The 54,830-nt window shown below is 71.6% G+C and carries 59 protein-coding genes (1 of these 59 running past the window's edge); 25 read left to right on the forward strand and 34 right to left on the reverse strand.

Features of this window, described 5'->3' with window-relative positions:
* Nucleotides 1-52: 52 nt before the first annotated feature.
* On the forward strand, nt 53-580 hold the full coding sequence (locus KVF89_RS10130) for a YbhB/YbcL family Raf kinase inhibitor-like protein (protein WP_257425350.1): 528 nt from the start codon (nt 53-55) through the stop codon (nt 578-580).
* Nucleotides 581-688: 108 nt separating this feature from the next.
* Here KVF89_RS10130 and KVF89_RS10135 read toward each other — a convergent pair whose 3' ends face one another.
* The 4 genes from KVF89_RS10135 to KVF89_RS10150 form a co-directional block, all read right to left on the reverse strand.
* Entirely contained in the window at nt 689-1,840 is a 1,152-nt protein-coding gene (locus KVF89_RS10135; protein ID WP_257425351.1) for an acyl-CoA dehydrogenase family protein, read from the reverse strand.
* A 48-nt stretch (nt 1,841-1,888) separates the two neighbouring features.
* Complete coding sequence (locus KVF89_RS10140) at nt 1,889-2,545, reverse strand: FMN reductase (RefSeq protein ID WP_257425352.1); 657 nt, start codon at nt 2,543-2,545, stop codon at nt 1,889-1,891.
* On the reverse strand, nt 2,542-3,696 hold the full coding sequence (locus tag KVF89_RS10145; protein ID WP_257425354.1) for an LLM class flavin-dependent oxidoreductase: 1,155 nt from the start codon (nt 3,694-3,696) through the stop codon (nt 2,542-2,544). The genes KVF89_RS10140 and KVF89_RS10145 overlap by 4 nt, the downstream gene beginning before the upstream one ends.
* A 79-nt stretch (nt 3,697-3,775) precedes the next feature.
* The gene (locus KVF89_RS10150) at nt 3,776-4,489 is read right to left on the reverse strand and encodes a PP2C family protein-serine/threonine phosphatase (RefSeq protein WP_257425356.1); all 714 of its coding nucleotides are present in this window, start codon (nt 4,487-4,489) and stop codon (nt 3,776-3,778) included.
* 46 nt (nt 4,490-4,535) lie between these two features.
* Between KVF89_RS10150 and KVF89_RS10155 the strand changes: the two genes are divergently transcribed.
* Nucleotides 4,536-5,498, forward strand: coding sequence for an alpha/beta hydrolase (locus KVF89_RS10155; protein WP_257425358.1), 963 nt, complete (start codon nt 4,536-4,538; stop codon nt 5,496-5,498).
* Nucleotides 5,499-5,513: 15 nt separating this feature from the next.
* On the opposite strand, the gene KVF89_RS10160 is transcribed toward KVF89_RS10155, so the two are convergent.
* Nucleotides 5,514-6,059 carry a DUF4190 domain-containing protein gene (locus KVF89_RS10160; RefSeq protein ID WP_257425360.1) on the reverse strand — a complete coding sequence of 182 codons (546 nt, stop codon included), beginning with the start codon at nt 6,057-6,059 and terminating at the stop codon, nt 5,514-5,516.
* Between the two features lie 49 nt (nt 6,060-6,108).
* Here KVF89_RS10160 and KVF89_RS10165 point away from each other — a divergent pair, with 49 nt between their 5' ends.
* Nucleotides 6,109-6,504, forward strand: a complete 396-nt coding sequence (locus tag KVF89_RS10165) for a DUF4267 domain-containing protein (RefSeq protein ID WP_257425362.1) — start codon at nt 6,109-6,111, stop codon at nt 6,502-6,504.
* A gap of 6 nt (nt 6,505-6,510) precedes the next feature.
* Here the strand turns inward: KVF89_RS10165 and KVF89_RS10170 are convergent, their stop codons facing one another.
* From KVF89_RS10170 to KVF89_RS10185, 4 genes are read right to left on the reverse strand one after another with little or no spacing between them, the layout of a single operon-like run.
* Nucleotides 6,511-7,341: a sulfite exporter TauE/SafE family protein gene (locus tag KVF89_RS10170; protein ID WP_257425364.1), complete on the reverse strand. Its 831-nt coding sequence runs from the start codon at nt 7,339-7,341 to the stop codon at nt 6,511-6,513.
* On the reverse strand, nt 7,338-8,435 hold the full coding sequence (locus KVF89_RS10175) for an SPFH domain-containing protein (protein ID WP_257425365.1): 1,098 nt from the start codon (nt 8,433-8,435) through the stop codon (nt 7,338-7,340). Before KVF89_RS10175 ends, KVF89_RS10170 begins: the two co-directional genes overlap by 4 nt.
* Nucleotides 8,436-8,438: 3 nt before the next feature.
* Nucleotides 8,439-8,909, reverse strand: coding sequence for an NfeD family protein (locus KVF89_RS10180; protein ID WP_257425367.1), 471 nt, complete (start codon nt 8,907-8,909; stop codon nt 8,439-8,441).
* A 29-nt stretch (nt 8,910-8,938) separates the two neighbouring features.
* Nucleotides 8,939-9,736 (reverse strand): ABC transporter ATP-binding protein, encoded by a 798-nt coding sequence (locus tag KVF89_RS10185; protein ID WP_257425368.1) that lies wholly within the window; start codon nt 9,734-9,736, stop codon nt 8,939-8,941.
* A 39-nt stretch (nt 9,737-9,775) separates the two neighbouring features.
* Here KVF89_RS10185 and KVF89_RS10190 point away from each other — a divergent pair, with 39 nt between their 5' ends.
* Nucleotides 9,776-10,513, forward strand: coding sequence for an Rv1486c family protein (locus tag KVF89_RS10190; RefSeq protein WP_257425370.1), 738 nt, complete (start codon nt 9,776-9,778; stop codon nt 10,511-10,513).
* A 13-nt stretch (nt 10,514-10,526) separates the two neighbouring features.
* Complete coding sequence (gene serB / locus KVF89_RS10195; RefSeq protein ID WP_257425371.1) at nt 10,527-11,750, forward strand: phosphoserine phosphatase SerB; 1,224 nt, start codon at nt 10,527-10,529, stop codon at nt 11,748-11,750.
* A 51-nt stretch (nt 11,751-11,801) separates the two neighbouring features.
* Here the strand turns inward: serB and KVF89_RS10200 are convergent, their stop codons facing one another.
* Nucleotides 11,802-12,311, reverse strand: a complete 510-nt coding sequence (locus KVF89_RS10200; protein WP_257425374.1) for a SixA phosphatase family protein — start codon at nt 12,309-12,311, stop codon at nt 11,802-11,804.
* A 28-nt stretch (nt 12,312-12,339) separates the two neighbouring features.
* Between KVF89_RS10200 and KVF89_RS10205 the strand changes: the two genes are divergently transcribed.
* A complete protein-coding gene (locus tag KVF89_RS10205; RefSeq protein ID WP_257425377.1) occupies nt 12,340-13,014 on the forward strand; it encodes a YwaF family protein in 675 nt (224 codons plus the stop codon).
* Between the two features lie 15 nt (nt 13,015-13,029).
* On the opposite strand, the gene fabI is transcribed toward KVF89_RS10205, so the two are convergent.
* The 3 genes from fabI to KVF89_RS10220 all read right to left on the reverse strand — a co-directional run bounded on the left by fabI (nt 13,030) and on the right by KVF89_RS10220 (nt 14,829).
* A complete protein-coding gene (gene fabI, locus KVF89_RS10210) occupies nt 13,030-13,812 on the reverse strand; it encodes an enoyl-ACP reductase FabI (RefSeq protein ID WP_257425378.1) in 783 nt (260 codons plus the stop codon).
* Between the two features lie 2 nt (nt 13,813-13,814).
* On the reverse strand, nt 13,815-14,525 hold the full coding sequence (locus KVF89_RS10215) for a beta-ketoacyl-ACP reductase (protein ID WP_257425379.1): 711 nt from the start codon (nt 14,523-14,525) through the stop codon (nt 13,815-13,817).
* Between the two features lie 88 nt (nt 14,526-14,613).
* The gene (locus KVF89_RS10220; protein WP_257425380.1) at nt 14,614-14,829 is read right to left on the reverse strand and encodes a dodecin; all 216 of its coding nucleotides are present in this window, start codon (nt 14,827-14,829) and stop codon (nt 14,614-14,616) included.
* Nucleotides 14,830-14,871: 42 nt separating this feature from the next.
* Between KVF89_RS10220 and KVF89_RS10225 the strand changes: the two genes are divergently transcribed.
* From KVF89_RS10225 to KVF89_RS10235, 3 genes are all read left to right on the forward strand, one after another.
* Nucleotides 14,872-15,228: a DUF3099 domain-containing protein gene (locus KVF89_RS10225; RefSeq protein WP_257425381.1), complete on the forward strand. Its 357-nt coding sequence runs from the start codon at nt 14,872-14,874 to the stop codon at nt 15,226-15,228.
* The gene (locus tag KVF89_RS10230; protein WP_257425940.1) at nt 15,218-15,406 is read left to right on the forward strand and encodes an acetone carboxylase; all 189 of its coding nucleotides are present in this window, start codon (nt 15,218-15,220) and stop codon (nt 15,404-15,406) included. The genes KVF89_RS10225 and KVF89_RS10230 overlap by 11 nt, the downstream gene beginning before the upstream one ends.
* A 187-nt stretch (nt 15,407-15,593) precedes the next feature.
* Nucleotides 15,594-16,523 carry a type IV toxin-antitoxin system AbiEi family antitoxin gene (locus KVF89_RS10235; protein WP_257425382.1) on the forward strand — a complete coding sequence of 310 codons (930 nt, stop codon included), beginning with the start codon at nt 15,594-15,596 and terminating at the stop codon, nt 16,521-16,523.
* Nucleotides 16,524-16,590: 67 nt separating this feature from the next.
* Here KVF89_RS10235 and moaA read toward each other — a convergent pair whose 3' ends face one another.
* Nucleotides 16,591-17,583 (reverse strand): GTP 3',8-cyclase MoaA, encoded by a 993-nt coding sequence (gene moaA / locus KVF89_RS10240; protein WP_257425383.1) that lies wholly within the window; start codon nt 17,581-17,583, stop codon nt 16,591-16,593.
* Nucleotides 17,584-17,626: 43 nt separating this feature from the next.
* Between moaA and KVF89_RS10245 the strand changes: the two genes are divergently transcribed.
* Nucleotides 17,627-18,529, forward strand: a complete 903-nt coding sequence (locus KVF89_RS10245) for an SURF1 family cytochrome oxidase biogenesis protein (protein WP_257425384.1) — start codon at nt 17,627-17,629, stop codon at nt 18,527-18,529.
* On the opposite strand, the gene KVF89_RS10250 is transcribed toward KVF89_RS10245, so the two are convergent.
* Genes KVF89_RS10250 through glpK form a run of 3 tightly spaced genes read right to left on the reverse strand, consistent with a single transcriptional unit; the run spans nt 18,415 to nt 22,459 of the window.
* Nucleotides 18,415-19,176, reverse strand: a complete 762-nt coding sequence (locus tag KVF89_RS10250; RefSeq protein WP_257425385.1) for an SDR family oxidoreductase — start codon at nt 19,174-19,176, stop codon at nt 18,415-18,417. The two genes, KVF89_RS10245 and KVF89_RS10250, sit on opposite strands and share 115 nt — an antisense overlap.
* Nucleotides 19,176-20,933: a glycerol-3-phosphate dehydrogenase/oxidase gene (locus tag KVF89_RS10255; protein ID WP_257425386.1), complete on the reverse strand. Its 1,758-nt coding sequence runs from the start codon at nt 20,931-20,933 to the stop codon at nt 19,176-19,178. The genes KVF89_RS10250 and KVF89_RS10255 overlap by 1 nt, the downstream gene beginning before the upstream one ends.
* Nucleotides 20,930-22,459 (reverse strand): glycerol kinase GlpK, encoded by a 1,530-nt coding sequence (gene glpK / locus KVF89_RS10260; protein ID WP_257425387.1) that lies wholly within the window; start codon nt 22,457-22,459, stop codon nt 20,930-20,932. Before glpK ends, KVF89_RS10255 begins: the two co-directional genes overlap by 4 nt.
* Before the next feature lie 187 nt (nt 22,460-22,646).
* Between glpK and KVF89_RS10265 the strand changes: the two genes are divergently transcribed.
* Together KVF89_RS10265 and KVF89_RS10270 are read left to right on the forward strand one after the other, a co-directional pair.
* Nucleotides 22,647-23,411 (forward strand): ABC transporter ATP-binding protein, encoded by a 765-nt coding sequence (locus KVF89_RS10265; protein WP_257425388.1) that lies wholly within the window; start codon nt 22,647-22,649, stop codon nt 23,409-23,411.
* A gap of 1 nt (nt 23,412) precedes the next feature.
* On the forward strand, nt 23,413-25,947 hold the full coding sequence (locus tag KVF89_RS10270) for an ABC transporter permease (protein WP_257425392.1): 2,535 nt from the start codon (nt 23,413-23,415) through the stop codon (nt 25,945-25,947).
* 4 nt (nt 25,948-25,951) lie between these two features.
* On the opposite strand, the gene KVF89_RS10275 is transcribed toward KVF89_RS10270, so the two are convergent.
* Complete coding sequence (locus KVF89_RS10275) at nt 25,952-27,550, reverse strand: ABC-F family ATP-binding cassette domain-containing protein (protein ID WP_257425394.1); 1,599 nt, start codon at nt 27,548-27,550, stop codon at nt 25,952-25,954.
* 67 nt (nt 27,551-27,617) lie between these two features.
* On the opposite strand from KVF89_RS10275, the gene ypfJ reads away from it, so the two are divergent.
* Nucleotides 27,618-28,583: a KPN_02809 family neutral zinc metallopeptidase gene (gene ypfJ / locus KVF89_RS10280; RefSeq protein ID WP_257425395.1), complete on the forward strand. Its 966-nt coding sequence runs from the start codon at nt 27,618-27,620 to the stop codon at nt 28,581-28,583.
* A 1-nt stretch (nt 28,584) separates the two neighbouring features.
* Here ypfJ and KVF89_RS10285 read toward each other — a convergent pair whose 3' ends face one another.
* Genes KVF89_RS10285 through KVF89_RS10295 form a run of 3 tightly spaced genes read right to left on the reverse strand, consistent with a single transcriptional unit; the run spans nt 28,585 to nt 31,965 of the window.
* Entirely contained in the window at nt 28,585-29,490 is a 906-nt protein-coding gene (locus KVF89_RS10285) for a phosphotransferase family protein (protein WP_257425397.1), read from the reverse strand.
* 10 nt (nt 29,491-29,500) lie between these two features.
* Nucleotides 29,501-31,063: an ABC transporter permease gene (locus KVF89_RS10290; protein ID WP_257425399.1), complete on the reverse strand. Its 1,563-nt coding sequence runs from the start codon at nt 31,061-31,063 to the stop codon at nt 29,501-29,503.
* Complete coding sequence (locus tag KVF89_RS10295) at nt 31,060-31,965, reverse strand: ABC transporter ATP-binding protein (protein ID WP_257425401.1); 906 nt, start codon at nt 31,963-31,965, stop codon at nt 31,060-31,062. Before KVF89_RS10295 ends, KVF89_RS10290 begins: the two co-directional genes overlap by 4 nt.
* A gap of 54 nt (nt 31,966-32,019) precedes the next feature.
* On the opposite strand from KVF89_RS10295, the gene KVF89_RS10300 reads away from it, so the two are divergent.
* Nucleotides 32,020-32,496 (forward strand): GbsR/MarR family transcriptional regulator, encoded by a 477-nt coding sequence (locus KVF89_RS10300; protein WP_257425406.1) that lies wholly within the window; start codon nt 32,020-32,022, stop codon nt 32,494-32,496.
* A gap of 123 nt (nt 32,497-32,619) precedes the next feature.
* On the opposite strand, the gene KVF89_RS10305 is transcribed toward KVF89_RS10300, so the two are convergent.
* Nucleotides 32,620-33,249: an acVLRF1 family peptidyl-tRNA hydrolase gene (locus KVF89_RS10305; protein ID WP_257425408.1), complete on the reverse strand. Its 630-nt coding sequence runs from the start codon at nt 33,247-33,249 to the stop codon at nt 32,620-32,622.
* Between the two features lie 40 nt (nt 33,250-33,289).
* On the opposite strand from KVF89_RS10305, the gene KVF89_RS10310 reads away from it, so the two are divergent.
* Both KVF89_RS10310 and KVF89_RS10315 read left to right on the forward strand, forming a co-directional pair.
* Complete coding sequence (locus KVF89_RS10310; RefSeq protein ID WP_257425409.1) at nt 33,290-33,796, forward strand: SRPBCC family protein; 507 nt, start codon at nt 33,290-33,292, stop codon at nt 33,794-33,796.
* Nucleotides 33,797-33,849: 53 nt separating this feature from the next.
* Nucleotides 33,850-34,350, forward strand: a complete 501-nt coding sequence (locus tag KVF89_RS10315) for a hypothetical protein (RefSeq protein ID WP_257425410.1) — start codon at nt 33,850-33,852, stop codon at nt 34,348-34,350.
* Between the two features lie 27 nt (nt 34,351-34,377).
* Here the strand turns inward: KVF89_RS10315 and KVF89_RS10320 are convergent, their stop codons facing one another.
* From KVF89_RS10320 to KVF89_RS10370, 11 genes are all read right to left on the reverse strand, one after another.
* On the reverse strand, nt 34,378-34,761 hold the full coding sequence (locus KVF89_RS10320) for a metal-sulfur cluster assembly factor (protein ID WP_257425412.1): 384 nt from the start codon (nt 34,759-34,761) through the stop codon (nt 34,378-34,380).
* A complete protein-coding gene (gene sufU, locus KVF89_RS10325) occupies nt 34,761-35,240 on the reverse strand; it encodes a Fe-S cluster assembly sulfur transfer protein SufU (RefSeq protein WP_257425414.1) in 480 nt (159 codons plus the stop codon). The genes KVF89_RS10320 and sufU overlap by 1 nt, the downstream gene beginning before the upstream one ends.
* Before the next feature lie 3 nt (nt 35,241-35,243).
* On the reverse strand, nt 35,244-36,536 hold the full coding sequence (locus tag KVF89_RS10330; protein ID WP_372497891.1) for a cysteine desulfurase: 1,293 nt from the start codon (nt 36,534-36,536) through the stop codon (nt 35,244-35,246).
* On the reverse strand, nt 36,536-37,294 hold the full coding sequence (gene sufC / locus KVF89_RS10335; RefSeq protein ID WP_257425415.1) for a Fe-S cluster assembly ATPase SufC: 759 nt from the start codon (nt 37,292-37,294) through the stop codon (nt 36,536-36,538). Before sufC ends, KVF89_RS10330 begins: the two co-directional genes overlap by 1 nt.
* Nucleotides 37,291-37,641, reverse strand: a complete 351-nt coding sequence (locus tag KVF89_RS10340; protein ID WP_257425416.1) for a non-heme iron oxygenase ferredoxin subunit — start codon at nt 37,639-37,641, stop codon at nt 37,291-37,293. Before KVF89_RS10340 ends, sufC begins: the two co-directional genes overlap by 4 nt.
* Nucleotides 37,638-38,822: a Fe-S cluster assembly protein SufD gene (sufD, locus tag KVF89_RS10345; RefSeq protein ID WP_257425418.1), complete on the reverse strand. Its 1,185-nt coding sequence runs from the start codon at nt 38,820-38,822 to the stop codon at nt 37,638-37,640. Before sufD ends, KVF89_RS10340 begins: the two co-directional genes overlap by 4 nt.
* An 83-nt stretch (nt 38,823-38,905) precedes the next feature.
* On the reverse strand, nt 38,906-40,324 hold the full coding sequence (gene sufB, locus KVF89_RS10350) for a Fe-S cluster assembly protein SufB (RefSeq protein WP_257425419.1): 1,419 nt from the start codon (nt 40,322-40,324) through the stop codon (nt 38,906-38,908).
* Nucleotides 40,324-40,989, reverse strand: a complete 666-nt coding sequence (locus tag KVF89_RS10355; RefSeq protein ID WP_257425421.1) for a helix-turn-helix transcriptional regulator — start codon at nt 40,987-40,989, stop codon at nt 40,324-40,326. Before KVF89_RS10355 ends, sufB begins: the two co-directional genes overlap by 1 nt.
* Nucleotides 40,990-41,105: 116 nt before the next feature.
* Nucleotides 41,106-42,413 (reverse strand): hypothetical protein, encoded by a 1,308-nt coding sequence (locus tag KVF89_RS10360; protein ID WP_257425423.1) that lies wholly within the window; start codon nt 42,411-42,413, stop codon nt 41,106-41,108.
* A gap of 49 nt (nt 42,414-42,462) precedes the next feature.
* Complete coding sequence (locus KVF89_RS10365) at nt 42,463-42,873, reverse strand: hypothetical protein (RefSeq protein WP_257425425.1); 411 nt, start codon at nt 42,871-42,873, stop codon at nt 42,463-42,465.
* Nucleotides 42,866-43,231 carry a hypothetical protein gene (locus KVF89_RS10370; RefSeq protein ID WP_257425426.1) on the reverse strand — a complete coding sequence of 122 codons (366 nt, stop codon included), beginning with the start codon at nt 43,229-43,231 and terminating at the stop codon, nt 42,866-42,868. Before KVF89_RS10370 ends, KVF89_RS10365 begins: the two co-directional genes overlap by 8 nt.
* 34 nt (nt 43,232-43,265) lie before the next feature.
* On the opposite strand from KVF89_RS10370, the gene KVF89_RS10375 reads away from it, so the two are divergent.
* The 5 genes from KVF89_RS10375 to KVF89_RS10395 are packed head-to-tail and all read left to right on the forward strand — an operon-like array spanning nt 43,266 to nt 48,394.
* A complete protein-coding gene (locus tag KVF89_RS10375) occupies nt 43,266-44,099 on the forward strand; it encodes a carbon-nitrogen hydrolase family protein (RefSeq protein ID WP_257425427.1) in 834 nt (277 codons plus the stop codon).
* Nucleotides 44,096-45,799, forward strand: a complete 1,704-nt coding sequence (locus tag KVF89_RS10380) for a flavin monoamine oxidase family protein (RefSeq protein WP_257425429.1) — start codon at nt 44,096-44,098, stop codon at nt 45,797-45,799. The genes KVF89_RS10375 and KVF89_RS10380 overlap by 4 nt, the downstream gene beginning before the upstream one ends.
* Nucleotides 45,800-45,822: 23 nt before the next feature.
* Entirely contained in the window at nt 45,823-46,764 is a 942-nt protein-coding gene (locus KVF89_RS10385; RefSeq protein WP_257425430.1) for an ABC transporter ATP-binding protein, read from the forward strand.
* A complete protein-coding gene (locus KVF89_RS10390) occupies nt 46,761-47,534 on the forward strand; it encodes an ABC transporter permease (protein ID WP_257425432.1) in 774 nt (257 codons plus the stop codon). The genes KVF89_RS10385 and KVF89_RS10390 overlap by 4 nt, the downstream gene beginning before the upstream one ends.
* Before the next feature lie 2 nt (nt 47,535-47,536).
* Nucleotides 47,537-48,394, forward strand: a complete 858-nt coding sequence (locus tag KVF89_RS10395; RefSeq protein ID WP_257425434.1) for a COX15/CtaA family protein — start codon at nt 47,537-47,539, stop codon at nt 48,392-48,394.
* Nucleotides 48,395-48,574: 180 nt separating this feature from the next.
* Here KVF89_RS10395 and KVF89_RS10400 read toward each other — a convergent pair whose 3' ends face one another.
* A complete protein-coding gene (locus tag KVF89_RS10400; protein WP_306809379.1) occupies nt 48,575-49,492 on the reverse strand; it encodes a heme o synthase in 918 nt (305 codons plus the stop codon).
* A 142-nt stretch (nt 49,493-49,634) separates the two neighbouring features.
* Here KVF89_RS10400 and tkt point away from each other — a divergent pair, with 142 nt between their 5' ends.
* The 4 genes in view from tkt to pgl are tightly spaced (at most 32 nt apart) and all read left to right on the forward strand, a layout consistent with a single transcriptional unit that may run on beyond the window.
* Entirely contained in the window at nt 49,635-51,746 is a 2,112-nt protein-coding gene (gene tkt, locus KVF89_RS10405) for a transketolase (RefSeq protein WP_257425436.1), read from the forward strand.
* Between the two features lie 32 nt (nt 51,747-51,778).
* Nucleotides 51,779-52,885 (forward strand): transaldolase, encoded by a 1,107-nt coding sequence (tal, locus tag KVF89_RS10410; protein WP_257425437.1) that lies wholly within the window; start codon nt 51,779-51,781, stop codon nt 52,883-52,885.
* A 5-nt stretch (nt 52,886-52,890) separates the two neighbouring features.
* The gene (gene pgi, locus KVF89_RS10415; protein ID WP_257425438.1) at nt 52,891-54,537 is read left to right on the forward strand and encodes a glucose-6-phosphate isomerase; all 1,647 of its coding nucleotides are present in this window, start codon (nt 52,891-52,893) and stop codon (nt 54,535-54,537) included.
* Nucleotides 54,534-54,830, forward strand: the 5' end (the start) of a protein-coding gene (gene pgl / locus KVF89_RS10420; protein WP_257425439.1) for a 6-phosphogluconolactonase. The gene runs 465 nt beyond the window's last position; 297 of the gene's 762 nt are visible here — the first part of the coding sequence; its start codon is at nt 54,534-54,536; its stop codon lies beyond the right edge, outside the window. Before pgi ends, pgl begins: the two co-directional genes overlap by 4 nt.

Consider the following 54,830-nt stretch of genomic DNA (forward strand, 5'->3'; position numbering starts at 1 on the left):
TACGGCGCGGCGCCTCGCACACCGGACCAGCACCCGGACTAACTTCGGTGACATGAGTCTCGATCGACCGGTCTCCCCGGACCCCTACACCCTGCTCCCCGTCGTGGCGTCGTTCCCCGTGACGAGCGAGGACGTCACCGACGGCCGGCCGCTGAAGGACGATCAGGTCGCGGCCCTCGGCAACACCTCGCCGCAGCTGTCCTGGTCGGGTGCCCCCGAGGGCACCAAGTCGTACGTCGTGACCTGCTTCGACCCGGATGCCCCGACCCCCAGCGGGTTCTGGCACTGGGTGCTGGTCGACCTGCCCGCGGACACGACCTCGCTCGACTCCGGCGCCGGGGCCGAGGGCGCCGTGCTGCCCGGCAACGCCTTCATGTGCCGCAACGACGGAGGCCCGAAGGCGTTCATGGGAGCCGCCCCGCCCCAGGGCGACCAGGTGCACCGCTACTACTTCGTGGTGCACGCCGTGGGCGAGGAGACCCTCGGCGTCGACTCCGACGCCTCGGCGGCGGTCGTGTCGTTCAACCTGGCCTTCAAGACCCTCGGGCGCGCGATCCTCACGGGCACCTACCAGCACTGATTCTGATGGGCCGAGCGTGTCGCCTGTCGAAGGCTGCGCGCAGACCCTTCGGGCCCACGCTTGCCTCCGACGCGCTGCGCGCAGGCGCCCGCAGGCTCCCTGCCCCCGTCAGAGCCCCATGCTCTTGGCGATGATCAGCTTCATCACCTCGGACGTGCCGCCGTAGATCCGGTTGACCCGGTTGTCGGCGTACAGGCGGGCGATGGGGTACTCGTTCATGTAGCCGTAGCCGCCGTGGAGCTGGAGGCAGCGGTCGATCACGCGCGAGGCGACCTCGGTGCAGAACAGCTTGGCCGAGGCGGCCTCCACCGCGGTGAGCTCGCCGCGGTCGTGGGCCTCGAGAGCGCGGTCGGCGACGGCCTGGGCCGCGTCGACCTCGGCCTGGCAGGCGGCGAGCTCGAACTTCGTGTTCTGGAAGTGAGCGACCGGCTGGCCGAAGACCTTGCGCTCCTCGACGTACTGCGTCGTGAAGCGGACGGCGGCGGCCGCCTGCGCATAGGCGCCGAAGGCGATGCCGAGCCGCTCCTGGGGCAGGTTCTGGCCGAGGTAGCTGAAGCCCTCGTTCTCCTCGCCGAGCAGGTCCTCGGCCGGGACCCGGACGTCGGAGAAGGACAGCTCCGCGGTGTCGGAGGTGCGCAGGCCGATCTTGTCGAGCTTGCGGCCCACGGCGTAGCCCTCGCTCGTGGTGTCGACCGCGAAGAGCGAGATGCCGAAGCGCCGGTTGCTGTCCAGCGGCGGGGAGGTGCGGGCACAGACGATGACCCGGTCGGCGTGGACGCCGCCGGTGATGAAGGTCTTCGACCCGTTCAGGACGTAGGCGTCCCCGTCGCGCTTCGCGGTGGTCGTCATGCCGGCCAGATCGGAGCCGGTGCCCGGCTCGGTCATCGCGATCGCGAACATCTTCTCGCCGGTCACGAACCCCGGAAGCCAGCGCTTCTTCTGCTCCTCGGTGGCCAGCTTGAGGATGTAGGGCAGGCACAGCGCGACGTGCGTGCTCGAGCCGCCGAAGCTCACGCCGGCCCGGGACATCTCCTCGTACTGGACCGCGGCGAACTTGAACGACTCGATCCCGGCGCCGCCGTACTCCTCGGGGACCTCGATCCCGAAGGTCCCGAGCTCGCCGAGCTTGAGATAGAAGTCGCGCGGCACGATCCCCGCCTCGAACCACTCCTGGTAGTGCGGTACCACCTCGGCCTCGATGAACGAGCGGATGGTCTGACGGAAGGACTCATGGTCCTCGTCGAAGACGGTGCGGCGCATGGTGTTCCTCTCACGACGGCAGGGATCCCCATCGTGCCACCATCACTGTCACGGTCGGTGGACGGAGTCCCCGCTCGCCTCGCGGAGCAGCTGCTCGAACGGCGTCGGGGCGGCGAACCCGTCCTCGACGGACCGCCGGCTCGGTGCGATCGCCGCCGGTCCGGCTCCGTCGCCGAGCAGGGCGGCGAGCTCGCCGGCCGCTCGCTCGACCCGCTTGTCGAGCGAGCCGTCGTCGGTGGCACCGAAGTCCTCGCTCGCCGCGAACACACCGGTGGGTACGACGACCGCGCGCAGGTAGGCGAACAACGGCCGCAGGGCATGGTCGAGGACGAGGCTGTGCCGGGCGGTGCCCGCCGTGGCCGCGACGACGACCGGCCTCCCGTCCAGCAGGCCGGGCTCGAGGACGTCGAAGAAGGTCTTGAACAGGCCGGAGTAGGACGCGGAGAACACCGGCGTCACCACGACCAGGCCGTCGGCGTGGCGCACGGCCTCGATCGCCCGCGCCAGGTCCCCGGTCGGGAACCCGGTCAGCAGGTGGTCGGCCAGGGCGTGCGCGAGGGGGCGCAGCTCGACGTGCTCGACGGCGACCTCCTGGCCGCGGGCGCGCACCGCCCCCGCGACGGCGTCGCCGAGCTTGTCGGCGAGCAGGCGCGTCGAGGACGGGACGGACAGCCCCGCGGAGATGACGACGATCCGGGTCGTCATGCGCTGACCTCCTCGGCCTCCGGGGCACGGTCGGTCGTGCCGGTCATGGTGTCCTCCGCGTGCACGGTGACGTCCTTCGCGCCGCCCGCCGCAGCGATCAGCGAGGCGTGGGTGGGCGCGTCGGGGACGTGCGCGGGGCGCCCCTCGGCGAACCCCTTGCGCAGGTCGGGCAGGATCTCGCCGAGCAGGTCGAGCTGCTCGAGGACCGTCTTCAGGGGCAGGCCGGCGTGGTCGACGAGGAACAGCTGGCGCTGGTAGTGACCGGCGTACTCGCGGAACGACAGCGTCCGCTCCAGCACCTGCTGGGGCGAGCCGACGGTCAGCGGCGTGTGCTCGGAGAAGTCCTCGAGCGACGGCCCGTGCCCGTAGACCGGCGCGTTGTCGAAGTACGGCCGGAACCGGCGGACCGCCTCCTGGCTGTTCCTGTGCATGAAGATCTGCCCGCCCAGCCCGACGATCGCCTGGTCGGCGCGCCCGTGGCCGTAGTGCTCGAAGCGCTCGCGGTAGAGGTTGACCATCTGGGCGGCGTGCGCGGCCGGCCAGAAGATGTGGTTGTGGAAGAAGCCGTCGCCGTAGTAGGCCGCCTGCTCCGCGATCTCGGGACTGCGGATCGAGCCGTGCCACACGAACGGCGCGATGCCGTCCAACGGTCGCGGGGTCGAGGTGTAGCCCTGCAGCGGGGTGCGGAACCTGCCCTCCCAGTCGACGACGTCCTCGCTCCACAGCCGGCGGAGCAGCGCGTAGTTCTCGACGGCGAGGTTGATGCCCTGGCGGATGTCCTTGCCGAACCAGGGATAGACCGGGCCGGTGTTGCCGCGGCCCAGCATCAGGTCGTTGCGGCCGTCGGTCAGGTGCTGCAGCTTCGCGTAGTCCTCCGCGATGAGCACCGGGTCCGTGGTCGTGATCAGCGTCGTCGCGGTCGAGAGGATGATGTTCTCGGTCTGGGCGCCGATGTAGGCGAGGGTCGCGGTGGGATTGGACGCGACGAACGGCGGGTTGTGGTGCTCGCCGGTGGCGAACACGTCCAGGCCGATCTCGTCGGCCTTCTTCGCGATCGCGACGGTCGCCTTGATCCGCTCGTACTCCGACGGCGTCTGCCCGGTGGTCGGGTCGGTGGTGACGTCGCCGACGGTGAAGATGCCGATCTGCATGGTCCACTCCTCGGTGGTCGGTGTGCTGTCACCCGCCTAACAGATGACATGTCAACCATATTCCCCCGGAGGTGCCGGGTCAGCAGCGACCCAGGATCAGCACCGCCCGGTCGTCGTCGCCACGCTCGACGCCGTCGATGATCCGCCGCGCGGCGCCCTCCCACCCCGCGAGGTACGACGCCCGCGCGGCCTGTTGCAGCCAGGCGATGCCCGCGTCGATGTCGAGGGCCCGCGACTCGACGACCCCGTCGGTGTAGAAGAGCAGCGCGTCGCCGGCGGCGAGCACGCCGGCACTCTCGTTGACCTCCGGCGTCTCGCTGGCGCCCAGCGCGGTGCCGCGTGCGTTGTCGATCCGCCATTCCCGCGTCGCTGTCGACCACACGAGAGCGGGCGGGTGCCCGGCGCTGCGGATGAGGTAGGACCCCGTCGCCAGGTCCAGGTCGAGCTGCACTGCCGTCGCGATGCTCTCCCCCGTCGGCTGGGCCAGCAGGTAGGCATTGGCGTCGCGCAACAGCTCGTCGGCCGGCACGACCCGGATCAGGCTCTCCAGTGCGCCGGCGAACTGGACCGCGGCCGGCACCGCCGTCTCGCCGCTTCCGCACACGTCGACCAGCACGGTGCGCAGTCGCCCGGTCGACGCCTGCAGGTCGCTGACGATGAAGTCGCCGCCGTACGCGTAGCCCTCGGCGGCGAGCATCGCCGACTGGTGGCGCCAGCCGTCGGGGAGCGCGGGCATCCGGCCCCGGGACAGGAGCCGCTCGCGGAGGCGGGCCCAGGCGGCGGCGTCGTCCATCGGCACAGCGTACGGTCCGCCACCAGGCGTCCCTAGACTCTCCCACGTGAGCGACACGAGGACCGTCGACATCCTGGGTGCGCCGTGGACGGCGGAGACGATCCCGCTGACGGACGACTTCGAGGGCGAGGTCGTCGCCACACTGGTCCACCGGGCCGCCCGCCGGCCGACCGGGCACGCCACACTCCACGTGCACGGGTTCTCGGACTACTTCTTCCACGCGGCGTACGGCGAGTGGTGGCTGGACCGCGACCACGACATGTACGGCCTCGACCTGCGCAAGTACGGCCGGTCGCTGCTCCCCCACCAGTCGCCGACCTATGTCGCGGACCTCACCGACTACTTCGCCGAGCTGGATGCTGCCTGGGAGCGGATCACCGTGCGCGACGGGCACCGCCAGGTCGTGCTGTCCGGCCATTCCACGGGCGGGCTCGTGGTGGCGCTCTGGGCGCACGACCGGCGGCCGGCCGAGCTCGCCGGGCTGCTGCTCAACTCGCCGTGGCTGGACCTGCAGGGCAAGGCATGGATGCGCTCACCCGTGGCGAACCGGGTCCTCGACCAGGCCGGTCGGCGCCGGCCGCTGCAGGTCTTCCCCCGCGACGTGAGCGGCTACTACGGCCGCAGCCTGCACCGCGACCACCAGGGCGAGTGGGACTTCGACCTCACCTGGAAGCCGGTCGACTCGTTCCCGGTACGACTCGGCTGGCTGCGTGCGGTGCGCCGGGGTCAGGCCCGGCTGCAGGCCGGTCTCGACGTGCCGGCGCCGGTGCTGGTGCTCTCCTCGGACCGCTCCGGGCACCCGACCGGCATGGACGAGGAGGTCTTCTCGACCGACATCGTGCTCGACGTCGAGCAGATCCGGCGGTGGTCGGTCGCCGTCGGCCGGCACGTCACGTATGTCGCCGTACCCGGTGCCGTGCACGACGTGGTCCTCTCGCGCGCCGAGCCGCGGGCCCGGGCGTACGACGAGATCGAGCGCTGGCTGACGACCTACGTGCGCCGGGCCTGACCTGCAGCCGCCCGGTCAGTCGCAGCGGTAGACGCCGTCGGAGCGGGTGTAGCAGTCGTCGATCGTGTTGTCGGCCCAGACGCCGAGCGCGATGACGCCCACGACGATGGCGATGAACAGCGCGAAGCCGAGCCAGCCGACGATGATGCCGGCCATCGCCAGACCGCCGCCCTGCTCGTTGGTCCGCCTGATCTGCCCCTTGGCGACGTGGCCGAGGATCGCACCGACGAACCCGGTGAAGCCGGCGCAGGCCACGAGCGACACGATGCTCACGACGAGGGACGCGATCGCCATGCCGTTGGTCGCCGGCGGTGGGGCGTAGCCGAAGGGCGGCGTCGGCTGACCGTAGGGCGCGCCGTAGGGCTGGCCCTGGGGCTGACCGCCGTAGGGCGGCTGACCGGTCGGCTGGCCGTAGGGCTGGCCCTGGGGCTGACCACCGTAGGGCGGCTGACCGGTCGGCTCGCCGTACGGCTGGCCCTGGGGCTGACCACCGTAGGGCGGCTGACCGGTCGGCTCGCCGTACGGCTGGTACGGGTCGTTGCCGGAGGGCGGAGTCGTCATGCGAGAAGGATCCCACGCCGCCGCCCGCCCGAGCACTAAGGTCTGGCGCATGGTTGCCCTCCACATCGATCCCGTGACCGGACTCTCCGTCGGCCGCATCGCCATCGGCGTCGGCGCCCTCGCCGCGCCCTCGACCACCGCCCGCGTGTTCGGCCTGGACCCGGCCAGCAATCCGCAGCTCGACTACATGGGCCGGATGTTCGGCGCACGCGAGATCGCCCTCGGCGCGGTGACGCTCGTGTCCCGGGGCGCGCTGCGACGCAACCTGACCGTCGTCGGCATCGCGGTCGACGGCGCGGACCTCGCCAACGGCGTCATCGAGCTCGGTCAGCGCAATGTCACGAAGCTCGCCAGTGGGATGCTCATCGGGGCCGCTGCCGGCGCCGTGGGCTCGGGTCTGCTCGCACTCGCCCGCGGACGCGGCCGGCGCAAGCAGGCCGGCTGAGCCCGATCACGCGATCAGCGTGACCACGGCCACCAGGCCGACGACGACGATCACGGCCCGCAGGGCGACCGGCGGCAGCCGACGCCCCACGGCGGCGCCGAGCAGGCCGCCGCACACCGCGCCGAGGGCGATGAGGAGGACGAGCAGCCAGTCGACCCTCGCCTCGGCGCCGAACAAGCCGAGCTCGGCGACGATGACGAACACGAGCCCGGCGATCGCGTTGACGACGGCCACGAGCACGTTCTTCACGCCGTTGAGCCGCTGCAGGGCATCGGTGACGCCGATGCCGAGCACGCCCATGAGCAGCACGCCCTGGGCGGCGCCGAAGTAGCCGCCGTACACGCCGGTGGCGAGCACCGCGAGTGGCACCCACCACGAGCGCTCGATGGCACCCGCCCCGTTCTCGTCCGACGGATCCGGAGGGTCCGACACGGGCTCACCACGGCGTTCGGCGCGTGCCGCGACCGCGCGGGACAGGCGCGGCTGGAGCACGACCAGCACGATCCCGAGCAGGATCAGCACGGGTACGACGGCCTCGAACGCTCCAGGCGGCAGGACCAGCAGCAGGACGGCGCCGACCACCCCGCCGACCGAGGAGAAGGCCAGCAGCCGCAGCAGCCGACCGCGTTGGCCCACCAGCTCACGTCGGTACCCGAACGCCCCGGCGATGGAGCCCGGCACCAGGCCCAGGCTGTTGGACATGTTCGCCGTGACGGGAGGAACGCCGATCGCGAGCAGGGTCGGGAAGGTGATGAGGGTGCCGGATCCGACCACCGCGTTGATCATGCCCGCGCCGACGCCCGCCAGGAGCACCGCCGCGATCTCGAGGAGCGTCACCCCGCGGGAGGCTCCTGCACCGGCGGCTCCGCAGGGGGCTGCTCCGCGGTCGACGACTGTCCGGGACGGGCCGCGCTCTCCGCCTCGGCGATCGCCTCCTGGACGGCCTCGCTCGTCCCGGTGACCGGCGCTGCCGGCTCGCGCGGGCCCATGTCGACCCGCTTGGCCGGCCCGGAGGTCGCCTTCGGGATGCCGGCGACCTCGTGGATCGAGGAGCCGAGACCCTCGAGTGCCTTGGTGATCTCCGAGGGGATCACCCACACCTTGTTGGCGTCGCCCTCGGCGATCTTCGGCATCATCTGGAGGTACTGGTAGGCCAGCAGGGACTGGTCGGGCCGGCCGTCGTGGATCGCCTGGAAGACCGTCTGGATGGCCTGCCCCTCACCCTGGGCGCGCAGGATCTGCGCCTCGCGGTCGGCCTGGGCGCGCAGGATCTGCGACTCCCGCTCGCCCTCCGCGTTGAGGATGGCCGACTGCTTGTTGCCCTCCGCGGTGAGGATCGCGGACTGGCGCTGGCCCTCGGCGGTGAGGATGAAGGCGCGCTTGTCCCGCTCGGCCCGCATCTGCTTCTCCATCGCGTCCTTGATCGACGGCGGCGGGTCGATGCCCTTGATCTCGACCCGCTTGACCTTGATGCCCCAGCGCCCGGTGGTCTCGTCGAGCACGGCCGAGAGGCCGCTGTTGATCGACTCGCGACTGGTCAGGGTCTGCTCGAGGTCCATGCCACCGACCACGTTGCGCAGCGTGGTCATGGTGAGCTGCTCGATGGCCTGGATGTAGTTGGAGATCTCGTACGTCGCCGCGATCGGGTCGGTCACCTGGAAGTAGATGACCGTGTCGATGTCGACGGTCAGGTTGTCCTCGGTGATCGCGGCCTGCGGCGGGAAGCTCACGACCTGCTCGCGCAGGTCGATGGTGTAGCGGACCTTGTCGATGAACGGCACCACGAAGTTGAGGCCCGCAGGGAGCGTCTCCTTGTACTTGCCGAACCGCTCGACGATGCCGGTGTAGGCCTGCGGCACGATCCGGATCGCCTTCGCGACCACGGTGATCACCAGCAGGAGCAGGAGGGCGAGCAGGATCAGGACGGTCATCAGTCAGGACTCCTCGAGTCGGGGATCGGACACGGGACGGACCTGGGCCGTGGCGCCGACGATGGAGACGACCTCGACCGTCTCGCCGACGGCGATGGCGGAGCCGGGCGGCTCCGTGACGGCGAGCCAGGACTCGCCGCCGATCTTCACCCGCCCGGGCCGATGCTCGGCGACGGGCTCGGTGACGATGCCGCGGCTGCCCACCAGGCTCGCCGGGCCGAGCACCAGGTCGGGGCCGCCGTGGAGGCGGCGGACGAGCGGCGGGCGGACCGCGGCGAGCAGGAGGACGGACACGGCCGAGGCGACGAGCACCTGGAGGACGATGTTGTCGGTGACGAACGCGGTCAGCACACCGGCCACCGCGCCACCGGCCAGCATGAGCAGGAACAGGTCCAGGCTCAGCAGCTCGGCGAGGGCCAGCACGAAGGCGGTGCCCAGCCAGGCCTCCCACAGGTGCTCCCGGAGCCAGTCCATGCCCGCACTGTAGTTGAGAGGGCTTCCCGCTAGCCCCGGTGGTGCTGCTTGCGGCGGGCGGCGTAGCGCCCGTCGTGGTGCTCGAGGACCAGGGGCATCCCGAAGGTGGCCGACAGTGCCTCGGGGGTGAGCGTGTCCTCGAGCGGTCCCTGCGCGACGACCCGGCCCGCGCGCAGCATCATCACGTGGGTGAAGCCCGGCGGGATCTCCTCCACGTGGTGCGAGACCAGCACGGTCGCCGGCGACAGCGGGTCGTGGGCGAGGACCGACAGGGTCGAGACCAGGTCCTCCCGGCCACCCAGGTCGAGACCCGCGGCGGGCTCGTCGAGCAGCAGCAGCTCCGGGTCGGTCATCAGCGCACGGGCGATCTGGACCCGCTTGCGCTCCCCCTCGCTGAGGGTGCCGTAGGTGCGTTCGGCGAGCGAGGCCACGCCCACCTCGCGCAGGAGCGCGTCGGCGCGGGCGTGGTCGACGGCGTCGTACTCCTCGCGCCACCGGCCGAGCACGGCGTACGACGCCGTCACCACGAGGTCGCGCACGGTCTCGTTGCGCGGGATCTGCTCGGCGACCGCGGCGCTGGAGACGCCGATCCGGGGGCGCAGCTCGAAGATGTCGACGGTGCCGAGCAGCTCGCCGAGCAGCCCGACGGCGCCGGAGGTGGGGTGCAGCTGGGCACCGGCGATCTGCATCAACGTCGTCTTGCCGGCGCCGTTGGCCCCGAGCAGGACCCACCGCTCGCCCTCGCGGACGACCCAGCTGACGCGGTCGAGCAAGGTGGACTGCCCTCGTCGTACGGTCACCTCGGCGAGTTCGAGCACGGCGGACATGGGGGTCACCCTATCCAGCCGGGCCAGTAGGGTCGGCGGGTGAGCGCGCTCCCCGTATCCGCCCGGCTGGCCTGGTGGGGAACGGCCTGGCTGCGGGGGCGACTCGGTCCCGACGAGGTCGTGGACGCCGTGCGCGGCGACGACGTGAGCCACGTCGTCAGCTCCCCGGACGGACCCTCGTCGCTGCTGCTCGAGCTCGCCGCGGCCCGCAACCACGGGGCCGACGGCGTCGCGGCCGCGTTCCCGGCGCCGGGCGACCCCGCCGGCCTGCGGGGTCCGCGGGAGCTGACGACCGCGGCGATCGAGGCCGGCGAGGTGGTGCTGCTGCCGGGCTCCGCCCTGGTCCCCCGGCAGGTGGGCCGGGCCGTCGAGTGGACGGTGCTGCCCGCCGCGCGCCGGCCGCCTCCGGACGTCGGCGACGCGGACCGGCGGCTGCGGGCTGCTCTGCTGACCGCCGCGAACGTGCTGGCCGGCCTCGACGTCGCCCGGTGGCAGCCGCTGGTCGCCGACGAGCTGCACGACCTGCGCGCCGGCGTCCCTGTCGCCGCTCCCCCGGGAACGCCCGGTCGGTGCGTCGACCTCGCCAGTCGGGCCCTGCATCTCGAGGCGGTGGTCGAGCTGGCGCTGCGCGACGACGGCGGCGCCCTGTCGGCCGGTGACGCCGCGGCCCGCCGGGACACCCTGGAGCCGCTGGAACGCGCCGCCCGGCACGCCCTGACGGCCGCATGCTCGCCCGACGGCTGGCCGCCGCCCTCCGACGACACCCGACAGCGATAGCCTGCACCCCGCCATGAGCCCTCACGATGCAGCGGACGACACGCTCCTGATCACCGTCACCGGCGCCGACCGCCCCGGCGTCACCTCCGCGGTGCTGGAGAGCCTCGCCGGCTCCGGAGTCAGTGTCGTCGACCTCGAGCAGATCCTGATGCGCGGACGCCTCGTGCTCGGCGTGCTGGTCACCGCGCCGCGCGACCGCAAGCGGCTGCGGCGTCAGCTCGCGGCCAGCATGGAGGCGCTCGGCATGACCGTCGACGTCGAGAAGGGGTCGGGAGACAACCGGTCCCGCCACCGCGACCGGGCCCATGTCACCGTCATCGGCGCGCCGCTGAAGGCGTCCGCGATGGCGGCGATCGCGGGCCGGATCGCGGACTGCGGCGGCAACATCGACCGGATCGAGCGGATGGCGCGCTATCCCGTGACCGCGATCGAGCTCGACGTGTCGGGCGCCCGCCCCGACCGGCTGCGCCAGCTCCTCGCCGGCGACGCCGCGGCCCACGGGATCGACGTCGCCGTGCAGCCCGCCGACCTGCTGCGGCACGGCGTCCGGCTGATCGTGATGGACGTCGACTCGACCCTGATCCAGGGCGAGGTGATCGAGATGCTCGCCCAGCACGCCGGCTTCGGCCCCGAGGTGGCCGACGTCACCGAGCGGGCGATGCGCGGTGAGCTGGACTTCGAGCAGTCCCTGCGGGCGCGGGTCAAGCTGCTCGCCGGACTCGACGCCTCCGTCCTCGACCAGGTGTACGACGCCATCGTGGTCAACCCCGGCGCGCGCACCATGGTGCGCACCCTGCGCCGGCTCGGCTACCGGTTCGCGATCGTGTCGGGCGGCTTCAGCCAGATCACCGACCGGCTGGCCGTCGACCTCGGCATCCACCGGTCCCGGGCCAACACCCTGGAGATCGTCGACGGCAAGCTCACCGGCGAGGTCGTCGGCGCTGTCGTCGACCGGGCCGGCAAGGCGCAGGCCCTGCGTGAGTTCGCCGCCGACCTCGGCGTGCCCGAGGACGCGACCATCGCCATCGGCGACGGCGCCAACGACCTCGACATGCTCGCCGCCGCGGGCCTCGGCATCGCCTACAACGCCCGGGCGGTGGTCCGCGAGGCTGCCGACACGGCACTGAACGTGCCCTACCTGGACGCGATCATGTATCTGCTCGGCATCACCCGCGAGGAGATCGAGGCGGCCGACGCCGCGGTCGGGATCGTGACGCCGGCGCCGCCGGTCGTCTGAGCAGTCTGAGCAGTCGGAGCAGTCGGTCGCCGTCTGAGTAGTCGGGCGCCGTCAGGCGCGGCCGACGTGGTAGGCCTGCAGCCGGCATCCCGCCGGGGTCGCATCGTCCCACTGCCCGTCGATCGCGAAGACCGCCGCGGCCGCGGTCGGGAAGGTGCCGAGCTGGACCTCTCCGGACGCGGCACCGTCGCCGTCGTCGAGAAGCTGCACGAGCATCGCCATCGTGGGGTTGTGGCCCACCACGACGACGGTTCCCGCCTCAGCGGGGGTGGCGTGCACCAGCTCCAGCACACCGTTCTCGTCGGTCCCGTAGAGGCTGCCGTCGATGGTCGGCGCGAGGTCCCAGCCGGCGCCCGCCGACACGGCGTCCCACGTCTCGCGGGTCCGCGCGGCGTAGGACACGTAGGCGACGTCCGGGGCGATGCCCCGCTCCGCGAGCCACTGCCCGAGGGCGTGCCCGTCGGCCCGGCCCCGGACGCTCAGCACGCGCTCGACGTCGGAGGGGGCGAACTGCTCGGCCTTGGCGTGACGGACGACGACGAGCAGCCGTTGCTTCTCCACGCCGCCATCGTAGGGGAGGCTGGGAGTCGTGACGCAGTACGGGACGACACACCTGGTCCCGCTCGCGGTGTTCGCCGTCGGGCTGGTGGTCGCCGTGCTGCTGGGCCGCCGACACGCGACGTACGACGGCCCGACCCGGTTCAGCCGGACCTGGGCGTTCCTGATCCCCCTCGTGACAGTGCCCTTCCAGATCATCGACCTGGCGTTCAACTTCGAGCTGGGCGTGACCCTGCCCCTGCACCTGTGCGACCTGGCCTGGATCGCGGCGACCTGGGCGCTGTGGACCCACCGGCCGTTCCCGGTGGCCCTCACCTTCTTCTGGGGACTGACCCTGACCGTGCAGGGCGTCCTGACGCCCTCGCTGAACGAGGACCTGCCCCACCCGCGCTACTTCGCGTTCTGGGCGCTCCATCTGCTGATCGTGCTCGCGGCGGTCTACCTCGTGGCGGGGCTGCGGCTGGTCCCCCGGTGGCGCGACTACGGCGCGGCCGTCGCCACGACCCTGGTGTGGGCCGCGGCGACGTACGTCTTCAACCTGGTCGCGGACACCAACTACGGCTATCTGATGCGCAAGCCGGGTCGCTCGATCCTGGACCTCCTCGGACCGTGGCCGTGGTACGTCCTCGAGGAGATCGCGATCGTGCTCACGGTGTGGGCGCTGATGACCGCCGGGGCGCGGCGGTGGTTGCGTCGTACCGGCTAGGCCCGGCTAGGCCCCTCAGGCACCCATCGCGTGGAAGCCGCCGTCGACGTGCACGATCTCGCCCGTGGTGGCGGGGAACAGGTCCGACAACAGCGCGCAGACCGCCTTGGCGGTGGGCTCCTGGTCGGTGTTGTCCCAGCCGAGCGGTGCACGCGTGGTCCACATCGCCTCGAGGTCCCCGAATCCCGGGATCGCCTTGGCGGCCAAGGTGCGCAGCGGGCCGGCGGAGACCAGGTTGACCCGGATCCCGTCGCCACCGAGGTCGCGGGCGAGGTAGCGGGCGCACGACTCCAGGCCGGCCTTGGCGACACCCATCCAGTCGTAGACCGGCCAGGCGACGCTGGCGTCGAAGGTGAGTCCGACCACCGAGCCGCCGTTGCCCATCAGCGGCCGGCAGGCGACGGCGAGGGACTTGAGGGAGTAGGCCGAGACCTGGACCGCCTGGGCGACGTCGTCCCACGGTCCCTCGAGGAACTTGCCGCCGAGCAGCGTCTCCGGGTTGCCGTAGGCGATCGAGTGGACGACACCGTCGAGCGTGGCGTCCGCGCCGAGCGCCTCGCGGACGGCGTCCGGGAGCGCGGCCAGGTGCTCGGCGTCGGTGACGTCGAGCTCGATGACAGCCGGCAGCTCGGGGAGCCGCTTGACGATGCGGCGGGTGATCCGCAGCGCCTGGCCGAAGTTGGAGACCAGGACGGTCGCGCCCTGCTCCTGGGCGAACTTCGCGACCGCGAACCCGATCGAGGTGTCGAGGGTGACGCCCGCGACGAGGATGTTCTTGCCAGCAAGGATTCCGCTCATGGTCAGTGCCCCATTCCCAGTCCGCCGTCCACGGGGATCACCGCGCCGGTCACGTACGCCGCCTCGGGGCTGGCGAGCCACAGCACCGCCCCGGCGACCTCCTTCGGGTCGGCGTACCGGCCCAGCGGGACCTGGCTGCGGATCCCTTCCTTCTGCTCATCGGTCAGCACCGCGGTCATGTCGGTGTCGACGTACCCGGGTGCCACGACGTTGGCCGTGATCGAGCGGGGACCGAGCTCGCGCGCCAGCGAGCGCGCCATGCCGACCAGCCCGGCCTTCGAGGCGGCGTAGTTGACCTGGCCGGGCGAGCCGAGCAGGCCCACCACGCTGGAGATGAAGATGATCCGGCCCTTCCGCTGGCGCAGCATGCCCTTGGCGGCCCGCTTGGCCAGCCGGAAGGACGCGGTCAGGTTGGTGTCGATGACCGACGACCAGTCGTCCTCGGACATGCGCAGCACCAGGGTGTCCTTGGTGATGCCCGCGTTGGCGACGAGGATCTCGACCGGCCCGTGCGCCTCCTCCGCAGCGGCGAAGGCCGCCTCGACGGCGGCCGGGTCGGTGATGTCGGCCTTGAGCTCGAGGGCGCCCGCGGGCCCGCCTCCGCTCCGGGTCGTGACGGCGACCTTGTCGCCCGCGGCGATGAAGGCCTCGGCGATCGCGCGGCCGATGCCGCGGTTGCCTCCGGTGACGAGGACGGAGCGTGGTGGGTTCACACCTCGTGACGCTAGTGGGGCAGGTGTAGCGGCCTCACCGGCGGCAGGCACCAAGTTCCCGTCTCCGTGTTGTAGGACCCCTACAAGGTCACTCGTCATCCTCGAGCCGGAAGCCGATCTTCATGGTGACCTGGAAGTGCTCGACGGTGCCGTCCTTGATCTGGCCGCGGACCTGGGTGACCTCGAACCAGTCGAGGTGACGGAGGGTCTGGCCGGCACGCTCGACACCGTTGCGGACGGCCTGGTCGATGCCCTCCGGGGAGGTGCCGACGATCTCACTGACGCGGTAGGTGCGGTTCGACATGCCAGCAGCGTACTCAGCACCGCACCGGCGTACGCTGAGCGCATGGACGCCATCCGCATCACCACGGCCGGCTCCAGCCCTCAGGACGACCTGGCCCGGCGGCAGAAGAAGTACGTCATCGCGATGACGATCCGCACCCTCTGCTTCATCGGTGCGGCGATCACCGGCGCGGCCGGCATCCACTGGCTGTGGCCGATCCTGATCGCGGGGGCGATCATCCTCCCCTACGTCGCGGTGGTGATGGCCAACGCCGAGGACAGCCGTGCCACGTCACTCCCCCTCACCGGCGGCGGCGACGCCCAGCGCCAGCTCGGGCAGGCTGCCCCAGGCGGGCAGAACGAGCACGGTGAGCCGGGTGGGCAAGGTGAGCACGGCGGGCACGGCGGGCATGGAGCCTGATATCTGCTCGGCCCGGGGCTGTCGTGAGCCGGCCACCTGGCAGCTGCTGTGGAACAACCCCAAGATCCACACCCCCGAGCGCCGCAAGACCTGGCTTGCCTGCGAGGGCCACCGGGAGTCGCTCGAGACGTTCCTCGGCGCGCGCGGCTTCCTGAAGGAGACGGTCCCGCACCGTTGAGTCGTCGGTTCTGACCCCTCGACTCGTCGGTTCTGACCCCTCGACTCGTCAGTTCTGACCCCTCGACTCGTCACTCTGGTCTCACGGACGTCTCTCCGCCCTCCACAGGTACGGCGCCGGCGGCTCCCCTCCACAGGCCCCGCCGCCTCGCCCCCGGCCGACGCCCGATCCGCACCATCGTCGAGGGATGGAGATCGATGACTTCCCGACAGCCCCGTTCCACGTTCGCGACGCCGAGTCGCACGGCCTGACCCACTCACGCATCCGACGCGCCCTGGCCGCCGGACTGCTCACCCGGATCGGCCGCGGCACCTATCGCCGTACCGACTCCTTCGACTCGATCGCGCTGCGTGTCCTGGCCGTCCGATGCTCGGTCGCGGCAGACCAGATCGTGGTCGACCGGACTGCTGCCTGGGTCCACGGCGTGGACCTCTACCCCTCCGGCGAGAGCGAGGTGCGCCCACCCATCGAGACCTGCTCCTTGCGGGGGCACCGCGCGACCCGACGGTGCGAGCTCGACGGTCGAGAGCGTGATCTCCTGCCGAGCGACATCGTCGAGCTGCGCGGTCTGCGGGTGACCTCGCCCCTGCGCACCTCCCTCGATCTCGGCTGCCACCTACGGCGCCGTGAGGCCTTCGCAGCGATGTGCCTGCTCGCCCGCCAGCACGGACTCACCCGCGCGGACCTGTTGCGCGAGGTGCAGCGGTTCCGGCGGCGTCGTGGGGTCGTCCAGTGTCGTGAGCTCGCGGCACTCGTGGATCCGCGCGTCGAGTCGCACCGCGAGGCATGGGTCCTGTTGGAGCTCCACGACGAAGGACTCCCGAGACCGGAGCCGCAGTGGTGGATCGAGGTGAACGGGGTGCCGACCTATCGCCTCGACTTCGCCTATCCGTCGGCCCGCGTCTGCGTGGAGTACGACGGCGAGGAGTTCCACGACCTGACCGAGGCGCAGCGGGCCAGCGACCGGGAGCGCCGCCGCTGGCTACGGGACAACGGGTGGACGGTGATCGTCGTCAAGCGTGGCGACTTCACCGGCCCGGCGAGGGACCGGTGGATCCGGAGCGTGGAGCAGGCACTCGCGGCGACGTACTCCAACCGTCGCTGGCCGAAGTGGTGACGGGACCGGTCGGAACCGACGACTGGACCGGTCAGAGGCGACGACTCAAGGGGTCAGAGGCGACGACTCAACCACCAATGGCGGACATCGGGCGGTCGGGCTGCAGGAACGTCGGGTCGTCGATGCCGTGACCGGGCAGCTTGCCCCACATCGCGGCGCGCCAGCGCTCGGCGAGCTCGTCATCGCTGGCGCCGGAGCGCATGGCGACGCGCAGGTCGGACTCGGAGCGGGCGAAGAGGCAGTTGCGGACCTGGCCGTCGGCGGTGAGGCGGACCCGGTCGCAGTCACCGCAGAACGGACGGGTGACCGAGGCGATCACGCCGACGGTCGCCGGGCCGCCGTCGACGGCGAAGAGCTCGGCGGGGGCGCTCCCCCGGGGCTCGGCCGCCGGGGAGAGCCGGAAGGCGGCGGACAGCGACGCCAGGATCTCGTCGGCGGTCACCATCGCGTCGCGGTGCCAGCCGTGCTGGGCGTCGAGCGGCATCTGCTCGATGAAGCGCAGGTGGTAGCCGCGCTCCAGGCACCAGGCCAGCAGCTCGGGGGCCTGGTCGTCGTTGACGCCGCGCAGGAGGACGGCGTTGACCTTCACCGGGCCCAGGCCGGCCGCCTCGGCCGCGGCGAGGCCCTCGACCACGTCGGTGAAGCGGTCGCGGCGGGTGATCTCGTGGAAGGTGTCGCTGCGGACCGTGTCGAGGCTGACGTTCGCGCGGCTCAGTCCGGCCTCGGCCAGCGCCTGCGCGGTGCGGGCCAGTCCGAGCGCGTTGGTGGTGATCGACATCTCGACGCCGGCGTCGAGCGCGCGCACCCGCCGCACGATGTCGACCAGGCCGCGGCGCACGAGCGGCTCGCCGCCGGTGAACCGGACCTCGCGGACACCGAGCCTCTGGACCGCGACGCCGATCAGGCGGACGACCTCGTCGTCGGAGAGCTGGTCGTCGCTCGGCAGCCAGTCGAGCCCCTCGGGCGGCATGCAGTAGGTGCAGCGCAGGTTGCAGCGGTCGGTGAGCGACACCCGTAGGTCGGTCGCGGTCCGTCCGTGCTGGTCGAGGAGAGGCTGCACCCCATCAGTCTAGGCACGCCGGGGTCGTGGCTACCGTTGTCCCGTGTTCTCCTGGCTGTCCTCGTGGCGATTCCTGCTCAGTCGCCGCTGGGTCCTGTTCTTCGTGGCGATCATCGTCGTCGGCTGGGCGACCTGGTGGCTGGGCGAGTGGCAGTTCGGCCGGCTCGAGGATCGCAAGGACCGCAATGCCGTCGTGCGGGCCAACGAGGACCGCGCGCCGGCCGACGTCAGCGAGGTGCTGGCCCCGGGGCGGAAGGTCAGCGAGGACGACGAATGGCGTGTCATCACCGCCACCGGTGAGTACGACAGGGACGACACCGTCGTGGTCCGCTACCGCACCCGCAACAGCTACCCGGGCGTCGAGGTCGTCGTACCGCTCGTCACGACGGCCGGTACGACGCTCCTGGTGGACCGGGGCTGGTTCGGCACCGACGACCCCGTGATCAAGGGGATGGACCTGCCCGCGCCGCCGGCGGGCGAGGTGACCATCACCGGCTGGGTCCGGGCCGACGGCACGGGGAGGAGCACCGACGTCGACGACCACTCGACCCGGGCGATCGCCAGCGGGCCGATCGGCGACGCGATCGGCCGCGAGGTCTACACCGGCTTCGTCGCCCTCAAGGCCGAGGACCCGGCGGCCGACGAGGAGCTCGCGCCGGTGCAGCTGCCCGAGCTCGACGAGGGTCCGCACTTCTTCTACGGGCTGCAGTGGTGGTTCTTCGGCATCCTCGCGTTCGGCGGCTTCCTCTACCTCGCCTGGGACGAGCGCCGGCTCGGACCGCGCGGCCAGCGGGTCGGCGCCACCCGCCGGTCCGGCGGACCGTTCTCGCGTCAGAGCGCCCGGAGCGACCCGCCGTCGACGGGCAGCATCACCCCGGACAGGTACGACGCCGCGGGTGACAGCACGAACGCCGCCACCCGGCCGAACTCCTCCGGCCGGCCGTAGCGCCGCAGCGGGATCCGCGCCGTCGCCCTCGCCCGCGCGGCGTCGGGGTCGCCCTGGGCGGAGTCGAGCTCGATGATCCGCTCGGTGCCGACCCGACCGGGCAGCACGCCGTTGACCCGGATGCCGCGGGGACCGAGCTCGTCGGCGAGCGTCTTGGCCGCCATCGCCAGACCGGGGCGCAGGCCGTTGGAGATGGCGAGGTCGAGGATCGGCTCGCGCACACTGGTCGACAGGACGAACGCGATCGAGCCGCCGTCGCCCAGCACCGCGCCGACCTCGCGAGCCAGGCGGACCGCGCCCAGGAAGACCGAGCCGAACGCGGCGGTCCACTGTTCGTCGCTCATCTCGGTGATCAGCCCCGGTGGTGGTCCGCCGACGCTGATCAGTACGCCGTCGACCCGGCCCCAGGCACCTCGGGCGGCGTCGATCAGCGCGGCCGGCGTGCCGGGGTCGGCGTTGTCGGCCACCACGCCGCGGGCGTGCTCGGGTCCGCCGAGGGCGGCGACGGCCGCGTCGACCGACGCCGCCTTGCGTCCCGAGACGACGACGCGCGCGCCGTCGGCGACGAGCGCCTCGGCGGTGGCGCGGCCCAGGCCACGGGTGGCACCCGTGAGCAGGTAGACGCGGTCCTTCAGCTGCAGGTCCATCAGGAGGTCTCCATCGACTCGATCTCTTCGGCGATCCGGGACACCGGTACGACGTCGGGTGCGCCCTTGCGCGCGGCGTCGGCCGTGTGGTCGTCGGGCTGCCGCTGGCTCTCGCGCTCGGCCTCGACCCGCTTGAGGTAGTGCTGGAGCTCCCGGGCGTGCTGGTCGGAGTCCCAGCGCAGGTGTCCGCGGACCAGGTCGGCGACGTACGGCGCCGCCGCGGCTCCCCGGTCGAAGGTCTCGAAGGAGACCCGCAGCCGCCGGGTCAGGATGTCGTCGAGGTGCCGCGCGCCCTCGTGGGTGACCGCATAGACCGCCTCGGCCATCAGGTAGTCCTCGGCGCCAGGCAGCGGCTCGCGGAGGTCGGGCTCGGCGGCGATCAGGTCGAGGACCTCCAGTACCAGCGACCCGTAGCGCTCCAGCAGGTGCTCCACCCGGTTGATCGCCAGCCCGGACTGCGTGGCCAGCGCGCGACGCTGGTTCCACAGCGCCTGGTAGCCGTCGGCGCCGACGAGCGGCACCCGCTCCGTCACGCACTCCCCCACCTTGCGGCCCAGCACGGTCTCCAGGCCGTGGACCGCCTCGTCGACGGCGTCGGCGGCCATCACCCGGTAGGTCGTGTACTTCCCGCCCGCGACGACGACCAGGCCGGGCACGCTGTGCGCCACGGCATGCTCGCGGGAGAGCTTCGAGGTCGCCTCGGACTCGCCGGCGAGGAGCGGGCGAAGACCGGCGTACACGCCCTCGACGTCGTCGCGGGTCAGCGGCACCTCGAGCACCCGGTTGACGTGCTCGAGGAGGTAGTCGATGTCGCTGCTGCTGGCCGCCGGGTGGTCCTTGGAGAGTTCCCAGTCGGTGTCGGTGGTGCCGATGATCCAGTGCCGCTTCCACGGGATCACGAAGAGCACGGACTTCTCCGTGCGCAGGATCAGCCCGGTCTCGCCGCGGATCCGGTCGCGCGGCACGACGAGGTGGATGCCCTTGCTGGCCCGGACCTTGAACTGCCCGCGCTCGCGCGCCATGGCCTGCGTCTCGTCGGTCCACACCCCGGTCGCGTTGATCACCTGGGAGGCGCGGATCTCGAAGCGGTGGCCGGTCTCGAGGTCGACGACCTCGGCGCCGACGACGCGCTCGCTCTCCTTGATCAGCCCGAGCACGCGGGTGCGGGAGGCCACCGCGGCGCCGTACGTCGCTGCGGTGCGCGCGAGGAACATGGTGTGACGGGCGTCGTCGACCTGGGCGTCGTAGTAGCGGATCGCGCCGACGAGCGCGTCCTTGCGCAGGGACGGGAACGCCTTGCGGGCGCCGCGGCGGGTGAGGTGCTTGTGGACCGGCATGCCGTCGCCGTAGCCGCTGGCCTTGGACAGGGCGTCGTACATCGCGACGCCGGTGCCGGCGTACCAGCGCTCCCAGCCCAGTCCGGTGAGCGGGTAGAGGAAGGGCACCGGGCGCACCAGGTGCGGGGCCAGCCGCTGCATGAGCAGGCCGCGCTCCTTGAGCGCCTCGGCGACCAGCCGGAAGTCGAGCATCTCGAGGTAGCGCAGGCCACCGTGGACGAGCTTGGAGCTGCGGCTCGAGGTGCCGGACGCGAAGTCGCGTGCCTCGACCAGGCCCACGGAGAGGCCGCGGGTCGCGGCGTCGAGGGCCGCGCCGGAGCCGACCACGCCGCCACCGATGACCAGGACGTCGAGGTGCTGGGCGGCCAGCCGCTTGAGCGCGGCGCTGCGGGCGCGGGGCGAGAGCGCTGCGGGATTCATCGGCCTGCCACCTCCACCCAGTCCAGCGTGCGTTGCACGGCCTTCTTCCACTGGGCATAGCCCGCCTCCCGGCGTTCCTCGTCCCAGTGCGGCTCCCAGCGGGTGTCCTCACGCCAGTTCTGCCGGAGCTCGTCGGTGTCGCGCCAGTAGCCCACCGACAGCCCGGCGGCGTAGGCCGCGCCCAGGGCCGTGGTCTCCGGCACCACCGGCCGCGACACCGGTACGCCGAGCACGTCGGCCTGGATCTGCATGCACAGGTCGTTGAGGGTGACGCCGCCGTCCACCTTGAGCACCTCCAGCTCGACTCCGGAGTCCGCCGACATCGCCTCGATCACGTCCCGGGACTGGTAGCAGATCGCCTCGAGGGTCGCGCGCGCGACGTGGGCGTTGGTGTTGAAGCGCGAGAGGCCGACGATCGCGCCGCGGGCGTCGGAGCGCCAGTAGGGCGCGAACAGCCCCGAGAAGGCGGGCACGAAGTAGACGCCTCCGTTGTCGTCGACCTGCCGGGCCAGGGACTCCGACTCCGCCGCGCCGCTGATGATGCCGAGCTGGTCGCGCAGCCACTGCACGGCCGACCCGGTGACGGCGATCGATCCCTCCAGCGCGTAGACGCACGGCTCGTCGCCCAGCCGGTAGGCCGGCGTGGTCAGCAGTCCCGCTCTCGAGCGGACGATCTCGGTGCCGGTGTTGAGCAGCATGAAGTTGCCGGTGCCGTAGGTGTTCTTCGCCTCGCCCGGGGCGAAGCAGACCTGACCGACGGTGGCGGCCTGCTGGTCACCGAGGATGCCGGTGATCGGCACCTCGCCGCCGAAGGGACCCCGGCTGCGGGTGAGGCCGTACGGCGTGGTCGCGGACGACTCCCGGATCTCGGGCAGCATCGCCCGGGGCACGCCGAAGAAGCCCAGCAGCTCCTCGTCCCAGTCGAGGGTCTCGAGATCCATCAGCATGGTCCGGCCGGCGTTGGTCACGTCGGTGACGTGCACGCCGCCGTCCGGGCCGCCGGTGAGGTTCCACAGGACCCACGTGTCGGACGTGCCGAAGAGCACGTCGCCGCGCTCGGCGGCGTCGCGCGCGCCGGGGACGCTCTCGAGGATCCACTGCAGCTTGCCGCCGGAGAAGTACGTCGCCGGAGGCAGTCCGGCGCGGTGGCGGATCACGTCGCCGCGACCGTCGCGGTCCAGGGCCGCGGCGATCGCGTCGGTCCGGGTGTCCTGCCACACGATCGCGTTGTGGAGCGGACGTCCCGTGCGGCGGTCCCACACGATCGTCGTCTCCCGCTGGTTGGTGATGCCGATCGCCGCCAGGTCCTCGACGCCGAGTCGGGCCTTGCCGAGCGCGGTCTGCACGACCGCGGAGGTGCGCTCCCAGATCTCGACCGGGTTGTGCTCGACCCAGCCCGCCCGCGGCAGGATCTGCTGGTGCTCGAGCTGGTGCCGGGCGATCTCGGTGCCGTCGTGGTCGAAGACCATGAAGCGGGTGCTCGTCGTACCTTGGTCGATCGCCCCCACGAAGCGTGCCTCAGCCATGGTCCCCAGCCTAGAGATCCCGCCCACAGGTGTCGCCTGCTGCGCGCCGCGACGCACGCACACTGGCGGCGTTGCGGCCGCTCGACGTGCGCCCAGCATGCCTTCGCGTCCGCGCCTTGCCATCGCACGCGCCTCGTGACGCTCGCGACGCCGCCACCTGTGGGCGGGATCTCCTAGGGTGAGGGGCATGCAAGCAGTCGCCGCCCGCGCCATCGACCTCCACAAGCGCTACGGCGCGGGCGACTCCGAGGTCCGGGCCCTCGACGGGGTCTCCCTCGACATCGCGGCCCGGGAGTTCACGGCGATCATGGGCCCCTCCGGGTCGGGCAAGTCGACGCTCATGCACTGTCTCGCCGCCCTCGACACGCCGACGTCGGGCGACGTCCAGATCGGCGACGTGACCCTGTCCGGGCTGCGCGACAAGGCGCTCACCACGCTGCGACGCGAGCAGATCGGCTTCGTCTTCCAGGCGTTCAACCTGGTGCCGACGCTCACCGCGCGGGAGAACATCCTCCTGCCGCTCTACCTGGCGGGCCGGCGCGGCTCGTTCGGAGGCGCCGACCGGGAGTGGTTCGACACCGTCGTCGACACCGTGGGCCTGCGCGACCGGCTCACCCACCGGCCCTCCCAGATGTCGGGCGGTCAGCAGCAGCGCGTCGCCTGCGCCCGGGCGCTGGTGAGCAAGCCGTCGATCGTGTTCGCCGACGAGCCGACCGGGAACCTCGACAGCACGTCGGGCGCCGAGGTCCTCGGCTTCCTGCGGCGCAGCGTCGACGAGTTCGACCAGACCATCGTGATGGTGACGCACGACCCGGTCGCGGCGTCGTACTGCGACCGCGTCGTCTTCCTGGCCGACGGCCGGATCGTCGACGAGATCCGGACCCCCGACCGGGAGCAGATCCTCGAGCACATGACCGCGCTGCAGGCGGCTGCCGTGCGCGGGCAGGCCTGAGATGCTGCGTCTGACCCTGCGCACGCTCCTCGCGCGCAAGGTCCGGTTGCTGATGAGCGGCCTGGCGATCGTGCTCGGCGTGGCCTTCCTGGCCGGCGTGCTCGTCTTCAGCAACGCGCTGTCCGCGACCTTCGACGGCATCATCAACGGCTCCACCCCCGACGGCGTCGTCCGCGCCCAGGACACCGACGAGTTCAGCGGCGGGGTCGGCGGTCAGTCGGCCCAGGCGATGACCCCCGAGGTGGTGGCGAGCCTCGCCGCGTTGCCGGAGGTGGCGCGCGCGGACGGCGATGTCGCCGGCGCCGGCCTCAACCTGCTGGCCAGCGACGGCACGCTGGTCGGCGGCACCGGTGCCCCGACGCTCTCGTTCAACTACCACGACGGCCCCAACATGCGGGGTGAGCAGGCCCTCCTCCTCCAGAAGGGGCGCTGGCCCACCGCCGACGGCGAGGTCGTCCTGGACCAGCGGGCCGCCGAGTCGGGCGGCTACGACATCGGTGACGAGGTCAAGCTGCTCGCGCCGTTCGGCGAGCTCAGCCGTACGGCACGGCTGGTCGGGATCGCCGAGTTCAACGGCGGTGGCACGGCGGGCGCGACCCTGCTGATCCTCTCGACCCACGAGGCGCAGGAGATCTTCTACCAGGGCCGCGACGTCTTCAACCGGATCAGCCTGACCGCGGCCGACGGGGTCACCCAGAAGGAGCTCGCCGCGGCGGCGGACCGGGTGCTGCCGCCCGGCTTCGAGGCCGTCACCGGCACCAAGGTCGCCAAGGACTCGCAGGACGCCGTCGGTGGCTTCCTCGACGTCATCACGATCTTCCTCACCGTGTTCGCCATCATCGCCGTCCTCGTCGGCGGGTTCATCATCGTCAACACCTTCTCGATCCTGGTGGCCCAGCGGACCCGCGAGCTGGCCCTGCTCCGCGCCCTCGGCTCGTCCCGGAGCCAGGTCACCCGGTCGGTGCTGGTCGAGGCGTTCGTGCTCTCGCTGGTGTCCTCCACCCTGGCGATCGGACTCGGCCTCCTGCTGGCCCGTGGCCTCGCCGCGATGTTCCGGTCCTTCGGCCTCGACATCGCCGGGCGGGCGCTCGACCTGACCGGGGACACCGTGCTCACCAGCTATGCCGTCGGCATCGTCGTCACCATGGTCGCGGCCTACCTGCCCGCCCGACGGGCCGGCCGGGTCCCGCCGGTCGCCGCCATGCGTGCCGACACGACGCCGGAGCGCTCGTCGCTGCGCCGCCGGGTGATCGTCGGCAGCGCGGTCCTCGCGATCGGTGCCGGCTTCGCGGCGTACGGCGTGCGCGACTCGGACGCGCTGTGGATCGGCGTCGGAGCGGTCCTGTGGATCCTGACCGTCGCGGCCCTCAGCCCGGTGATCGGCAAGCCGGTGCTGGCGGCCTGTCGCACCCTCTTCGCCGCGCTCTTCGGCGCCGCCGGACGCCTGGCCGGTGAGAACGCGCTGCGCGACCCGCGTCGGACCGGAGCGACGGCGTCGGCCCTGATGATCGGCCTGGCGCTCGTCTCGACCATCGGCGTCCTCGCCGCGTCGCTCAACGCGTCCGTCGACGACGTCGTGGATGACCAGTTCACCGCCGACCTCCTGGTGCAGAGCCCCACCTTCCTGCCGTTCTCGACCGAGATCGGCGACCGGATCGCGACGATCGACGGGGTCGGGGTGATGACGCGACAGCAGTTCACGTCCGCCCGGTACGACGACGGCTCGGTCTTCGTGGCCGGCGTCGACGACCGCTTCGCCGACGTCTTCGACCTCGACGCGGTGCACGGCGCCGACCGGGTGTCGGAGGACGGAGCCGTGGTGACCACGGACTTCGCCGCCGAGCACGACATGGCGGTCGGGGATGCCGTCGACCTCTCCTTCCCGGGCGCACAGCGGCTGCGGGCCGAGATCGTCGGCGTCGTCGAGCAGAGCGAGGTGACCTCCGAGATCACCGTTCCGCTCGACGACCTGGCCGCGGCCGGGGTGCTGCGGCAGGACACCTCGATCGGCATCCTGCTGGCTCCCGGCGCCGACCCGCGGACCGTCCACGACCGGGTCGACGAGGCCGCCACGCCGGCGCCGATCGTCGGTGTCTACGACAAGACGGAGTTCGCCGACGAGATCCGCGGTCAGGTCAACCAGCTGCTCTACATCATCTACGGCCTGCTCGCGCTCGCGATCGTGATCGCGGTGATCGGGATCGTCAACACCCTCGGACTCAGCGTCATCGAGCGCACCCGCGAGATTGGCCTGCTGCGCGCGGTCGGCATGAGCCGGGCCAAGGTGCGCCGGATGGTGACTCTCGAGTCGGTGACGATCGCCGTGCTCGGGGCGGTCCTGGGCATGGCGCTCGGGCTGCTGGTCGGCACCCTCCTGCAGCGCGCGCTCGCCGAGGACCTGACGAGCCTCGGGCTGCCCATCGCGCAGCTCGTCGCGTTCCTCGTCGTGGCCATCGTGGTCGGCGTCCTGGCCGCCGTGATCCCCGCGATCCGGGCCGCGCGGCTCGACGTGCTGGACGCGATCGCCAACGAATGACGGGTCAGGCCAGGGCCACCAGGTCGGCGTAGTCGGGGCTCCACAGGTCCTCGACGCCGTCGGGGAGGATGAGCACCCGGTCCGGCTCGAGGGCGTGCACGGCGCCCTCGTCGTGGGTGACGAGCACGATCGCGCCCTCGTAGCGACGGATCGCGTTGAGGACCTCCTCGCGCGAGGCCGGGTCGAGGTTGTTGGTCGGCTCGTCGAGGAGCAGCACGTTGGCGGCGGAGACGACGAGGGCGGCGAGGGCGAGACGGGTCTTCTCGCCGCCGGAGAGCACTCCGGCGGGCTTGTGGACATCGTCGCCGGAGAAGAGGAACGAGCCCAGCACGGAGCGCGCCTCGGTGTCGGTGAGCTCGGGGGCGGCGGACTGCATGTTCTCGAGCACCGTGCGGCCGACGTCGAGGGTCTCGTGCTCCTGGGCGTAGTAGCCGACCTTGAGCCCGTGACCGGCCACGACCTCGCCCGTGTCGGGCTTGTCGACGCCGGCCAGGATGCGCAGCATCGTGGTCTTGCCGGCGCCGTTGAGGCCGAGGATGACCACCCGGGAGCCCTTGTCGATGGCCAGGTCGACGGCGGTGAAGATCTCCAGCGCGCCGTACGACTTCGAGAGGTCGTGCGCGGAGAGCGGCGTCTTGCCGCAGGCGGCGGGGGTCGGGAACTTGATCGCGGCGACCTTGTCGGTCTGCCGCTCTCCCTCGACGCCCTCGAGCAGACGCTCGGCGCGCTTCAGCATCTGCTGGGCGGCGCTCGCCTTGGTGGCCTTCGCGCGCATCTTGTTGGCCTGGTCGGTGAGCGTCTTGGCCTTGTTCTGGGCGTTCATCAGCTCGCGCTTGCGGCGGGCCTCGTCGGTCTCGCGCTGGGTGAGGTAGTTGCGCCAGCCCATGTTGTAGACGTCGATGACCGCGCGGTTCGCGTCGAGGTGGAAGACCTTGTTGACGGTCTCCCCCAGCAGGTCGTTGTCGTGGCTGATCACGATGAAGCCGCCCTTGTAGGACTTCATCCAGTCCCGCAGCCAGGTGATCGAGTCGGCGTCGAGGTGGTTCGTCGGCTCGTCGAGGATGAGGACCTCGGCGCTGGAGAACAGGATCCGGGCCAGCTCGACCCGTCGCCGCTGACCGCCCGAGAGGGTGCCGAGCGGCTGGTCCATCAGGCGGTCCGGGATGCCGAGGCTCTGCGCGATCTGGAGCGCCTCGGTCTCGGCGGCGTAGCCCCCGCCCGCGTCGAGCTCGTCCTGCGCGCGCTGGAACCTGCGGAACGCCCGGTCCCGCTCGGTCGGGTCCTCGGAGGCCATCGCGATCTCGGAGGCCCGCATCCGGCGTACGGCGTCGTCGAGCCCGCGGGCGGACAGGATCCGGTCGCGGACGATGACCTCGGGGTCACCGACGCGGGGGTCCTGGGGCAGGTAGCCGAGCTCGCCGCTGTTGGTGACCGACCCGTTCGCCGGCAGTACGTCACCGGCGAGGACCTTCGTCAAGGTGGTCTTGCCGGCGCCGTTGCGGCCGACCAGGCCGACCTTGTCGCCGGGGCCGACGCGGAAGCTGACGTTCTCCATGAGGAGTCGGGCACCGACGCGTACCTCGAGTTGGTGCACCGTGATCATGACCTGCTGATCCTCCCACGGCGGATCGAGACCCCGAAAACGGCGCCGACTGCAATAGGGTGCATCCGTGGTCCGATTCAATCCGAAGGCACGCCTCGACCAGTCTCGGGTCCGTGACGCCGGCTCCGGCAGTGGCGGGGGCAGCGGCGGCGGTCTCGGGGGCGGCGGCATGCGGATCCCGATCCCGAGCGGCAAGGGCGGCATCGGGGGCCTGATCGGCGTGGTCCTGGTCGTGGTCGTGACGCTGCTGCTCGGCGGCAACCCACTCAGCGGGGGCGGCGGCACCGGCGGGCTCGGCAACGTCTACTCCCCGTCGCGACTCAGCGACGCGCAGGAGGGAACCGACCGCTACGCGAGCTGCAAGACGGGCGAGGACGCCAACAACAGCCAGGACTGCGCCCGGGTCGCGATCGAGAACTCGCTGACCGACTACTGGGAGGCCGAGCTCGGCGGGAAGTTCCGCCCGGAGGACGCGATGGTGACCTTCACCGGCTCGGTGAACACCGGCTGCGGCTCCGCCTCGTCGGCGGTCGGACCGTTCTACTGCCCCAGCGACGAGACGATCTACCTCGACACCACCTTCTTCGACGACGTCCTCGAGGGACAGCTCGGCGGCCCCGAGGGGAGCTTCGTCGAGTTCTACGTGCTGGCCCACGAGTACGGGCACCACATCTCCAACCTGCTCGGCTACATGGGGCAGGTGCGCAGCCAGGAGACCGGCCCGCAGAGCGACGGCGTCCGTCTCGAGCTCCAGGCCGACTGCTACGCCGGCCTGTGGGCCAACCACGCGACGACGACCGAGGACGCCTCGGGCGAGAAGCTGATCCTCGACCTCACCCAGGACGACATCACCGAGGCGATCGACGCGGCCAAGGCGGTCGGCGACGACTACATCCAGAAGCGCAGCGGTGGCCGGGTCGACGAGGAGGCCTGGACGCACGGGTCGTCGGAGCAGCGTAGGAAGTGGTTCATGGTCGGCTACCAGCAGGGCAGCCTGGACGCCTGCGACACCTTCGCCGCCGACCGGGTCTGACCTACAGCTCCAGCAGGGCCTCCATGTGCCCGAAGGTGCGCTGCAGCGCGCGCAGGTGGGGAGCGACGGCGGGGTGGCGGTACTTGCCGGCCAGGGCGCCCTCCCCGCCGGCGACCCGCGACAGCGCCCATTCCGCTCGGCTGAGGGCGGTGTAGACGGCGACGACCTGCGCGCCGCGCACGACGTCGTCGCGGCCGGCGACGCCGTCGGGCAGGCCGAGCAGGTAGGCGTCGAGCAGCGGCTCGAACTCCTCGCGGGACGACAGCGACAGGTAGCCGAGGTCGCCGCCCACCGGGCCGTGCCCGAGGGTCCCCCAGTCGATGGCCACCACGTCGTCGTCCTCACGGCCGGGGAGGTTGTCCGGGGTCGGGTCGCCGTGCTGGGGCACCTGGGGCAGACCGTCGAGCAGGGCGAGCATGCGCTCGCGGTGGGTCCACAGGTGCTCCGCTACATCGGCGACCGTGGTCCGCGCGAGGGTCGGCCAGCCACCGCGCCGGGCGACCCGGGCGAGTCGGTCGCGGAGCAGACCGGTGGCCAGGAAGGTCGGACGGCCGATGCCGGCACCGGCGAAGCGACCGAGCGAGACCGCCAGGAACAGCCCGCTGGACGCGGCGTCCTCGACCCAGTCGCGGACGATGGTGACGCCGTCGTCGTCCTCCTCGACCGACGCTCCCGCGGCCCGCAGCCCGGGTGTCGCCGTCGTCAGACCGGTCAGCAGGACGTCCGCCTCACGCCGCCAGTAGCCGGCGTGGGACCGCTCCGAGAGCACGGCCGGATCGCCCGGCGCCGGAGCGCCGAGCCTCTTCACCACCACGGGCCGCCCGCCGAGTGCGGTCCGCCAGACGCCCACGGTCGACGTCCCCGTGCCTCCGGGGAGCGCCACCCAGTCGGGCTCGGGCTGCCACATGACCCGCAAACTAGCCGATGTCGCGCGAGCGGAACCGCCACCACGCCACAGTGAGCAGCACCGCGGCCACCGCGCTCAGGCCGCCCGCGCTCCCCCAGCTCCACGCGTCGGAGGGCAGCGACGGCACGTGGGAGTACGGCGACAGGCCGGTGAGCCAGCCCGGGAGCTCGAGCAGGTCGCCGACCAGACCGAGGGTGAGGAAGGCGGCCGGCCAGGCCCAGACCAGGACCGACCAGCGCAGCCCGGCCGCCAGGGACAGGACGGCCAGCGCGCCGACCACCCAGGCCGCCGGGGCCCAGGCGAGTGCCGCGAGGAGGAGGTTGCCGATGCCGGGACCGTCCGCGGCGGCGTACCCGATCCAGAGGCCGGCGCCGGTCACCGCGAGCAGGCCTGCCGTGCCCACGAGCGCGAGGGTCGCGGACGCGGCGAACCAGCGACCGCGGCTGGTGGCGGTGGCGAGCACCAGCTCGGCCCGGCCGTCCTGCTCGTCACGGCCGGCGTGGCTGACGACCGTCACGGCGAAGTAGGTGAGGACCACGGCGACGATCGAGAGGATCGCGGCCACGAGCGCGCCGCCGAGCTCGTCGATGATCGACTGGGCCACCTCGGAGTCGAGCAGGTCGCCGATGCCGGGCGCGATCATCCCGAAGACGATGCCGAGGGCCCCGGCGGCCACCGACCAGAGCACCAGCGTCGTGCTGTGCACCTTGACGGCGAGGGAGAAGGCGTCGGCCAGCCGCGGCGAGCCGGTGCGCGGGCCCGGGCGGGTCGGCACCAGGCCGGAGCCGAGGTCCCGGCGGGAGCGCAGCCGGAACGCGACCCCGAGCAGCACGATCGCCGCGACGGCGTAGCAGGGCAGCAGCCACCAGCGCACGTCGCCGTAGGCCCGGACCTGGGTGTTCCACCCCAGCGGTGACAGCCAGCTGACCCAGCCCGGACCGGTGTCGCCCACCGCGCGCAGCACGAACAGCAGGCCGACCACGCCGGCGGCGTACGCGGCGCAGGTGCGGGCGCTCGCCGACAGCTGCGCCGTGACCGCGCCGATGCCCGCGGCCACGAGCGCGGTGCCGGCCCAGAGCGCGCCGAAGGCGACCGAGCCGGCCGGGTCGAGGCCCGAGACGGTGTTGCCGAGCGCCGTGAGCAGCCCCAGGGCGAGCGCCAGCAGCACCGCCTCGACCGCGGTCGCGACGAGGGGCGCGTCCCGACCGAGGGCGGTCCCGCCGAGCAGCTCGGTGCGACCGGTCTCCTCCTCCACCCGCGTGTGCCGCCGGACCACCACGACGAAGAGCACGGCGACGAAGACGGCGTACAGGACGGTCATCTTGGTCATCGCCAGCTCGCCCTCGCTGGCGACGTCGAGGACCGGTCCGTAGAGCGCGACGATCGCGGGGCTGGCGTTGATGGCCTCCGCCGCGCGCACCCGGTCGGCCTGGTCGGCGTACAGGCCGGGCGTGGCGGCCGCGGACGCCACGCTCATCAGGACCAGCACGGCGACCGCCACCGGCGCCAGGACCCGGTCCTGGCGCAGCCCCAGCCGCAGCAGCAGCGGCCAGCCGGACGTGGAGGTGCTCACCGCCCCGCACCGGCCCGGTCGCGGTACGCGTCGAGGAACAGCTCCTCGAGGCTGGGCGGCGTGCTGGTGAGGGCCGTGACGCCGGCCGCGGTGAGGACCGACAGCACGGCGGGCAGGCCGTCGGGGTCGACGGTGCAGCTCACCCGGCTGCCGTCGACGGCGAGGTCGTGGACTCCGGGCGTCCCGGTCAGATCGGGCGCGGCGCCGCTGAGGGTCGCCACGATCCGGCTGCGGCTCAGGTGGCGCAGGTCGCTGAGCCGGCCGCTCTCGACGACCCTGCCCTCGCGGATGATGGTGACCCGGTCGGCGAGCCGGTCCACCTCGCTGAGGATGTGGCTGGAGAGGAGCACGGTCGCCCCGCGCGCCGTCTGCTCGGCGACGCACTCGTTGAAGACCTGCTCCATGAGCGGGTCCAGGCCGGAGGTCGGCTCGTCGAGGATCAGCAGGTCGGGGTCGGTGGCGAGCGCCGCGACCAGGGCCACCTTCTGCCGGTTGCCCTTCGAGTAGGCGCGGCCGCGCTTGGTGGGATCGAGCGAGAAGCGCTCGATCAGCTCCTCGCGTCGTGACGTCGCGGGATCGGCTCCGCGCATCCGGATGAGCAGGTCGACGATCTCCCCGCCGCTCAGGTTCGGCCACAGGCTGACGTCGCCCGGGACGTAGGCGAGTCGTCGGTGCAGGGTGGCGGCGTCGCGCCACGGGTCGCCGCCGAGGATGCGCACCTCGCCGGCGTCCTTGCGCAGCAGTCCGAGCAGCACCCGGATGGTCGTGGACTTCCCGGCGCCGTTGGGTCCCAGGAAGCCGTGCACCTCGCCGGCGCCGACGACCAGGTCCAGGCCGTCGAGGGCCCGGAACGCGCCGAAGGTCTTCACGAGGCCGCGGACCTCGATGAGGGAGCTCGTCATGAGTCCATCATGCACCTGTTTCAGCAATTACTGAATCTTGGATAGAATCGTGCCATGACGACGAACACCTCCCGCGACTCCTTCGTGGAGCGGATGGGGGGTGCGCTGACGAGCGCCGGCCTCGCCCGGCTCCCCTCCCGGGTGTTCGCCGCCCTGCTCGTCGACGACGACGGCAGGATGACCGCGGCCGAGATCGCGGCCGGGCTCGGCGTCAGTCCGGCCGGCGTCTCCGGCGCGGTCCGCTATCTCGACGGCGTCGGCATGATCCGCCGCGAGCGGGAGCGCGGCTCCCGGCGCGACATCTTCGTCGTCGAGGACGACGCCTGGCACGGCATGCTGACCCGGCTCGACCAGGTCTACGGCCCGCTCATCGCCGCCCTCGACCGCGGCCTCGGCGACCTGCCCGACGACGACCCCGCACACCGGCGGCTGCTGCTGGCCCGGGAGTTCCTCGCCTTCGTGCTCGCCGAGATGTCGGACCTCGACCAACGGTGGGCGGTACGACGGGCCGAGCTCGGTCTCGACGACTGACCCGCGGACCGGGCTCTGAGTGTTGCGGTTTGGTCCCAAACCGCAACAATTCCGGCCTGAACCGTGCAGTCTCTGCCCAAATGCAACACGTTCCACCAGTCGGCCCGACCACTTCTGTCAGCGCTACTCCCGGGCAGGACCGGCGTTCTCCACCGTCACGACCAGCGCCTGGGCGTCGAGCACCGCCCGGTCGAGCACCGCCCGCCGCGGGTCCGGTACGGCGAGCCAGGGGCCGACCACGGACAGGGAGCGCAGCCGGGAGTCGGTGAGCACCTCGTCCACCGCTGTCCGGTCGCCGCCGGCGACCACGACGCTCGCGCCGCTCAGCACGGCGTGGGCATGGTCGGCCGCCGCCTCGTAGGCGACCCGCGCCTGGTTGGCCCGGCGTCGCGCGAAGCGCTGCTGCGACTGCCCGCCGGCCTTGGTGCGGCCCTGGACGTGGCGCTGGCCGACCTTGCTCGCCACGATGGCGCCCACCTCGACCCGGGCGATGGCGAAGCCGCCCTTGCGGACGAGCAGCACACCCCAGGCCGCCGGCGCGACCCCCTCGGCCAGAGCGCCGGCCAGCGCATCGGCCTGAGCCGGGCCGTCGTACGCGAGGTCGAAGGGCAGCCGGGCGGTGAACCAGGAGCCGTCGGGCGCCGCGCCACGCAGCGCTCCCCCGTCGACGCGGAGCTCCGGATCGCCGTGCGAGGCCGCGAAGTTCGCGACCCAGCGCGACCACCGGGCGGGTGGGACGAGGACCTCGGTCACGGCCCGACCCTACCGACGAGAACGTGTTCTAATGCGGAGCATGCCCACGATGCACCCGTGCGACCTGGTCGGCATCGACTTCGTCGACACCGCGCCGCACCGCTACGCCAACAGCATCGACCTCGCGATCACGCCGGAGCAGCTCTTCGAGGTCTTCGCCGACGCCGCGGCCTGGCCGCGCTGGGCGAGCGTGATCCGCCAGGTCGAGTGGACCTCGCCCCTTCCACCCGGCATCGGCAGCACCCGGGTGGTCTCGATGCTCGGCGGACTGAAGGGCGCCGAGGAGTTCCTGCTGTGGGAGCCCGGGCGTCGGATGGGGTTCCGCTTCAACGAGGCCTCGGAGAAGTCGATCCGCGCCTTCGCCGAGCGGTACGACGTGGAGGTGACTCCGCGCGGCTGCCGGCTCACCTGGACCCTGGCTCTCGATGTGTCCGGGCCGGGCCGGTACTTCATGCCGGTCAGCGGCCTGGTCTCCAACCTCGCCTTCCGGCGCTTCCTCAAGAACCTGCGTCGCTACACCGACGAGCGGTTCGCCCGGGTTCCGTAAATTCCTCCGGGATCCGCCACGAGGGACGACCGTGAGGACGTACTGTCACGGGCGTGCTGCCGCTGCTCCATCGCTTGTCCGCGCTCGCAGTGGCGGCGGTCACATCCATCGTGGGAGTCCCCGGAGCGGTCGCGGCCGCTGTCGACGAGCGGGTGCCCGTCGTCGAGCTCCGAGTGCCGGGGCCCGACCTGCGGGCGGCGGTCGTGGAGTACTGCGTCACCTTCCCCGTCGTCGCCACCGACGAGGGTGAGCTGGGCGGTGGACACTGTCGGCGTCCCTCGCCAGGTGCCGTCCCGCGCGTGAGCGGGGAGGGCCGCGTCCTGCTGGCCGTCGACCGCCCGAGCTGGACCTGGCAGGCGACGTATCGGAGCACGGGATCGGTCGACCCGGCCTGCCGGACCACGCGTGCCGCGACCGTGGTCGCCGACGGCCGGTACCGGCTCCGGCCGCCGCGGTACGCCGGCAGCTATCAGGTGACGCTCGTCGGCACCGGGCCGCAGGAGTCGCTCAGGGCGCGCTTCGACTGGAGCTACGGCAGGGGCCGGTGCTCCTGAGCGCTCCCGCAGGAGTGTGCGCTCCCGTCAGACGTTGAAGCCGAGGGCGCGCAGCTGCTCGCGGCCGTCGGGGGTGATCTTGTCGGGACCCCACGGCGGCATCCAGACCCAGTTGATCGCGACGTCGTTGACCAGGCCCTCCAGCGCGGACTCGGTCTGGTCGGTGATCACGTCGGTCAGCGGACAGGCCGCGGACGTGAGGGTCATGTCGAGGACGAGATTGGTGCTCTCATCGACGTGGATGCCGTAGACGAGGCCGAGGTCGACGACGTTGATGCCCAGCTCGGGGTCGACGACGTCCTTCATCGCCTCCTCGATGTCGGCCAGCGCCACGTTGGACGACGCATTGGTGCCCGCGAGTCCGGCCTCGGGGACCTCGGGCAGGTCGCTGTTGTCGATGGGCTCGCTCATCACTTTTCTCCGTCTCCTGCGATGGACCCGTCGATTGCACGGGCCGTCGCGTCCTTCCATGCCATCCATGACAGCAGCGCGCACTTCACGCGGGCCGGGAACTTCGCCACGCCCGCGAACGCGATGCCGTCCTCGAGCACGTCCTCATCGGGCTCCACCGTGCCCTTGCCCTGCATCAGGGTGAGGAACTCCTCGTGGATCGCCATCGCGTCGTCGACGCTCTTGCCGACCACCAGGTCGTAGAGCACGGACGCCGACGCCTGCGAGATCGAACACCCGAGTGCGTCGTACGACACGTCCTCGACGAGCCCGTCGCGCAGGTGGACCCGCAGGGTCACCTCGTCGCCACAGGTCGGGTTGACGTGGTGCACCTCGGCGGTGTGGTCGGGGTGGGCATCGCGCAGGCCCTTGCCGTGCGGATGCTTGTAGTGGTCGAGGATGATCTCCTGATAGAGGGCATCCAGGTCGGTCGCGGTCATCACTCAGTCCAACTTGAAGTAGCTGCGGGTGTATTCCAGCGCCTCGACGAGAGCGTCGATCTCCCGCGGCTCCGTGTAGAGGTACGACGACATCCGCGTCGAGCTCTGCACGCCGAAGCGGGCGTGGGCCGGCTTGGCGCAGTGGTGTCCGGCGCGCACGGCGATGCCGCGGCTGTCGAGGACCTGGGCGATGTCGTGCGGGTGCACCCCGTCGAGCTCGAACGAGATCGCGCCACCGCGGGACGCCGCGTCGAGCGGGCCGAGCACGGTCAGCCCCGGCACGGTCCGCAGGCCGTCGAGGGCGTACGCCGTGATGGCCTGCTCGTGGGCGTGGATCGCCTCCATGCCGACGTGGCCGAGGTACTCCACCGCGGCGCCGAGGCCGATCGCCTCGACGATCGGCGGGGTGCCGGCCTCGAACTTGTGGGGGATGCCGGCGTACGTCGACGCCTCCATGCGGACGGTCTCGATCATCTCGCCGCCACCGAGGAACGGCGGCAACGCGTCGAGCACCGCACGCGATCCCCAGAGCACGCCGATGCCGGTCGGACCGACGACCTTGTGACCGGTGAAGGCGACCAGGTCGGGGCGCTCCTCGGCCGGCATCGCGGCCAGGTCGATCGGCAGCTGCGGCGCGGCCTGGGAGGCGTCGACGACGACGATCGCTCCGACGGCGTGGGCCTTGCGGGTGATCTCGGCGATCGGGTTGATCGTGCCGAGCATGTTGGACACCCAGGTCAACGAGACGACCTTGGTGCGCTCGGTGATCAGCTCGTCGATCGCCGACAGGTCGAGCCGGCCGTCGTCGGTGAGGCCGAACCAGCGCAGCGTCGCGCCGGTGCGCTGCGTGAGGAGCTGCCACGGGACGATGTTGGAGTGGTGCTCCATCTCGGTGATGACCACCTCGTCACCGGGACCGACCTGCCGATCGCCCTTCCAGGCGAGTGTGTTGGCGACCAGGTTGAGCGCCTCGGAGGCGTTCTTGGTGAAGATCACCTCGTCGCGCTCCGGCGCGCCGATGAACGCCGCCACCTTGTCGCGCGCCGTCTCGAACGCCTCGGTCGACTCGGCACCGAGCTGGTGCATCGCCCGGGCGATGTTGGCGTTGTGGCGCTCCAGATGGTCGACCATGGTGTCGATGACGACCTGCGGCTTCTGCGAGGTGTTGGCGCTGTCGAGGTAGACCAGCGGCAGCCCGCCCGCGAGCGTGCGCTCGAGGATCGGGAAGTCCTTGCGGATGACCGCGAGCTCCGGGAGCAGACCCGGCAGCCCGGTGGCAGCGCCCGTCGAGACCATCAGACCGCCGCCGTGAGGAAGCGCTCGTAGCCGTTGGCCTCCAGCTCCTCGGCCAGCTCGGGGCCGCCGGACTCGGCGACCCGGCCGGCCACGAAGACGTGGACGTGGTCGGGCTTGATGTAGCGCAGGATGCGCGTGTAGTGCGTGATCAGCAGGACGCCCTTGCCGTCGCGCTCACGGAACCGGTTGACGCCGTCGGAGACGACCTTGAGCGCGTCGATGTCGAGGCCGGAGTCCGTCTCGTCGAGGATCGCGACCTTCGGGTCGAGCAGGTCGAGCTGGGCGATCTCGTGGCGCTTCTTCTCTCCGCCGGAGAAGCCCTCGTTGACCGAGCGCTGCGAGAAGGTCGGGTCGAGGTTCATCCGGTCGAGGACCGCGTTGACGTCCTTGACCCAGGTGCGGAGCTTGGGCGCCTCGCCGTCGATCGCGGTCTTGGCGGTGCGCAGGAAGTTCGCGACCGAGACGCCGGGGACCTCGACGGGGTACTGCATCGCGAGGAAGAGGCCGGCGCGGGCGCGCTCGTCGACCGACATCGCGAGGACGTCCTCGCCGTCGAGCGTCACCGTGCCGCCGGTGATCTCGTAGCGGGGGTGGCCGGCGATGGAGTAGGCCAGCGTGGACTTGCCCGAGCCGTTGGGGCCCATGATCGCGTGGGTCTCGCCGTCCTTGATGGTCAGCGTGACGCCCTTGAGGATCTCCTTCGGGCCGTCCTCGGTCTGGACCTGGACGTGCAGGTCCTTGATCTCCAGGGTGCTCATGCGGGGGTGACTCCGTTCAGCGTGGTGGTGACGTCGATGTAGACGTCGACGTCGCCCGAATCAGTAGGGCGCAGTTCGACGGGGAAGGTGGCGACCGGCTCGGTCGCCGGGAGGCCGGTGGGCTTGCCGGTGCGCAGGTCGAACCGGGAGCCGTGGAGCCAGCACTCGACGGTGCAGTCCTCCACCTCCCCCTCGCTCAGAGCGACGGCGGCGTGCGAGCACAGGTCCTGCAGGGCGAAGACCTCGTCGCCGTGGCGGGCCACCGCGACGTCGTACCGGTCGACGGTGACGGCGAGCGCCTCGTCCTCGGGTACGTCGGCCAGGGCGCAGGCCCGTTCGAAGGTCATGCCAGCTCGTCCTTCAGCACGTTCTTGGCGAGCTCGGCCTCGACGGTCGCGAGCAGCTTCTCCTCGACCATCGGGATGTCGACCTTGCGGATCAGGTCGTTGAAGAAGCCGTGCACGACCAGGCGCTGCGCCTCCTTCTCCGAGACGCCGCGCGAGCGCAGGTAGAACAGCTGCTCGTCGTCGAAGCGCGCGGTGGCCGAGGCGTGCCCGGCACCCTCGATCTCGCCGGTCTCGATCTCCAGGTTGGGGACCGAGTCGGCCTGGCAGCCGTCGGTGAGGACGAGGTTGCGGTTCTCCTCGTAGGTCTCGATGCCCTCGGCGACCTTGCGGATCAGCACGTTGCCGATCCAGACCGTGTGGGCACCCTTGCCCTGGAGCGCGCCCTTGTAGAGGACGTGGCTCTTCGTCTTGGGCGCGTTGTGGTCGGCGAAGAGGCGGTGCTCGAGGTGCTGGCCCTCGTCGGCGAAGTAGAGGCCGAGCAGCTCGGCCTCACCGCCGGGACCGGCGTACTCGACGTTGGCGTGCATGCGCACCAGGTCGCCGCCGAAGGAGATCGAGGTGTGCTTGACCGAGGCGTCGCGACCGACCCGGATCGCGTCGCGACCGAGGTGGACGGCGTCGTCGGCCCAGTCCTGCAGGCTCAGCACGTTGACCTTCGCGCCGTCGCCGACCAGGAAGGTCGAGATGGCGGAGTAGCGGGCGGAGCCCTCGTGCACCAGCACGACGGTGACCTCGGCGTGCGCGCCGACCCGGTAGATCAGCCGGCTCCAGACGAGGTCGTCGACCGTCGCACCGGTCAGCCGGATCACGACCGGCTCGGCGAGGACCGTCTCGGCCGGGATGTCGAGCAGCAGCGCGCCGTCGGCGTTCGCCGCGGCGAGGGCCGCCGGACGCTCGTTGGGAGCGAGCTCGCCGAGCGCCACCGCCTCCTCCGCGCTGATCGCACTGAGCGTGACGCCCTCGGGGAGGGTCGTCTCCCGCTTGAGGGTCGCCGCGGACGCCTCACCGTCGAGGATCCCGCGCAGCCGCTTGATCGGCGTGAACCGCCAGACCTCCTCGCGCCCGGTCGGGACGGGGTGGTCGGCCAGGCCGTACGACGCGGGCGGGTTCAGGTGGCTCTCGATGTGATCGGTTTCAAGAGCCGACCGGACGGCCGACGCGGCCGTTTCAGTCACAGTCACAAGATTTCCTTCAGTGCGTGGTGCTGGTGGGACGACGCAACCGTCGAGCCTTCGACGGCGCTGGAGGCTGAGTGCCGAAGGCCTCAGCCGACAGCGCCCTCCATCTGCAGCTCGATCAGTCGGTTCAGCTCGAGGGCGTACTCCATCGGAAGCTCCTTGGCGATGGGCTCGACGAAGCCGCGCACGATCATCGCCATCGCCTCGTCCTGCTCCATGCCCCGTGACATGAGGTAGAAGAGCTGGTCGTCGGAGACCTTCGAGACGGACGCCTCGTGGCCCATCGACACGTCGTCCTCGCGGATGTCGACGTAGGGGTAGGTGTCGGAGCGGCTGATCTGGTCGACGAGCAGCGCATCGCACAGCACGTTGGACTTCGAGCCGTGCGCGCCCTCGTTGACCTGGATCAGGCCGCGGTACGACGTCCGGCCGCCGCCGCGCGCCACCGACTTGCTCAGGATGGAGCTGGACGTGTGCGGGGCCGCGTGGACCATCTTGGCGCCGGCGTCCTGGTGCTGGCCCTCGCCGGCGAAGGCGATCGACAGCGTCTCCCCCCTGGCGTGCTCGCCCATGAGGTAGACGGCGGGGTACTTCATCGTCACCTTCGAGCCGATGTTGCCGTCGACCCACTCCATCGTCGCGCCGGCCTCGCAGACCGCGCGCTTGGTGACGAGGTTGTAGACGTTGTTGGACCAGTTCTGGATGGTCGTGTAGCGGCAGCGGCCGCCCTTCTTGACGATGATCTCGACGACCGCGGAGTGCAGCGAGTCGGACGAGTAGATCGGCGCGGTGCAGCCTTCGACGTAGTGCACGTAGGCGTCCTCGTCGACGATGATCAGCGTCCGCTCGAACTGGCCCATGTTCTCGGTGTTGATCCGGAAGTAGGCCTGCAGCGGGATGTCGACGTGGACGCCCTTGGGCACGTAGATGAACGAGCCGCCCGACCACACCGCGGTGTTGAGCGCGGAGAACTTGTTGTCACCGACGGGGATGACGGTGCCGAAGTACTCCTTGAAGAGCTCCGGCTGCTCCTTGAGCGCGGTGTCGGTGTCGAGGAAGAGCACGCCCTGGGCCTCGAGGTCCTCACGGATCGAGTGGTAGACGACCTCGGACTCGTACTGTGCGGCGACACCCGAGACGAGGCGCTGCTTCTCCGCCTCCGGGATGCCGAGCTTGTCGTAGGTGTTCTTGATGTCCTCGGGCAGGTCGTCCCAGGTGGCCGCCTGCTTCTCGGAGGAGCGCACGAAGTACTTGATGTTGTCGAAGTCGATCGCCGAGAGGTCCGAGCCCCACGTGGGCATGGGCTTGCGGCCGAAGAGCTTGAGGCCCTTGAGGCGGAGATCGAGCATCCACTGCGGCTCGGACTTCAGTGAGGAGATGTTGCGCACGACCTCCTCGTTGAGGCCGCGCTTGGCGTTGGCGCCGACGTCGTTCTTGTCGGACCAGCCGAAGTCGTAGCGACCGATTCCCTTGAGCTCGGGGTTCAACTCTTCGATCGAGGTCATCAGACCTGCTCCTTCTTGTTGATGCCTGCATCGGGGATGCACGTCGTGCACACCCCGTCACCGTGGGCGATGGTGGCCAGACGCTGGACGTGGGTGCCGAGCACGCGGCCGATGGCCTCAGTCTCGGCCTCGCACAGCTGGGGGAACTCGTGGGCGACGTGGGAGACCGGGCAGTGCTGCTGACACAGCTGCTCCCCCACGACCGGCAGCTCGCGGACCGCGGCGGCGTACCCCTCGTCGGAGAACACCATCGCCAGGACCTGCGCCGGCGAGGCGTCCGGATGCGCGGCCCGCACCTCCGGGAAGCGGCGCTCGATGAAGCTCGCCCGCCGCTCCGCGAACGCGCGGACCGCGTCCTCCCCACCGGTCTCGGCGAGGAAGCGCATCGCCTCGGTCGCGAGGTCGTCGTACTGCTGGTCGAAGGCGTCGCGGCCCCGCTCGGTCAGGGCGAAGACCTTGGCCGGGCGGCCCCGGCCACGCACACCGTCAGTGCGGGGGTCGCGCGCGTCGACCGCGCCCTCGGCGAGCAGCTGGTCGAGGTGGCGCCGCACGGCCGCCGGAGTCAGCTCGAGACGCTCGGCGAGCGCCGCTGCCGTGGACGGTCCGTTGACCAGGATCGACCGCGCGACGCGCTGACGCGTCGGCTGATCGGTCTCGGTCGCCATTTCCACAACATCAGTGTGCCTATATTGGGAGACCCGGTTCAAGCAAGGTGATCCTTACTGAGGGTGACCTTGGCGACGTGGGTCACACGCGGTCCGAGAAACTCGCCGCGCCGCGCTCAGCGCTTCCTCTTCTTCAGGACCACCTTCATGGGGGCCGGGGCGGTGCCGACACCCACCGAGGGTAGCCAGGTCACGGTGAGCCGGGTCCGCAGCCTGCCCGTGCGGCTCAGCGTCTTCTTGCCGGCGCGCGTCGGCTTGATCTTCACCGTCGTCGCGCCGGGACCGCCGAGCACCACGGTGAGTCCCTTGACCTTCCGACCGGTCACGACGAGCTGCCCGGCCGCGGAGGCGGTGAGGACCCAGGTGGCGGTGCCCTTCTTCTTGTTGCGCTTGAGCACGCCGGACGTGACCGTGGAGGTGGCGAACTCGTCCGCGCCGATGTCCGGAGCCGACTCCTGGATGCGCGCCTGACCATCCAGCGCGGTGGCGCTCAGGCCGCCGACCGGGGCTCCAGCGTTCCTGGTCGGAGACGTCGCCAGCTGTCGGAAGTTGCCGCTCGCCGGCGACACGAACGCCGGAGCCGCCGTCTGCCGTCCGCCGAGGTCGTTGAGCACCGCGTGCGGGCCCGTGGGAGCGACGGTGGCGTAGTTGCTGTGGTCGAGATTCGCCATGATGACCTTCGTCGGCTCTCCGGAGTGCACATGCAGGTCGTGGCCGCTACCACGCAGAATGGAGTTCTGCACGGTGAACGTCATCGTCGTCGACGCAGGGAGCATGTAGGAGGCACTGGTGAACAGGCCAGTGCTGTCGGGCCCGGTCGCCAGGGCGGTGACATTGCGGATCAGTCCGCCACCGTCGCCCATCGTGATGGCGCTGCCGAACTCCGAGCGGGACCAAACGGTGCTGTCGACCAGGGCGCCGGCATTCCTGACGTCCACACCCTTGGCGCTGCTCGGACTGTCGGCCACCACCTCGAGACGTCGACCGATCCCGTTTCTGATCAGGACGGCCGCCGTGCTCGGGAACAGACTCAGGGCCTCGATCCGCAGGTCGGAGACCACGGACGTGGGCTGCCACGCCCGCAGGTTGTGGTCACCGGTGAACTGGAGGACCGGCCGCGTGCCAGCGACGAGCGGCTGCACGGTGAATGCCTCCACATCGAGGTCCTGCCCGAGCACGTACGCCCCCGGCGACAGCGCGACGGTGTCACCGCTGAGCGCGTTCGCGAACGCCTGGACGACGGTGCAGGGTGCCGCGGCGGTGCAGGCCGTGCCGGATCCGGTCGGCGAGGCCACCCGTACGACGGCCGCGCGGGCCGGTGGCGCGGCCAGGACGGCGGCGGCCATCGCCAGCGTCGTCGCGATCACCGCCCCACCGCGGGTCGCCCTGCTTCGAAGCGCCTGACGTGATCCAGCAGCAGTCATCGAACCACCGTAGGTCTCCGGGGCCCGCCGGTCTGCCGAACGGGCCAACTCACTCCGGGCTGGTGTGGCGCAGCCAGGCCAGCCCGGCCAACGGGAGGACGAGCGGCAGGAATCCGTAGCCCTGCCCGAAGTGCGACCAGACCGTCTTGTCCGGGAAGAGGTCGGTGGCGACATAGCTGAGGGTGCCGACCGACAGCACGCCGAGCAGCTCGATCGTCACGGCGATCCCGGCCACCCGCCAGCCGGTGCTGCCGCCGAGCAGCAGGCAGGTCGTGGCGACCAGGTAGAGCACGGCCGCGGCGAGCGAGAGGGAGTACGCCAGGGGGGCCTTGTCCGGGTCCATGCCGAGCTGGACCGCGGAGCGGCCGGTCGCGGCGACCGCGAAGAGGCCGTAGACGAAGACCAGGGCGCGCCCCCAGCCCTCGGAGAGCGCCTGGCTCGGCTGCCGCGACTCAGGCACCACGACCTCCCCACACGTCCCACAGCCGTACCTCGAGACCGGCGACGGTGGCGACGCCGAGCAGCAGGATCGTCGTACCGACCCGGGACCGCTCGGCGAGCGCGAAGAAGGCGGCGACGACGGGGACCAGCAGGTTGGTGACGAGGTAGCTGACGAAGACGGCCCCCTCGAGGTCGCGCTCGGTGCGGGTCAGTGCGATGACGCCTCCGACGAGCTGGACGAGCATGACCACCTCGAGCACCGCCAGGCCGACGAAGTGCGAGTCCTGCGCCGCGCGGTCGCGCACCAGGTCGACGACGAGGAGGACGGCGAGCACACCGGCGATGACGAGCGCGACGCCGTACAGCCAGGGATTCACGGCCGCTAGCGTAGACGCGATCTACCGTGGACCCGTGAACGCCTCTCCTGCCGCAGCTCGGCCGCGCACGGCCGAGCTGGTCGTCGCCGCCTGGCAGCCCGACGGTCCTCTGCTCGACGTACCCGCCGCCCTCGTCGCCCTGGACGCCGCCGCGGCCGAGGCGGCCGGCCGGGATGCCCGGCTCCTCGTCTGCCCCGAGCTGACCCTCACGGGCTACGACATCGCACCGCGGGCCGCCGCGCTCGCCGAGCCCGCCGGTGGCCCGATGGCCCAGGCCGTCGCGGACATCGCCCGGCGACGCGCCCTGGCGATCGCCTGGAGTTGGCCGGAGCGCGACGGCGAGCAGGTGCACATCGCCGTCGAGCTGGTCGACCGGGACGGCACGGTGCTGGCCCGGCACCGCAAGGCGCACCTGTACGGCCCGGACGAGGCGGCGGCCTACGTCCCGGGCGACGGCGCGCCGGCCGTCGGTGAGATCGACGGCTACCGGGTCGGCCTCCTCGTCTGCTACGACGTCGAGTTCCCCGAGCAGGTGCGGCTGGTGGCCCTCGCCGGCGCCGACCTGCTCGCCTGCCCGACCGCCCTGATGACGCCGTACGACGCCGTCAGCACGCTGGTCGTCCCGACGCGGGCGTTCGAGAACCAGATGGCGATCGCCTACGCCAACCGCACCGGCAGCGAGCACCGGCTCACCTACCCGGGACTCAGCTGTGTCGTCGGCCCCGACGGCGTCGACCTGGCCCGGGCCGACGACCGGCCCGGGCTCGTCGTCGGCACCCTCACCTCCGCCGCCCTCGACGAGGCCCGACGGGCCAACACCCACCTCGTCGACCGCCGGCCCGAGATCTACGCGGGCCTGACCCGATGACCTCCGCCCAGACCACGCCGGACGAGGGCCTCACCCGGCCGGCAGCCGTCACGATGCTCGGCCCCGACTTCCCGTTCGGGTACGACGAGCACCTGGCTCACCCCGCCGGGCTCGGCTCCGTCCCCGCCGAGCACCACGGCCGCGAGGTCGCGGTCATCGGCGGCGGCCTGTCGGGGATGGTGACCGCCTACGAGCTGATGCGGATGGGCCTCAGGCCCGTCGTCTACGAGGCCGACCGGATCGGCGGGCGGCTGCGCTCCCAGCCCTTCGGCGGGCCACAGGGCCCGATCGCCGAGCTCGGCGGGATGCGCTTCCCGCTCTCCTCGCGCGCCCTGTTCCACTACATCGACCGGCTCGGTCTGCGCACCTCGCCGTTCCCCAACCCGCTCTCGGAGGCGACCCCGAGCACCGTGGTGGAGCTGGGCGGGGAGGCCTTCTACGCCCGGACCTACGACGACCTCCCGCCGTTGCTCAAGGACGTCGCGGACGCCTGGCACGAGGCGCTCGGCGAGGTCGGCTTCGCCGAGGCGCAGCAGGCGATCGCGGACCGTGACGTGCCGCGACTCAAGGAGCTGTGGAACCAGCTCGTCATGAGCCTCGACGAGGAGACCTTCTCCGGCTTCCTCGCCAACAGCGAGGCGTTCGGTGCACGCAGCTTCCGGCATCGCGAGGTGTTCGGGCAGGTCGGCTTCGGCACCGGAGGCTGGGACACCGACTTCCCGAACTCGATGCTGGAGATCCTGCGGGTGATCTTCACCAACGCCGACGAGGACCACCAGCTGATCCACGGCGGTGCCCAGCAGCTGCCCGTCGGTCTGTGGAAGGACACTCCCGACTGCGTGCGCTGGCCGGCCGGCACCTCGCTGGAGAGCCTGCACGGCGGCTCACCGCTGCCCGGCGTCGCCCGGATCACGCGGCTCGCCGCCGGCGGTGGGTCCGGGGGCGGCCGGCTCGAGGTCACCGACCGCTGGGGCACCGCCCGCTCGTACGACGCCGTCGTCGTCACCTGTCAGGTGTGGCTGCTGTCCGCGCGGATCGACGTCGACGAGTCGCTGTTCTCCCCCGACCTGTGGATGGCGATGGAGCGCACCCACTACATGCAGTCCTCGAAGACCTTCGTGCGGGTGGACCGGCCGTTCTGGAAGGACGTCGACCCCGTGACCGGGCGCGACGTGATGAGCATGACGCTCACCGACCGGCTGAACCGGGCGACGTACCTCCTGGAGGACGATGGCGCGGCCTCGATCTGCCTGTCCTACACCTGGAACGACGACGCCCTGAAGTGGCTCGCCCTCCCGGTGGAGGAGCGGGTCCGGCTCCAGCTGCACTCGCTGCGCAAGATCTATCCCGGCGTCGACATCGCCTCCCACATCGTGGGCGACCCGATCACGGTGTCGTGGGAGTCGGACCCCAACTTCATGGGGGCCTTCAAGGCGAACCTGCCCGGGCACTATCGCTACCAGCGGCGGCTGTTCTCCCACTTCGTGCAGGACGGTCTCCCGGAGCCGCGACGTGGGATCTTCCTCGCCGGCGACGACATCTCCTGGACCGCCGGCTGGGCCGAGGGGGCCGTCACGACCGCCCTCAACGCGGTGTGGGGTGTCGCGCGTCACTTCGGTGGCGCCAGTGCCCCCGGGAACCCCGGGCCGGGCGACAGGTTCGCCGAGCTCGCACCACTGGCCCTGCCCGACGAGGCGTGAGGGCGCGTTCCTAGACTGTCGCCGTGCCTCACGCTGCTGACCATGCTGTCGAGGTCGACGGACTGGTGATGAGGTACGGCGACACGGTCGCCGTCGACGGGTTGTCCCTGACCGTCGACCGGGGCACCGTCACCGCGGTCCTCGGGCCCAACGGCGCCGGGAAGACCACCACGCTGGAGACCTGCGAGGGCTACCGCCGTGCCCAGGGCGGCGCCGTGCGCGTGCTCGGCCTCGACCCGGTCCGGCAGCGGCACGAGCTGCTCCCCCGCATCGGCGTCATGCTGCAGTCCGGCGGCGCCTGGAGCGGTGCCCGGGCCGAGGAGATGCTGCGGCATTTCGCGCGCCTGCACGCCCGGCCCCAGGACGTCGGCCTGCTCATGGAGCGGCTCGCGCTGCACGAGTGCGGCCGCACGCCGTACCGGCGGCTGTCCGGCGGGCAGCAGCAGCGGCTCGGGCTCGCGCTGGCGCTCATCGGGCGCCCGGAGCTGGTGTTCGTCGACGAGCCGACGGCCGGCATGGACCCCCAGATCCGCCGGGCCGTCTGGGAGCTCCTCGAAGAGCTGCGCGCGGACGGCGTCACCGTCGTGCTGACCACGCACTACCTCGAGGAGGCCGAGCGGCTCGCCGACCGGGTCCACATCCTCGACCGCGGCCGCCTGGTGGCCAGCGGTACGCCGCTCGAGCTCACCCGCGGCGGCACGGTCGCCACCATCCGGATCGTCGTCACCCAGCCCTTCCCCGACGGTGCCCCCGAGGCACTGGTGCGTGAGCTCGGCGACGGGACCGAGCTCACGGTGCTCGACCCGCTCAGCCTGCAGCTGTCCGGCCCGGCCGACAGCACCACGCTCGCCACCGTCGCCACCTGGTGCGCGACCCACGACGTGCTCCCCGAGTCGCTCTCCCTGGGCCAGCGCAACCTCGAGGACGTCTTCCTCGAGCTCACCGGCCGCGAGGAGTTCGCATGAGCACCGGCACCTTCGCTCCCGCGCCCGGAGCCGCGCCGGTCGTCCGCCAGCTGCTCACCCAGGCGGGGATGGAGGCGCGGCTGATGCTGCGCAACGGTGAGCAGCTGCTGCTCGCCGTGGTGATCCCCGTGATCGTGCTCATCGGCGCGGTCCGTGGTGCCGAGAAGGTCGGTCTCGACCTCGACGGCCGGCCGATCGACGTGCTCACGCCGGGGGTGCTGGCTCTCGCCGTGATGTCGACGGCCTTCACGTCGCTGGCGATCGCGACCGGCTTCGAGCGGCGCTACGGCGTGCTCAAGCGGCTCGGCACCGCTCCCCTGTCCCGGGCCACGCTCCTCGGCGGCAAGGTGCTCGCGCTGCTGCTCGTCGAGGTCTTCCAATTCCTGGTGATCGGCGGCGTCGGCCTCGCGCTCGGCTGGTCGGGTCCCGCGGGCGTCGGCGGGGTGCTCGCCCTGCTCCTGGCCGCCCTGTGCGGCACGGCCGCCTTCGCCTCGCTGGGGATGCTGCTCGCCGGCTCCCTGCGGGCCGAGGCCACGCTCGCCGCCGCGAACCTCGTCTACCTGCTGCTGCTCGCCGGCGGCGCCGTGATCCTTCCGGCCACGATGTACGGCGGGCTCGGCGACGTCGTTCGCTGGCTGCCCTCGGGCGCGCTCGGTGAGGCGGTCCGCTCCGCGTGCGACGGCGCGGTCGCCGTACGGGACCTCGTCGTGCTGGTCGCCTGGACCGGCGTCGGCTCCGCCCTGACCGCCCGGACCTTCAAGTGGGAGTGATCGTGACCGCCGTGACAAGGCGCTGGCTCGTCCTGTTCGCCTGGGCCAATCTCGTCGCCAACATCGGCATCGTCGTCACGGGCGGCGCCGTCCGGCTGACCGGCTCCGGCCTCGGGTGCCCGACCTGGCCCCGGTGCAGCGACGAGTCGTACGTGCCGCACGGCGAGCTCGGCCTGCACGGTGCCATCGAGTTCGGGAACCGGATGCTCACCTTCGCGGTGGGCGCGATCGCGATCGCCGCGTTCGTGGCGGCCTGGCGCAGCGGTGACAAGCGGGCCCGGCTGCTGGCCCTGCTCATCGGCCTCTACATCCCGGCGCAGGCGGTCATCGGCGGCATCACCGTGCTGACCGACCTCAACCCCTGGGTCGTCTCCTTCCACTTCCTGTCCTCGATGGTCATCATCGGCCTGTGCGTCCTGCTGCTCGACCACCTGCTCGCCGAGCCCCGGGCGGCGGCCGGCCCGCGCACCCGGGGTCTCGCCTGGACGGTGTTCACGCTCGGCTGGGTGGTGCTCTACCTCGGCACCGTCGTGACCGGCTCCGGCCCCCACTCCGGTGACCTCGAGTCCAAGCGCACCGGGCTCGATCCGCAGGTCATGTCGCACGTGCACGCCTGGGCGGTCTACGTCCTGGTCGCCGCGACCGTTGTCACCCTGGTCGTCGCCCGGCGCAGCGGGCGCCCGCTGCTGTGGACGGCCGCCGTCGCGCTCCTCGCCCTCGAGCTGGCCCAGGGCGTCGTGGGGTTCTGGCAGTACCTCACGGACCTGCCCGAGCTCCTGGTGGCGACGCACATGCTCGGTGCCGCCCTCACCGCGGCCGCGATCACCTGGGTGGTCGCCGCGTCCCGCACCCGCACCTGATCTCCGGCGCCGCTCGCCGCGGTCGTTTCGACCGGAGTCCAGTTGTTGCGGTTTGGTCCCAAACCGCAACATTTCGGCGCGATTCCGTGCAGTTCCTGCCCAATTCAAGGTGCGTTCCGGCCGCGCTGTCGGTCGCGCTCACTGCGCGAACCCGTTCGGTACTTCCTGGAACTGTCCGGCTCAGTGCAACAGAGGGTCGATCGCGACGGCGACGAACAGCAGCGACAGGTACAGGTTCGAGGAGTGGAACAGCCGCATCGGCTGGAGCACGCTCAGCTCGTCGGAGGTCTTGGCGCGGCGGTGCAGCCCGTGCGCCTGGACCAGGAAGACGGCACCGAGGACGCCGGCGGCGATCGGATAGAGCGGTCCGGTGTCCGCGACGGGCCAGAGCAGCAGCGACGTCGCCACCATCACCCAGCTGTAGACCACGATCTGCAGGGCGACCGAGCGGGCCGGCTTGACCACGGGGAGCATCGGGACGTCGACCTGGGCGTAGTCCTCGCGGTAGCGCAGCGCCAGGGCCCACGTGTGCGGCGGCGTCCAGAAGAACACCACGGCGAAGAGCACGATGGGGACCCAGGAGAGCTCGCCGGTGACGGCCGTCCAGCCGATCAGGGCGGGGAAGCAGCCGGCGATGCCGCCCCAGACGATGTTCTGCGTGGTCCGCCGCTTGAGCAGCATCGTGTAGACGAAGACGTAGAACGCGTTCGCGCTGACCGAGAGGACTGCTGAGAGCGGGTTGACCCACACGGCGAGGACCACGGTCGACAAGATCCCGAGCACCGCGCCGAACACGAGCGCCGCGGCGGGGGTGACGATGTGGCGCGGCAGCGCGCGGCGCCGGGTCCGGCGCATCTGCTCGTCGATGTCGCGGTCGTAGACACAGTTGAAGACCGACGCGGAGCCCGCGGAGAGGGTGCCGCCGACCACGGTCGCCAGGACCAGGCCGAGCGGGGGTACGCCCCGGGCGGCGAAGAACATGACAGGGACGGTGGTCAGGAGCAGCAGCTCGATGACGCGCGGCTTGGTGAGGCCGACGTACGCCAGGACCACGTCGCGGAAGGTCGCCTTCTGCGGTCCGTCGTCGTCAGCCAGCAGATCGCGGCTGGTCGGGTCGACGTAGGTCACGGAAGGTCCTCGCAAACAGGGGTAGAAGCGGTCCGAGTGTAGCCCGAGCCCTTCCCGGGAATGGCACCGAGCCGGTGTCGTGCCCGCCACTGCTCTCGGTAGGCTCGGAACCATGATCCCGGAGCTCGAGTGGACCGACCTCGACCGCAAGGCAGTTGACACCGCCCGCGTCCTCGCGATGGACGCCGTCCAGAAGGTGGGCAACGGTCACCCGGGGACGGCCATGAGCCTCGCGCCGGCGGCGTACCTGCTCTTCCAGAAGGTCATGCGGCACGACCCCGCCGACCCGGCCTGGATGGCCCGGGACCGGTTCGTCCTCTCCTGCGGCCACTCCTCGATCACGCTCTACACCCAGCTCTTCCTCGGCGGCTTCGGGCTCGAGCTCGCCGACCTCGAGGCGCTGCGCAGCTGGGGCAGCAAGACCCCCGGCCACCCCGAGTTCGGCCACACCGCCGGTGTCGAGGTCACGACGGGCCCGCTCGGGCAGGGCCTGGCCAACGCGGTCGGCATGGCGATGGCCGCCCGTCGGGAGAGGGGCCTGCTCGACCCCGACGCCGGCGACGGGCCGTCGCTGTTCGACCACCACGTCTACGTGCTCGCCTCCGACGGCGACCTCGAGGAGGGCGTGAGCAGCGAGGCGTCCTCGATCGCCGGCACCCAGGAGCTCGGCAACCTCACGGTCATCTACGACGCCAACCGGATCTCCATCGAGGGCGACACCCATATCGCGTTCAACGAGGACGTCGCGAAGCGCTACGAGGCCTACGGCTGGCACGTCCAGACCGTCGACTGGACCGGCAACAACCACAACGACCTGGCCAACTACGAGGAGGACGTCCCCGCCCTCTACGCCGCGATCGAGGCCGCCGACCGGGTCACCGACCGGCCCTCGATCATCGTCCTCAAGACGGTCATCGCCTGGCCCGCCCCCAACGCACAGAACACCGAGGCCGCGCACGGGTCCGCGCTCGGCGCCGACGAGGTCGCCGCCACCAAGACGATCCTCGGCTTCGACCCGGCCAAGAGCTTCGAGGTCCCCGCCGACGTGCTCGCGCACACCCGCTCGCTGGTCGAGCGCGGCAAGGCCCGGGCCGCCGCCTGGGCCAAGGAGTACGACGCCTGGGCCGGCGCGAACCCCGAGGGCGCCGCGCTGCTTCACCGGATCAAGGACCGCCGCCTTCCCGACGGCATCGAGGCCGCGCTGCCGGTGTTCGAGGCCGACGCCAAGGGCGTCGCGACCCGCGCCGCGTCCGGCAAGGTGATCAACGCGCTCGCGCCGGTGATGCCGGAGCTGTGGGGCGGCTCGGCCGACCTCGCCGGCTCCAACAACACGACCATCAAGGACGCGCCGTCGTTCCTGCCCCTCGACCGGTCGGTCGAGGAGTGGCCGGCCGACCCGTACCAGGGCCGCGTCCTGCACTTCGGCATCCGCGAGCACGGCATGGGCGCGATCATGAACGGCATCGCCGTCCACGGCGGCACCCGCGTCTTCGGCGGCACGTTCCTCACGTTCTCCGACTACATGCGCGGCGCCGTCCGGGTCGGTGCCCTGATGCAGGCGCCGGTCGTCCACGTGTGGACGCACGACTCGATCGGCCTCGGCGAGGACGGTCCGACCCATCAGCCCATCGAGCACCTCGCGGCGTTGCGTGCCATCCCCGGCCTCGACGTCGTCCGGCCGGCCGACGCCAACGAGACCGCCGCCGCCTGGCTGCAGATCCTGCGCAACAACGACCGTCCCGCCGGCTTGATCCTCAGCCGCCAGAACGTCCCGACCTTCCCGCGCGGCACCGACGGCTACGCGACCACCGACGACGTCGCCAAGGGCGGCTATGTGCTGCTCGACGCGGAGGGCGGGACACCCGACGTCGTGCTCATCGCCACCGGCTCGGAGGTCCAGCACGCCGTCGCCGCCCGCGGGCAGCTCGCCGCCGAGGGGATCCGCGCCCGCGTGGTCTCGCTGCCCTGCCAGGAATGGTTCGAGGCGCAGACGCAGGCCTACCGCGACGCGGTCATCCCACCGACCGTCAAGGCGCGTGTGTCCGTCGAGGCCGGCGTGAAGCAGGGCTGGCGCGAGTACGTCGGCGACGCCGGCCGCATGGTGAGCATCGACCACTACGGCGCGAGCGCCGACGCCGGCACCCTCTTCCGCGAGTTCGGGTTCACCCCCGAGGCCGTGGTCCAGGCGGCGCGCGAGAGCATCGCGGCGGCCGCACGCAGCTGAACCGGCACCACCCACCGCAGAAGGAGGAACTCATGTCTGATCCACTGAAGGCCCTCGCTGACGCGGGGGTGTCCATCTGGCTCGACGACCTGTCCCGGGAGCGGATCGAGACCGGCAACCTCGCCGAGCTCGTCCGCGACCGCTCGGTCGTCGGGGTCACCACGAATCCCACGATCTTCGCGGGTGCCATCGCCAACGGCGAACGGTACGACGACCAGGTGCGCCGGCTGGTCGAGGACGGGGCGGGGGTCGACGAGGTGATCTTCGCGCTGACCACCGACGACGTGCGCAACGCGTGCGACATCCTGGCCCCCGTCGCCGCCGCCCATCCGGCGGACGGCCGGGTGTCCATCGAGGTCGAGCCGACGCTGGCCAACGACACCGAGGCCACCATCGCCTCGGCCAAGGCGCTCTGGGAGGCGGTCGACCGCCCCAACGCCCTCATCAAGATCCCGGCCACTCTCGAGGGCCTGCCCGCGATCACGGCAGCGATCGGGGCCGGCATCAGCGTCAACGTCACCTTGATCTTCTCCGTCGAGCGCTACCGCGCCGTCATGGACGCCTATCTCACCGGGCTCGAGCAGGCCCGCGCTGCCGGGATCGACCTCGCCACCATCCAGTCCGTCGCCTCGTTCTTCGTCTCCCGGGTCGACACCGAGATCGACGCCCGCCTGGACAAGCTCGGCACCGACGAGGCGCTGGCCCTGCGCGGCCAGGCCGCGGTCGCCAACGCACGCCTGGCGTACGCCGCGTTCGAGGAGGTCGTCGCGTCCGCCCGCTGGCAGGACCTTGCCGCCGCCGGGGCGAACCCCCAGCGGCCCCTGTGGGCCTCGACCGGCGTGAAGAACCCGGCGTACTCCGACACCCTCTACGTCACCGACCTGGTGGTCGCCGACACGGTCAACACCATGCCGGAGAAGACGCTCCTGGCGTTCGCCGACCACGGCGAGGTGACCGGCGACCAGGTGACCGGCAAGGCCGACGAGGCGCAGGGCGTCTTCGACCGGCTCGCCGCCGCCGGCATCGACCTCGACGACGTGTTCGTCGTCCTCGAGACCGAGGGAGTCGACAAGTTCAAGGCCTCCTGGGTCGAACTCGTCGCCACGGTCGAAGGGCAGATGGCCAAGGCCAGGGGCTGATCTCCGTGGGTGCTGCGCCCGTCGACCCGACCTCGACCGAGGCGTGGGGACGACTCACCGATCTGGCCTCCCATGCCCGTCCCGACCTGCGCACCCGGCTCACCGATGCCGAGTGGGTGGAGCGCTCGACGCTCCAGGCAGCGGACCTGCGCGTCGACCTCTCCAAGAACCTGGTCACCCCGGAGATCTGGAAGGCACTGGTGTCGCTGGCCGAGGCCGTCGACCTCCCGGCGCGGCGCGACGCCATGTTCCGCGGCGAGCACATCAACGTCACCGAGGACCGCGCCGTCCTCCACACGGCGCTGCGCCGTGCTGCGGGCTCCGACCTGGAGGTCGGTGGCGCGGACGTCGTGGAGGAGGTCCGCGCCGTCCTGCGGCGCGTCTACTCCTTCGCCGAGGACGTACGCTCCGGCGCCTGGCGCGGCTTCACCGGCGAGCGGATCCGCACGGTCGTCAACATCGGCATCGGCGGCTCGGACCTCGGTCCGGTGATGGCCTACGAGGCCCTGAAGGCCTATGTCCACGACGGCCTCGAGTGCCGGTTCATCAGCAATATCGACCCGACCGACGCGGCCGAGACCCTCGCGGGACTCGACCCCGCGAGCACGCTGTTCATCGTCTCCAGCAAGACCTTCGGCACCCTCGAGACCCTGACGAACGCCCGGCTGTGCCGGTCCTGGCTGCTCGAGGGACTGGGCGCCGGTGACGAGGCGGTGTCGCGCCACTTCGTCGCCGTCTCGACCGCGCTCGACAAGGTGGTCGACTTCGGCATCGACCCGGCCAACGCCTTCGGGTTCTGGGACTGGGTCGGCGGCCGCTACTCCGTCGACTCGGCGATCGGCACCTCGCTCGCCGTGGCGATCGGACCCGAGCGCTTCGAGGAGTTCCTCGCGGGCTTCCGCGCGGTCGACGACCATTTCGTGTCCGCGCCGCTGGAGCGGAACGTGCCGGTCCTGATGGGTCTGCTCAACGTCTGGTACGCCAACTTCCTCGGCGCCCAGTCGCACGCGGTGCTGCCCTACGCGCAGTCGCTGCACCGCTTCCCGGCGTACCTCCAGCAGCTCACCATGGAGTCCAACGGCAAGAGCGTGCGCTGGGACGGGAGCCCGGTCACCACCGACACCGGCGAGGTGTTCTGGGGCGAGCCGGGCACCAACGGCCAGCACGCGTTCTACCAGCTGCTGCACCAGGGCACCCGCCTGGTGCCGGCCGACTTCATCGCCTTCGCGACGCCGACCTACCCGCTCGAGGACGGCGAGACCGATGTGCACGAGCTGCTGCTCGCGAACTTCCTCGCCCAGACCAAGGCGCTTGCGTCCGGCAAGACTGCCGACGAGGTGCGCGCGGAGGGCACGCCGGCGCGGATCGTGCCCGCGCGGGTCTTCTCCGGCAACCGACCGACCACCTCGATCATGGCACCGGCGCTGACCCCCGGCGTGCTCGGCCAGCTGATCGCGCTCTACGAGCACATCACCTTCACCCAGGGCGTGGTGTGGGGCATCGACAGCTTCGACCAGTGGGGCGTGGAGCTCGGCAAGCAGCTGGCGGTGCAGATCGCGCCCGCGCTCGCCGGCGACGCCGCGGTGCTGGCCGAGCAGGACCCCTCCACCCGCGCGATGATCGACTACTACCGGGAGCAGCGCTCACGATGAACACCACGCCGATCGACAGCCCCCAGCCGCTGATCGAGGTCCACGACGACGCCGGTGCGCTCGCCACCGCGGTCGCCGGGGAGCTCCTCAACCGGGTCGCCGACGCCCAGGCCGCCGGGCAGGTGCCGCACGTCGGCCTCACCGGCGGTGGCATCGCCGACGAGGTCCACCGCGAGATCGCCCGGCTCGCCCCGGCCTCCGGTGTCGACTGGGGCGCGGTCGTCCTCTGGTTCGGCGACGAGCGCTTCGTCCCGGCCGACTCCCGCGACCGCAACCTCAACCAGGCCCGCGCG

Origin of the sequence: Nocardioides carbamazepini (assembly GCF_024614185.1) — a bacterium.
In the GTDB taxonomy this organism is placed as follows: domain Bacteria; phylum Actinomycetota; class Actinomycetes; order Propionibacteriales; family Nocardioidaceae; genus Nocardioides; species Nocardioides carbamazepini.

Bases quoted from the DNA above. Each gene is read 5' to 3' on its own strand.
- KVF89_RS10285 (WP_257425397.1), bottom strand. From the start codon at position 29,490: ATGTGGCAGCCCGAGCCCGACTGGGTGGCGCTCCCCGGAGGCACGGGG.
- KVF89_RS10235 (WP_257425382.1), top strand. From the start codon at position 15,594: ATGGAGATCGATGACTTCCCGACAGCCCCGTTCCACGTTCGCGACGCC.
- serB (WP_257425371.1), top strand. From the start codon at position 10,527: ATGAGCCCTCACGATGCAGCGGACGACACGCTCCTGATCACCGTCACC.
- KVF89_RS10165 (WP_257425362.1), top strand. From the start codon at position 6,109: ATGGTTGCCCTCCACATCGATCCCGTGACCGGACTCTCCGTCGGCCGC.
- KVF89_RS10130 (WP_257425350.1), top strand. From the start codon at position 53: ATGAGTCTCGATCGACCGGTCTCCCCGGACCCCTACACCCTGCTCCCC.
- KVF89_RS10185 (WP_257425368.1), bottom strand. From the start codon at position 9,736: ATGTCCGCCGTGCTCGAACTCGCCGAGGTGACCGTACGACGAGGGCAG.
- sufB (WP_257425419.1), bottom strand. From the start codon at position 40,324: ATGACCTCGATCGAAGAGTTGAACCCCGAGCTCAAGGGAATCGGTCGC.
- sufC (WP_257425415.1), bottom strand. From the start codon at position 37,294: ATGAGCACCCTGGAGATCAAGGACCTGCACGTCCAGGTCCAGACCGAG.
- KVF89_RS10175 (WP_257425365.1), bottom strand. From the start codon at position 8,435: ATGACCGTCCTGATCCTGCTCGCCCTCCTGCTCCTGCTGGTGATCACC.
- KVF89_RS10150 (WP_257425356.1), bottom strand. From the start codon at position 4,489: ATGGACGACGCCGCCGCCTGGGCCCGCCTCCGCGAGCGGCTCCTGTCC.
- KVF89_RS10230 (WP_257425940.1), top strand. From the start codon at position 15,218: ATGGAGCCTGATATCTGCTCGGCCCGGGGCTGTCGTGAGCCGGCCACC.
- KVF89_RS10340 (WP_257425416.1), bottom strand. From the start codon at position 37,641: ATGACCTTCGAACGGGCCTGCGCCCTGGCCGACGTACCCGAGGACGAG.
- tkt (WP_257425436.1), top strand. From the start codon at position 49,635: ATGATCCCGGAGCTCGAGTGGACCGACCTCGACCGCAAGGCAGTTGAC.
- KVF89_RS10255 (WP_257425386.1), bottom strand. From the start codon at position 20,933: ATGAATCCCGCAGCGCTCTCGCCCCGCGCCCGCAGCGCCGCGCTCAAG.
- glpK (WP_257425387.1), bottom strand. From the start codon at position 22,459: ATGGCTGAGGCACGCTTCGTGGGGGCGATCGACCAAGGTACGACGAGC.
- KVF89_RS10360 (WP_257425423.1), bottom strand. From the start codon at position 42,413: ATGACTGCTGCTGGATCACGTCAGGCGCTTCGAAGCAGGGCGACCCGC.
- KVF89_RS10390 (WP_257425432.1), top strand. From the start codon at position 46,761: ATGAGCACCGGCACCTTCGCTCCCGCGCCCGGAGCCGCGCCGGTCGTC.
- KVF89_RS10160 (WP_257425360.1), bottom strand. From the start codon at position 6,059: ATGACGACTCCGCCCTCCGGCAACGACCCGTACCAGCCGTACGGCGAG.
- KVF89_RS10180 (WP_257425367.1), bottom strand. From the start codon at position 8,909: ATGGACTGGCTCCGGGAGCACCTGTGGGAGGCCTGGCTGGGCACCGCC.
- KVF89_RS10135 (WP_257425351.1), bottom strand. From the start codon at position 1,840: ATGCGCCGCACCGTCTTCGACGAGGACCATGAGTCCTTCCGTCAGACC.
- KVF89_RS10145 (WP_257425354.1), bottom strand. From the start codon at position 3,696: ATGCAGATCGGCATCTTCACCGTCGGCGACGTCACCACCGACCCGACC.
- KVF89_RS10275 (WP_257425394.1), bottom strand. From the start codon at position 27,550: ATGATCACGGTGCACCAACTCGAGGTACGCGTCGGTGCCCGACTCCTC.
- KVF89_RS10300 (WP_257425406.1), top strand. From the start codon at position 32,020: ATGACGACGAACACCTCCCGCGACTCCTTCGTGGAGCGGATGGGGGGT.
- sufU (WP_257425414.1), bottom strand. From the start codon at position 35,240: ATGACCGCGACCGACCTGGATGCCCTCTATCAGGAGATCATCCTCGAC.
- KVF89_RS10140 (WP_257425352.1), bottom strand. From the start codon at position 2,545: ATGACGACCCGGATCGTCGTCATCTCCGCGGGGCTGTCCGTCCCGTCC.
- KVF89_RS10380 (WP_257425429.1), top strand. From the start codon at position 44,096: ATGACCTCCGCCCAGACCACGCCGGACGAGGGCCTCACCCGGCCGGCA.
- KVF89_RS10295 (WP_257425401.1), bottom strand. From the start codon at position 31,965: ATGACGAGCTCCCTCATCGAGGTCCGCGGCCTCGTGAAGACCTTCGGC.
- KVF89_RS10270 (WP_257425392.1), top strand. From the start codon at position 23,413: ATGCTGCGTCTGACCCTGCGCACGCTCCTCGCGCGCAAGGTCCGGTTG.
- KVF89_RS10265 (WP_257425388.1), top strand. From the start codon at position 22,647: ATGCAAGCAGTCGCCGCCCGCGCCATCGACCTCCACAAGCGCTACGGC.
- KVF89_RS10355 (WP_257425421.1), bottom strand. From the start codon at position 40,989: ATGGCGACCGAGACCGATCAGCCGACGCGTCAGCGCGTCGCGCGGTCG.
- fabI (WP_257425378.1), bottom strand. From the start codon at position 13,812: ATGAGCGGAATCCTTGCTGGCAAGAACATCCTCGTCGCGGGCGTCACC.
- KVF89_RS10225 (WP_257425381.1), top strand. From the start codon at position 14,872: ATGGACGCCATCCGCATCACCACGGCCGGCTCCAGCCCTCAGGACGAC.
- tal (WP_257425437.1), top strand. From the start codon at position 51,779: ATGTCTGATCCACTGAAGGCCCTCGCTGACGCGGGGGTGTCCATCTGG.
- KVF89_RS10220 (WP_257425380.1), bottom strand. From the start codon at position 14,829: ATGTCGAACCGCACCTACCGCGTCAGTGAGATCGTCGGCACCTCCCCG.
- KVF89_RS10320 (WP_257425412.1), bottom strand. From the start codon at position 34,761: ATGAGCGAGCCCATCGACAACAGCGACCTGCCCGAGGTCCCCGAGGCC.
- KVF89_RS10310 (WP_257425409.1), top strand. From the start codon at position 33,290: ATGCCCACGATGCACCCGTGCGACCTGGTCGGCATCGACTTCGTCGAC.
- KVF89_RS10250 (WP_257425385.1), bottom strand. From the start codon at position 19,176: ATGGACCTGCAGCTGAAGGACCGCGTCTACCTGCTCACGGGTGCCACC.
- KVF89_RS10330 (WP_372497891.1), bottom strand. From the start codon at position 36,536: ATGGTCTCGACGGGCGCTGCCACCGGGCTGCCGGGTCTGCTCCCGGAG.